Here is a 54990-nt window from a genome sequence, read left to right on the forward strand (position 1 = left end):
GCCCCCGTCACAGACTGTCTTAGATCAACAGCCAGTGTCATGGGGTCACGAGCTCTCGCACGTCAGGCCACGCCGACGTCCTTCCCCCTCAAGATCGAAGAGCCCCATATTCCCTACTATCAGCATCTTCGCCCGGCCGGCTACGGTGACGTCGCTGTCGGTGATTGTTGCAGCGCTGCTATATGAGGAGAGCGAGCACCGGGCATGTTCAACCATCTCCTGCAGAGCTGCCGTTCAAGCCCTGTATGTCTCTGACGAGGTCTTCCCGTTCATAGCTACCAAAAATAGAACTAAGTTGGCTAAGGAGAATCTCGCGATGCTGAGCTCCTAATGGCGCGAGGAAATCTTTGATGATCTCCGCAACACGCTCGACTGCCAGTGCTTCTTCTGGAGTGGTAGTCGATCCCATACCATCCTGAACTAGTCCAACAACCTGCTCGAAATTATTGCCCATCTTGAGAAGTTCCGGCAGTTTTTCGGCCTTCCCGTCGAGCCACCAGAGCCTAGCGACCTGGGCATCGGCGAGTAGGTGATCGCGTACATAGCGAGATTGACGCGCCTTCATCGCATAAGTTGCTTCCGTCAGAGCGCTCTGGCGTAGCTCTTTCTCGAAATCCTCGGCATAGGTTTTTATGTTATCGTTCGCCCACAGCCTTATTTGAACGGACGTTAGGCGGCGATCGATTCTGCGAGCTTGCCTGTAAACCGCGATTTCGGCTTCGCTCTGCGCTTCTCCTTCTGACAGAACGGAGAATTTAGGTGTGACGCGTTCCAATATTTCGCGAAGTTGACTATGCGCTCGATAGGTCTCCTCCATATTTGGTGGGCTGCCCTCGCCCGTTATCGTCCACGTAAGTTGAAGTGATGCCTCAAAGTATGCCTCTGGCAAGGAGCTCGGAAGAGGGCGCACTGAAAAGCTGCTCTGATGATGCTGCTCGATAGGCGCTTGCTCATACCTAGAGGCGAGCAGATTGCGGATCCAAGCCAATACGCCCACCGACGTCTCCTACATCTCTTCATACGTGTTGCGACATGATCGGTTCCAAAGGTCGGGCCGCAAACCCTCGATTCTAGCTAGCAGTTCCTCGTAGAGTGCCTCGCGTGGCAGCACTGACGGCTCATGAGAACTGTGTGCCCAACGCCTAGCGAGCGGGATGATTATTCCGATATCGTAGCTGCTCCTACATGCTGTAGCGAAGATTTCAGTGATGACTTCACTAGATGCTTGCATCTGGACGCTGGCTTCCATCCATGCCATGGCAAGTGTGGAAGCGCCAGCTGTGGTTTGAGAGTTTCGGAGAGTTGCGCGCCACCCCTGAGCGAGGATATCGATTAGGTCTTGATCTGCAGGAGGGAGAGGAATAAAAGCAAATCGTTCCTCTATGTGTTCCTTGGCCAAAGTTGCGAATGCAAGAGCACCAGTGGTCTGGCGTTCCGACGTGCTATTGGTCCAATCTACAACTTCTTTGAGGATTATTTCTCTAAGGCTGTCGTCTTTGCCGAGTGCGGCAAGTGCTGCACACACGGTACCTTTGACGCGAAGTGAATCACGGTCTGCAAGGTGCCGAAGACGCGTTAACGCTACCCCGGGAAAGAAGTTTCCGAGATTTCCTCCGCAAACTTCTGCCACGGTGACCTGAATGTCTTCCGGAGTTAATGACAAGACCGACCATTGATATAGAGACTGTCGGATGCTCCGTCCTATCTCAGTGCTAAGTGCCGCGTTATCCAGCAACTGTACTGCACGTGCTCGACTTGTATACCTGCCCGCCCAGCTCGTAACCGCATCGACTATCAGATTGGGCGCATTATGAGAGTCCGCAAGATGCAGTAGCGCTGAGACTATGTGGTCGCTCCCATTTTTATCGCCGAGAGAAATGATCCAGGGGTCTAGATGCTTGCGTAAGTAGACTTGATCCCCCCAAACATAATCAAGAACGGGCAAGGCGTAGTCTGTTCGGCGAAAACGAACTACTCCGTCGACTAGTTCTGCGTCTATGGAAGCCAACAGCCTGGATGCACCTGGTCCAAAGCTGCCACGCCCGGGATATTTTTTTAGCTCTAGTAACTCTACGAGTTGCTCTGTCGCGGAGAATACTGCATCCGGTTGCGCACCCTCCAGGGCAGATGCGGCGAGTACAAGCGCGCGATCATATTCGGACTGGTCGGTGCTTGTGCTGCCAAACAAATCTCTTACGCCTGCGTTGGCTCGCTCCAAAAATTCAGCTAAGACTTCTTCGATCGTCTCTTCGGAAGTGCAGTCCTTTTCGTCGGCTCGCTTCCTCGCCAGGCTAGCGAGACGTGTAGCTTCACGAGGGGTGGCGCCCTGCAGAGCATCTTTAAATTTGGGGTAGGCGGCATACTGATCCGCGTACCACCTAGAAGTTGCGCACGCTAGATGCGAACGAAACACGGACTCTGCGCGTGGACCAACGATCGACACCACCGAGTCGTCATCTGGATCAAGCAGGCGGCATTCTTTAGAGGTTGCAATGATGACGAGGCCGGATGTGGCAGACCGAATGCGGGCAACGTAGTCGCGGAGGACCTTGGATAGTCTCCTGACAGTTTCTTCTTCGAGCTCACCAAGATCTATGAGATGGCCCTGTCCGTTCTTCGCGATGAGGGAGCGTTCGATTTCGTCAGGATCCAGAAGTATCTGTACGGGGTGTAGTTGAGTGGCAAGTATTGCGTTTACTGAGGTTATGAAGCGACCGGTTCCTTCGTCTCCAGTGATGACGACGAATCTTTTCTGACGCAGGACTCTTTCTATCTCGCTCGCCTTGTCATCTCCATTCCGATCATTACGTACGTATGTGTCGCTCATTTCTTGTAGGACGTCTGGGTGGAGTACTCTGGTCGCAACATTTTTTCGAGCTTCGCCTAAGTTGACGTGTCCGATGCGAGCGCCAACGAAAGCGGCGCCCACGGCCTCCTGAAAACTATTTTGAAGGAGTAAAGGTTCTTGTGGTTCTGCCTGCGCCTCGTCAGGTTTATCTTCAGATGCTTCGTCATCAACCTCTTCCTTGGCCTCGGATAGATCCGGATCAGGTGTGGGTTCGATCTCTTGCGCCGAGTGGGCTTGGGGCGAAGATTCTGTGTCCGTCACTACTCCTGCTCCTTCTTTCGACGAGATTCAAAAAATCCCTCCGGGAGGTCTATATGAACTCCGTCGTGAATTTCGCTTGCAGTGATGTTCCCCCCGACGGGGCCATGGAAGATGGCCGTAGCGCTTGGGGATGGTACCGATGACTTGGCTGCACTCGGCTCTGTGGTGGCCGCGTGTGATTCCAGACCCCGGCGTGAGCGCCGCGGTATGTATAGCCACGCAGACTGACTAAATCCTTTGTCTGGAATCGCTGCGGTAACTGGTTCAAACTCTGTCTCGTGTAGCTGTATATATCCAGCCTGCACTACATCTTCAAAAACGCGTTGAGAGATTATCGAACCGACTAGAGTCACGTCTGGTTGGCTCTGCCTCAGCGCTTCTTTTAGAGGGGCGGAGTCTAGTAATCTGCATGCGTATATCGTTGGTTCGCTGATCCGATCCCGGAGCTCGTCACCTTCGTCATGTATAGGCCCGATATGTATGCTGACCCGCAGGCGTAGATCGAGAGACCGCTCTTTGGCGCGCAGACCGGGCGCGAGCTCATACAGCACATCTTGTAAGCCCGGTACAACTCGGTCGATGAGAGCAGGGACGTATCTTGTCTTGGTGCCGAAGATGTATCCGTCCCCTGTAGCCTGTGGGAACCGTCGCTTCTCCCATACTTGCGGTATCCCACAACGGGTTAATGCCGTTTGGAGCGCTTCCGGTATTGCGGCGCTTAGGTCGGGAAGATAGACACTTTGGTGCTTGCTAAATTGAACGCAATCGACCGCAATCAACCCGCGATAAGGCGGAAGCCGCCGGCTGGAGGTCTCTCTAGATGCTGGATGCATTGCGCTTCCCTTCGCCGTGAACTCGTTCTCCAGTTGCGACCTGCGACCTGCGACCTGCGACCTGCGGGTCGTCGGATGAAGCGTGGCTAAAGATCCCGGACGGTTCATCCATGAACTCATCCATACGTTGCTCGCCGCCTTTTGACAACTCCCGTAGGGGCCAAAAGAGTCTTTGTGCTTCTATGTCCGAATCGCACCTCGTTGGTGGAGTGTCAGGTCATCGGGATGACGGTGTTCAGTGAGACAGAGGCGAGAGTTGCAATGAGCGCCAGCAACAACAGCCAAAAGCCCCAGCGGACGAGGCGGTACTTGCGTCGGACGATGCCTGCCACCTGTCGCAACTGATCAGACACTCGCCCGAGATCGAAAGTTCGGGAGCGCAAGAGTGCCTCAGCGACCTGTTCGGTCGTGGTGTATGGCAGGACATCCGCCCAGTAGCTGACCATGTCAGGACGTAGGGTGCCCCATCTAGTGGTGCGTGGGTAGACGGCAGCTGCTAAGCATACGAGTGCTAGAAGGGCTGCCCCGGAGCCGATCCACCACAGCCACTCGATGCCGTTCGACAGGGAGAATGGTGACCAACTACCAGCGAATAGTCCGCCAGCGGTGGCACCCAGCCCGAGGCCGACAATTCCTAGTAGCACTTGAGCTTTGGCGTCCGCCCTGTTCAGTTCCTCCCGCGCCTCGCTAAGGAGCAGCGCTCCGTAAGCGCACGCATCCTCCTCGGCTAGATCGCGTGGGCTGGAGTTGGGGCGTGCCAGGATGGCGAGGACTCGACGAAGCATGATTGATCTTCTCCCGAACAGGGACGGCTACTAAGGGGAAGCCATAGATCTCGATCTAACGCGGGGATGGTCCCTCAAGCACGGAAGTGTCAGCACCTACACGAACGTGCCCCCCGCGCACGCGGTGCTCGGCGCCGGGGTCTTCGGAGATGCTCAGCCTGTTGTCCGGTCGCCGGCTCTACTGTTGCTGACGCCTATTCGCCGTCTACGTCCCAGACCAGGACCGTCCGGTCAGCGGGCAGAATGCGGTTGCGCTTGCGGGGCTGCTTGAGCACGAACACCGGCACCCCCTCGGGGATGTCCAGCTCCTTCCGCTCGTCGGGAGACGGCATGCGAGCGCTGACCTCCGCGGCCCCTTCGACGGAAACTCGTTCAACGGGCACCTGTGGTCGGACGTAGGAGCCTTCACGCTTCACGGTGACGACCAGTCCCTCGCCCCGTAGAACCCCCAGCGCCTGCCGCACGGCGACGCGGCCAAGCTCGTACTCCTGCATGAGCCGGGTCTCGGAGGGGAGCGCCTGACCAGGCTTCAGCCTGCCGGCGACGATCTCCGCGCGGATGATGTCGGCGAGCTGCCGGTGCACGGGCCGATCGGAGCTGAAGTCGATCACAGCTGTTAATCATCACAACCCCACTACCTCATATAGCCTTGTAGGCATATGCTCATAAGCGTTGACGTGGAGAAACGTTGCCATAACGCGATGGGGAGGGTTGCCGCTATGACCGAGGTTCTCGATGTGGAGCTGGACGCTTGGCCATGCCCGCAGCTCGCGCCCCACCCGCCGGCTCGCACTGGTGGTCGCGTGACCTGTCTTGACTGGGCAGCCGAGTCGCCGGCTCGTGCCCGAGTCGTGGATTACACGTGCTCATGCCGGGTGATCGTGTACGAGCTGCTCGCCTCCGGTGGCACCTACGTGATCCGTCGCACGCACCAGACCGTGCCTCCCAGGGTGGCCTACGCCGGCCCGTGGCTTCGCCGCCCAGCGGATCGCATGTGGATGCTGATCCTCACAGGTGAGGCACGTTGACGACCCGACCCCGGGAGCGGCGAAGCCGCCCGCCCGCGCGTCCCAGAGCCCAGGTCAGGCGACGGCCCGCGCGCTCATCCCCGCCGACACCCGCTCGCCTTAGCCTTGAGTCCGTTGTTGCTCGGCAAGGGAGCCTCATGACTCAAGGCAAAGCTCAGCCCACCTATGCCGTCCTGGCCGGCGACCTCCGTCGGCGGATCACGACGGGGGAGTACCCGCCGGGCGGGATGATCCCGTCGGAGACGGCGCTGATGGAGGCGTACGGCGTGGCCCGCGGGACGGTGCGCCAGGCCCTCGCGGAACTGGAACGCGAGGGCCTGGTCGTCAGCCACATGGGCCGAGGGCGTCGCGTTCAAGGCCAGGCCGCGGACGCGAAGCCTGCTACGCGCTACGAGGACGTGGCCAACCAACTTCGTCTCGCCATCAAAGCCGGCGAGTTCCCCCCAGAGGTGCGTCTGCCTGGTGAACCTGTCCTCGCAGAGAGGTTCGGCACGGCGCGCATCACGGTACGCAAGGCCCTGGAACTGCTTCAGCGAGAGGGCCTGATCGTCGTCATTCCCAGTAAGGGCCGCTATGTGGCCACCGGTCCCCCACCTCCCGATACGAACAGCGAGGGCTGATCCATGACCGAGATCTACACCGGGCGAGGCTTCTCCCAGTACGACGCATTCAGGGCGCTCGTCGCGGCCTGCGAAAATGTCGGCCTGGACAGCCGAGGCGCGCGTCTCATACGGCTGGGAGAGAACGCGCTGTATCGCCTCGCGTCGGCTCCGGTCGTCGTGAGGATCGCTCGGAGTGTGGATCTGCTGCCCGATGTCCGTAGGGAGGTCGCGGTGGCGAACTGGCTCAGTGCGGCCGGCTTTCCCAGCGTGCAGCTCTGGCCGGACTGCCCGCAGGCGACAGTCCATGACGGCAGGGTGGTGACGTTCTGGCGCCACGTGGACACCGACGGGCCGGCTCCCGGGTTCGTGGACCTGGCGGTGATGCTCAAGGAGCTGCACGGCCTGGCCAAGCCGGTGGACCTGGTCCTGCCGCTGTTCGATCCGCTGGCCCGCGTTGAGGATCGCCTGGACTGCGCCTTCACGGTCGCGGACGAGGACCTCGGGTTCCTGCGCCAGCGGGTCAAGGACCTCTACGCCGAGTACATCGCGCTCGACTTCGCGTTGCCCACCGGCCACATCCACGGCGACGGGCACAAGGGCAACCTGCTCCGCACCACGGGCGGGAACGTGATCATGCTGGACTTCGAGGCGTTCGCGTGGGGGCCTCGCGAGTGGGATCTCTGCACTGGGGTGGGGATTCCGTTCAGAGGGTTCCGCTGGGTCTCGCCAGAGGAGTACGCACAGGCTGTGGACGCGTACGGGTTCGACATCACCGAGTGGCCTGGCTTCCACACCCTGCGCCGTATCCGCGAGATCACGATGACCACGTGGCTCATGCAGAACGTGGACCTGAGCCCTGACATCCGCGCCGAGTTCGACCACCGCATGGCGTCACTGCGGCATGATGTGCTGCCGCGCAGCTGGCGGCCCTTCTGAACGGGGTTCGTAGCTCAGTAGCGATGGCTGGGCCAGTGCGGGTCCTCCCAGCGGGCGGGGCCGGTGAGGCTGAGCAGCCTTACTCGGTGCAGTAGTTGCTCCGGTGCGCCTGAGGCGCGTAGGCGCGCTGGAGCGTGGCGTACCAGCCAGGCGGTCAGCGTGATGCGGAGGTCTTCCTCGTCATACCGGGTATCCCAGGGGAGCAGGTCTCCGAGCAGGTCGTACTCCCACTGGGCTACGGCTTTGGCGAGGTGCTGGTCGGCCACGGGGTCTGTTGATGTCTCCCAGATGTCGAGCCAGGGGGCGAGGGTGGCGGATGCCTCGGCGCACAGCGCGAGCACCTCGTGAGCAGGTACGGCGGCGTCGGGCGTGATGAGGCTGTGGGCCCACCAGGCGTGCAGGAAGGCCCTGACTGCGGCGGCCTGCTCGGCCGGCCATTGCTGCCAATTGCCGCGAGCCAGCGAGCGGCCGACTTCCTCCATGCCGAAAAGCGGCTCTACCTGGCCGCTGACCAGGGCGGATGCTAGCTGGGGCAGGATGCGGCGCAGAACTGATGCGGGGTCGTCCCAGTCGCTGGCCTCCCAGGTGCGTCGCAGCAGGTCAGGATCCAGTTCCACGTCCGGCACCTTCAGGCGGGCCAGGTCTTCGGCGCTGCCCCAGTGGCATGAGCAGTTGTGTTCGTCAGGGTGGGCGGTCATCCCGCGAAAGGTAGTGGCCAGGTCCGCCAGGGCGGCGTCCAGGTGACGCTGTGCTGGCGTCTGCGCGGGGGTTGTCATGGGCGTCCGCCTTGGGGAACTCCGGCAGCCGACGCCAGCCGAAGATCACCACTTTATCGACTCAAACCGCCATCGTCATGAGGGAATCCCCCCGTAGAAGCCAGCGAACACCCGGAGACCAATCACAAGATCCGCGACAGGATCAGAGCCCGCCTTCGCGCGGCTACCTTGCCGCGCCCGCCTCTGAACGGGCGCGTGCGAGCCGGGTCTCGGCGAAGGTCTGGAACTCCCGTACCAGCGGGTCGTTGCCGTAGCGCGCGAGTTGCTTCATGAACTCCTGGACGTAGCGCCGGGTGCGTGTCGATCGCAGGTCGGCCACGGTGGCGACCACTTCGCGCGCTACGGCGATGCCCTGTTCCAGGTCGCCGCCGGCCACGTGGCTGGTGGCGAGGATGGTGCGTACGAAGGACAGGCTGCGCACGTACAGGGACTCCGACAGGGTCACGCTCTCCAGGACCCGGTCACGCGCCCGATGGTGATGCCCGAGGTCGCGGAAGCAGTGGGCGAACTCGGCCGCCAGCTCCGCCTCGTCGAAGTACGTCAACCAGACCGGATCGTCCTCTGAGTTGCGCCGCTCGAACCAGCGCTCGGCCCCCCCGAGGGCGCGGCAGCATCCGGCCTCGTCGCCCTGGGAGGCCAGCGCCCGTGCCTCCATCGCGTTGAACAGCGCCATGGCCGTGGGCGTGGCCGCGCCGTCGGCGCCCATCCGCGCGGCGCGTGCCAGGTTGACCGCCATGCCGTAGTGGCCGAGGTAGTTGGCCTGGTGACTCATGCCGGCCAGGATGCGTCCGCCGAGCATTCGGTTGCCCGCCTCGCGCGCCAGCAACAGCGCCCTGGTCATGTAGCGCTGGGCCAGGCCGTGCCGCCCGGTGTCGTACGCCATCCAGGCCGCGAGCCGGAGCATGGCCGCCGTCTCGGACAGGAACTGCTTGCCCAGCGCCGTGTCCGGCGTGACGTGCTTGAGCAGCGGCTCGACCTCCATCGCGATGTACTGGACCACCGTGGAGCGGGCGTGCCCGCCGCCGAACCGGTAGTCCAGTTTGGCGAACATCCCCGTCGTCTCCCGTACGGCCTCGACGCTGGCCGCCGTGATCAGCCGTTGCTCAGCCAGAGGCCGGGGGATCGGTACGGGGTTCACCAGCCACGTGACCATGGAGTCGTTCCAGGCGTCCGAGGACACCTCGCTCTCGACCACCTGAGGATTGGCCGACAGGTCACCCGAGACCAGGATCGTCACGCCGTCGGCGAGGCCGCCCGCCTGCCGCGGTTTGCGGGCCACGAAGGGCGTGGCTTCGGCGTACCTCATGCCGATCTCCCGCACGCTCACCTGCTCGCCGAGCTTGCGGCTGAGGGCTTCGGCGATGAAGTGCGGCGTCAGACCGCGGGGGTGCATTCCGTCCAGCCAGCGTTTCACCGACACGTGATCACACCGCAGGTCCGTGCCGTGATGCGTGGCCACGTCCTGTACCCGGCGGGCGAGGCCCTTGTTGGAACAGTCGGCTCTCGCCATCACCGCCGCGAGCTGGTGGTTCGGCTCTCGGACGTTCATGCCTCTCCCGACTCGCGGAGGAACGGCGACCCTCTGTGATCACTATGTCGCCGTCAGTTTGCACCCCCTCCTGGCGCCAGTGCACCCCCCTTTGTCGAATTGCACCGCCTTTTGAACACTGCCGTACCCCCTGACCTGCGCGGTTTTCTAGTGCCACGAACACGGCGGGCCCCGAAAAGGACCTTGACGGACTCGCCATTCCTGTTCTATACCTGTACAGGACAGGCTCTCGCGAAGAGGGCCCGTCACCAGGAGGGACAGGCCCGGCCACACCAGAAGGGATTACCACCCATGCCTGCTCTCCGACCTCGACGCTTCCTGCCCACGGTGCTGATGATCCTCGCGGCCTTCTTCGTGATCACTCAGCCGCACAAGGCCGCGATGGCGGTCAACAGCGCCGTGGACGGCATCCAGACCATCGCCCAAGCCCTGACCACGTTCAGCAACGGTCTCGGCTGAACCAAACAAAACAAGCCGGGGCGCGGCTCACAGTCGCCAAACCAGTTCCGCACCCCGGCACCCCATTACGAGAGGTGTCCTCATCATGACCTACGGGTCCAGCAACACACAGCCTGACCTCGGCCTCGTCCCCGTCGACGTCTCGCAGACGCAGTGGACCTGCCTCGTCTGCGGCGGTGCCGAGGAGATCGAGACCAACGAGGAGGCGCCGGTCCCGCCGATCTGCTCCACGTGTCACCGGCTCGCCGTCGCCGAGGCCCTCGCCGGCCTGCTGGGGGTGCGGCGATGAAGGAGCCGGCCGCCCGCCTGAGTGATGCGCAACTGGTCGACCTCCGCGACGACCTGCTCAACGCCGACCCGGCCTGCGAGACCGGTGACGCGGAGCTGTTCACCGGACCCGACCTCTTCGACGACGAGCCGGAGGAGGTACGGCAGGCGCGCGAGGCACAGGCCAAGGCCGTGTGCGCCGGATGCCCGGCCCGGACCGCCTGCCTGACGTACGCGCTGGCCATCCGCCCGAAGGCGGGCGTATGGGCGGGGCTGACCATCGACGAGCTTCGCGCCGCTCGGAAGGTGGCCGCTTGATGACTCGCTTCCAGTGCACCGACTGCGGCAACCGCTCGCGCAGTGCCTACCGCTGCCGCCGCTGCGGCACCCGCCGCCAGGTCGAAGTCTGCGCCTCGCACGGCGCCCGCTGCCTGGCCGGCTGCCGCCTCTGCCGCATCCTCACCCGCTCACAGTCCGGCATCTGAAAGGGGGATCCATGCACCACACCACTCGCGCCGTGTCGCCCTGGCTCGTGAAGCGCTGCCCGCGCTGCGCCACGCGCCTCGACGGCGGACCCGTGCAGTTCTACTGCGCCGGGTGCCGCCGCACGGTGTTCGCCGCCGACCTCGACCACGAGTTCCACGCCCTGCTGAGGAGGGCTGCATGATCTCCGTCCTGCTCCACCTGATGGTGTTCGCCGCCGGGTTCCTCGCCTGCGAGCTGGTACGCATCTGCCAGGAGCGCTACCGCCTGCGCCAGGCAGTGCGTTCCACGGTCCAGACCGCGGGATCACCCGACATGGTGCTTCGCATCTGGTCCGGCCACCGGGCCAACTGGTGCGACCGGCCCGGCTGCCCCCGCTGCTGGGGACGGTGGGGCCGATGACCGCCACGACCTATGGACCGCGCCCGCTGACCGAGGGCGAACACACCGCCGTCTCGGTCACCACCGCCGCCGTGGCCGCCCTCGGTCTGCTGGGGTTCGTCATCAGCTTCGCCACCGTCGCCAGGGCCGCCGGACCGTCGTTCGGCACGATGGCCTGGATGGTGCCGCTCGGCATCGACCTGGGCATCGCCGTTTTCTCCGCGCTGGACATCGTCCTGGCCCGGCTCGGCATGCGGGTCCGGCCGCTCCGGCTGGTCCCGTGGTCCCTGACCGGTGCGACCGTCTATCTGAACGTGGCCGGTGAGGACACCGTGTTCGGAATGGTCGCCCACGCCATGCTCCCGCTGCTGTGGGTCGTGGCGGTGGAGGTCGGCGCGTGCGCCGTTCGCAAGCGCGCCGACCTGGCCAAGCCCGACCGCATGGAGTCCATCCGGCTTTCGCGCTGGCTGCTGGCCCTCCCGTCCACCTTCGCCCTGTGGCGGCGGATGGTGCTGTGGGAGATCCGCTCATACCCGGACGCGCTCAGGCGCGAGCGTGACCGCATCCTGGCCCGCACCGACCTTCAGGATCGGTACGGCAGGCTGTGGCGGATCAAGGCCACCCGCCGCGAGCGCGCTCTCTACCGGCTCGGCGAACTCGTTCCCGAGGGCATACGCCTCGCACCCGCGACCACGCGCCCCACCCTGCCGACGGCCCCGGCGCGCAGGCCGACCGCCAGGACCACACGCAAGGGCGGACGGCCCCGCCGTACTGCTCCCACCGACGTGGACGACCTGATGCCGCTCGGTCGGCAGATCGCCGCCGACCACCAGACGCGCGGCATCACGCTGTCACGCGACCGGCTCCGCGACGCCATCCGGCGGACCGGCCAGTCGATATCCACCGACCGCGCTGGAGCCCTGCTCGCCCGCTTGCGGGCCGAGACACCGACCGCCGATACCGACGCGGACGGACCGCACGGTCCGACCGCCGACCCACCACCGGACGAGCCGCGGTCCGACCGCGCACCGTCCCCGACCGACACGCAGGGCGCGGCCCCCACTCCGCCAAGAACAGTGGCCGCGCCCCGCAACCCCGCGACCGTCAAGGCACACGAGGTGTACTCATCATGACCCACGACCCGCACGACCCCGACAGCCGTCCGGCGCCGGGACGTGAGCTGAACGGCTTCGCGTTCACCGACCGTCCGGACCGGGACGGCACGGCCGAGGTCGTCCCGCTCGACTCCCGCCGCCGCGCCCGCCCGGCCGACGAGACCACCCCGGACGACGACCAGGAGGACGCGTTCTTCGACCGCGAGACGATCGCCGTCGCAGACCGCGTCACCGGCCCGCCGGTCGACCCGCCGGACGAGGACGCCGCGCCGTACGCGTCGCTCACCACGCGGCGCCGCGCGCCGATCGTCCCCGCGTGGCTGCGGACCTGGCAGTCCGTCCGCGCGATGCTCACCTGGCAGACACGCGACGCCGGTTACGTGCTCGGCTATCACGCCGTGCGCTCGCCGAAGTACCTGGCCAAGACGCTCTGGTACGCGCTTCCCGGCGTGTTCACCGCCATCGGGCGGATGCTGCACTGGGCGACGGCAGAAGAGGGCAACTGGGCCCTTCGCCAGTACGCCGCCGACCGGAACGACGCCGAGACGTGGCTCAAGCTGGACAAGCAGCGCCAACGGCAGTCTCGCTGGCGGTGGTCGATCCTGATGGTGCTGAGCGTCGTGGCCCTGCTCGGCCTGCTGGTTCTCCTCGTGGCCGACGTGCCCGGTTGGGGCCGGCTCGCCGCGCTGGCCGTCGCCGTGCCGCTGCTGGCCCGCGCGGGCAGGCCGACCGACAAGCCGATCACGGACCGGGTGAGCGAGGCGCCGCGCTATCGCAAGCTCACCGCCGAGCTGGTACGCCGCGCGCTGCTGTCGTGCGGCATCTCCGGCATCACGCAGGCCGTGTCCAAGGACCCGAACGCCATCAGCTTCCCGCAGGAGATCCACCGCGACGGCCCCGGCCACCTCGCGATCGTGGACCTGCCGTACGGCGTGGAGGCCGCCGAAGTGGTCGCCCGGCGCGGCCGGCTGGCGTCGGCGATGCGGCTCCCGCTCGACCAGGTCTGGCCCGAGCCCGCAGTCGGCCACCCCGGACGCCTGGCCCTGTGGGTCGGCTACGAGCCCGCGTCCCAGATGAAGCAACCGGCCTGGCCGCTGCTGCGGGACGGGACGGCGGACGTGTTCAAGCCGTTCCCGTTCGCCACCACTCCACGCATGGAGACCGTCCAGGCCGAGCTGATGTTCCGCAACTGGCTCGTGGGCGGGCAGCCCGGCTCCGGCAAGACGTTCGGGCTCAGGCTCGCGGTGCTGGCCGCCTCGCTCGACCCGCGCGCCGAACTCAGGGTCTACGAGCTGAAGGGAGTCGGCGACTTCAAGGTGCTGGAGCCGGTGTGCACCGAGTACGGCAACGGCTTCGACGACGAGACGATCGCCTGCTGCGCCGCCATGATCGGCTGGCTGTACAAGGAGTGCGAGCGCCGCTCCAAGCGCATCGCCCACTACCACGCCCTCGGCAAGGCGCCGGAGAACAAGGTCACGCCCGAACTGGCCTCGCTCAAGGGCTCCGGCCTGCACCCGCTGATCGTCGCCATCGACGAGGTTCAGGAGCTGTTCCTGCACCCGAAGTACGGCAAGGAAGCGGGGGAGATCTGCGAGAAGGTCATCAAGCTGGGCCGTGCTCTCGGAGTGATCATCATGCTGGGCACGCAGATCCCGGACAAGGACTCGCTGCCGACCGGGATCACCCGCAACGTCAACACCCGCTACTGCATGAGCGTGGCCGACCAGGTGGCCAACGACATGATCCTCGGCACCTCGGCCTACAAACAGGGCTACCGCGCCACCGTCTTCGAGCCGGTCACAGACGCCGGTTGGGGCATCCTCGCCGGACTGGGCAAGGCGGCCGCCCGCCGGTCCTTCTACCTCGACACCCGCGACGCCGAGAAGGTCGTCGCCCGTGCCGTCGCCGCCCGGGTGCAGGCCGGCACGCTGCCCGAACCCGGTACTCAGGCCCGCCAGGACGCGCCGGTGTTCGACCTGCTGGCCGACCTCGCCGAGATCTGGCCCGCAGGCGAGAACGCCGCCTGGAACGAACTGCTGTGCTCCCGGCTGATCGAGCTGCGGCCCGAGATCTACACGGGCTGGAAGTCCGAACAGCTCACCAGCGCCCTCAAGCCGTACGGCCTGCGAGTGGGGGACATCGGCCGCCGCATCGACGGCAGGCCCGTCACCAGGCGCGGCATCCGCGTAGACGACCTGACCGAGGTCATCGCGGAGCGTAACCGCCAGAAGCGTTCCGGCTGACTCCCGAAGGGCTGCTAGCGCTAGCGACCGACCCTGCTAGCGCTAGCACCCCCGCTAGCACCAGAAATAAGCCCTGATCAGGCCGTTAGACCGCTAGCGGCCCTCCTCGACCACGCCCGGAAACCGGCCCTGGAGGCGGTCATGACCCCTGTCGTACTCGTTGCTAGCGCAGCGATCATCAGCACGCTCGGTTACGCCCTGCTCTGCTACGCCAGCCCGTTCGGCCGCTGCCGCAAGTGCAAGGGCAAGCGTCGCGTCCCCAACAGGATCAGGCGCGGCTCACGCCACTGCCGCCGTTGCGACGCCACCGGCCTGCGCCTACGCCTTGGCCGCCACGTCTGGAACTCCATCCGCCACCTCCACCACGACGGCACCGGCCCGCGCCACACCAAGTGAAGCCGACCAGGAAGGGCCCCGGCGCACAGCCACCAAGCACGACGCCGGGGCCCACGCCCCAACCGATCACCGGCCACGCGAGGCCGGCGCAAAGGAGCACCACCAGCATGACATCCGATCCGCACCGCCAGACACTGCGCTACGCGCTGGCCGCCGCCGCCCGCGGCTGGCACGTCTTCCCGCTCACATCGGGGGACAAGGTGCCGCTGAAGGGCTGGAAGTGGACCGAACACCACACCACAGACCCCGAGGTCATCGGCCGGTTCTGGGCTCGCGCGCCGTACAACGTGGGCATCGCGACGGGCCCCTCCCGGCTCGTCGTGATCGACCTCGACACCCCGAAGGACGGCGAGCAGCCGCCACTGCCTTGGGACCTGCCCGGCGTCAACGACGGCGCCGACGTCCTGGCCCTGCTCTGCGAGCAGGCCGGACAGCCGCTGCCCCTGGAAACCTTCCAGGTCCGCACCCGGCGTCGCGGAACACACCTGTACTTCCAGGCCCCCGAAGGGCTGCCGCTCGGCAACACCTCCGGGGCCAAGGGACAAGGTCTGGGCTGGCTGATCGACACCCGCGCCTGCGGCGGCTACGTGGTCGGCCCCGGCAGCCTCGTGAACCTGCCGGACGGCGCAGGAACGTACGACGTGATCCACGCAGCCGATCTCGCGCCGCTCCCGCAATGGCTCGCCGCACGGCTCACCGCGCCCACGCCGGCACCCGTGAGGGTCTCGGCCGGGGACGTTCTCGCCTCGCTCGGTGACCGGTCGACGGGCTACGCGCTTGCCGCGCTCCGCAGCGAGGTACAGCACGTCCTCGACGCCGCGCCGGGCACCCGCAACCACACCCTCAACGCCGCCGCCTTCGCCCTCGGCCAGCTCGTGGCCACCGGCCTGCTCCCGTACCGGCTGACCGAGGACGCCCTGCACACCGCCGCCCAGGCCATCGGCCTGTCCCCCCGAGAGGCCGCCGCCACCATCCGCTCCGGGCTCACCTGCGGAGCACGCCAGCCACGCCGGGGGATCGCATGACCAACCCACTCGACGCCAACACCATCCTGGAGAACCTCGCCGCCGATGCCACCATCCACCGCCTGCACCGCGACGCGTCCGGAGAGCCGAGCATCGGCCTGCCGGTGCCCGCGCCGGCCGCAGACCCGGCCATGTTCTACGGGCTGCCCGGCGAGCTGGTCGCAGCCGCCGACCCATCCACCGAGGCCGATCCCGTGGGCGTGCTGGTCTCCGCGCTGGCCGCCTGCGGAGCCGTCATCGGCCCCGGCCCGTACGTCCAGATCGGCAACACCCGCCATCCGCTGCTGATCTGGCCACTGCTGTTCGGCCGCACCGGCTCCGGCCGCAAAGGCCAGGCCACCGACACCGCCGAGATCTTCCTGCACCACGCCGGGATCGGCTACGGCGAACTGTGCGTCACCGGCCTGTCCTCCGGCGAAGGGCTGATCGAACGCATCCGCGACCCCGACTCCCCGGAAGACCCCGGCGGAACGATGGACAAGCGGCTGTCGGTCACCGAACCGGAGTTCTCCACCGTCATGGCCCGTGCCAAGCGCGAGGGCTCCACCTTGGGCACGATGCTCCGTCAGGCGTGGGACGGGCGCACGCTCGCCGTGCTCACCCGCAACGCCTACCGGGCCTCCAACCCGCACATCGTCATCATCGGCCACATCACGCCGAAGGAGTTCCGTCTGCGGGTCGCGGAGGCAGACATGGCCGGCGGCTCCTACAACCGCTTCCTGCCCATCTATGTCGAACGCTCCAAGCGTCTGCCCATCCCGGAAGGCGTCTCGCCTGACTTGTTGGCCACTCTCAGCGGCCGGCTCCACGACGCCGTCAAGCAGGCCCGCAAGGTCAAGCGCATCGCTCTGGACGACGCCGCCCGCGTCCTCTGGTCCGCCGAGCTGTACGAGGAGTTCACCGCCGCCGACGACGAAGACCACGCCTGGACCGAGTTCACCCGCCGCTCGGCCCCGTACTGCCTGCGCATCGCCGCCCTGTACGCCGCTCTCGAAGCTCGCCCGCTGATCACGCCCGAGGACCTCAAGGCCGCCGCTGCCCTGGTCCGCTACTCCATCGCCTCAGCCGTCTTCGTGCTCGACAAACAGATGCGCGACCCGAAGATCGACCGCATCCGCCGCGCGCTCGACCAGGCCGCCGACACCGGCCTGACCCGCTCGGAGATCTCTGCCCTGTTCTCGCGCAACGTCCCGAAACAGACCCTCGACGAGCTGTTGGCCAGCCTCACCGCCACCGGCCAGTACGAGACCACCACGACGCCCACCGGTGGCCGCCCGTCCATCCGCTACCGCCGCACCAGCCCGGACGAAGAAAGAAGAAACAAGCCCTCATGACCCGCACGACCCACCACGCGGCAGCAGAGGCGCGATCACCGGAGGACTGACCTTCTTTCGTCGGCCACGAACAAAGCCGATCACCACCATCCCGACCCCAGCACGTACCGGCCCGTTCTTTCTTCTTTCTTCGTCCTGATCAACACCCGGCCCACAGCCACCAAGCACGGGGCCGAACACACCCAACCGTCCTGATCCGCAAGGAGTCGCACTTGGCCACCGGCACTACCCAACGAGGAATGCTCACCCTCGCCGACCTCTGCACCGAACTCCAGATCTCCCGCTCGACCTTCTACGACTGGCGAGCCAAGGGCCGCGCCCCGCGCTGCCTCAAGCTGCCCAACGGCGATCTCCGCATCCGCCGTGCCGACCTGGATCGCTGGCTCACCACGATGGAGGACGCCGCCTGATGAAGGACATCACCTACAACGTCCGCGTCTACGCGATCGAGACCCGCAAGAACGCGGCCGGCAAGGTCACCTCCTACCGCGTGGCCTGGCAGACCACCACGAAGACCTGGAAGCGCTCGTTCAAGAACGCCGCCCAGGCCGACACCTTCCGCGGCTCCCTGCTCACCGCCGCCCGCAGCGGCGAAGCCTTCAGCACCCTCACGGGTGAGCCCGTCTCCTGGGGACGTACCGACCGCCCGGAGATGAGCTGGTACGACTTCGCCTGCAAGTTCGCCGACATGAAGTGGAAGAACGCCGCCGCCAAGTACCGTCAGGACATCGCTCGCGCCCTCACCGCTGCCACACCTGCCATGTACGCCACCACTCGTGGCAAGCCAGACGACCGTGCCCTGCGCTCAGCCATGCACCGCTGGGGCTTCAACACGAAGCAACGCCAGGAGGCGTCCGACGAGACTGGCGCCATGCTGCGCTGGCTGGCCGACAACACCAAGCCCGTCTCGGCACTCATCGACGACGCTGGCCTTATTCGTGACCTATTGGAGTCCGCCACGTCCCTGCTGGACGGCACCCGCGCCGCTCCTAGCACCGTACGCAAGCACCGCATGCTGCTGTCCAACGCCCTCGACTACGCCGTGGAACTCAAGCTCCTGCCCGCCAATCCGATCAAGACGCTGAAGTGGAAGCCGCCAGCGAACGCCTACGAGGTGGATCGCCGCAGTGTCGTCAACCACGCCCAGGCCAAGGCACTCCTTGCAGCTGTGGCCGTACAGAAGCCGAGCGGCGAACGGCTCACGGCGTTCTTCGCCCTCATGTACTACGCTGCCCTACGCCCCGAGGAGGCCGTCAACCTCCGCCGAGATAACGTCACCCTTCCACCGCTGCACAAGAACACAGAGACCGGGCAGATGGAGGAACCAGCCAACGCCTGGGGAGAACTCCACCTCCTCAAGGCTGCGCCCTACGCCGGGCGAGACTGGACAGACAGTGGCCAGGCACGAGAGGAACGCGCGCTCAAGCACCGCGCGGTCGGTCACAGCCGGACCGTGCCGATCCCGCCGCCGCTGGTGCGCATCCTGCGCACTCACCTCACGACCTTCGACAAGGGGCCACATGGTCGCCTCTTCTACGGCGTCAAGGTCGGCGAACTACCGTTCATCACCTACCGCCGAGCCTGGAAGGCCGCGCGCAAGGCGGCCCTGACGGACAAGGAAATCGCTTCACCGCTGGCCGCTCGGCCGTACGACCTACGCCATGCCTGCGTCTCCATGTGGCTCAACGCCGGAGTCCCCGCACCCCAGGTAGCCGAATGGGCCGGACACAGCGTGGATGTGCTCCTCCGTATCTACGTCAAGTGCATCGTCGGCCAAGACGAAGCCGCCAAGCGCAGAATCGCTGTTGCTCTTGCCGAATAAGATTGCATATGGGGAGCCCGATGAATGTCGGGCTCCCCATGCCTTCACGCCTACCAGGTAGCGAACTCGTACTGATCACGGCAACCAGAGACCGCTACCGGAGGTTCTCATAGCCGTCAACCAATCTTTGAGAGCAGTTCGATTTACTTCCTTCACTGGGTAGCTTCTGGTCTTTACGACCTCTCTCGCTCCAGGCGCCCAGTCAGCCGTGGCTACCAGCAGGCCCTGCTTGGCCCCTTCCCACATCACATCCGCCGCTAGAGCCTTGACAACGACTTTTTGAATCTTATGTTTTTCTCGCTTACATTGCACGATAATTGTCGGTGCTGAGTCCTCATCTATTGTTCCGGACTCCCAGATTCTTAGATCAACGCCGTTATCATTTCTCCCCGCGCCGAGTTCGACCTCAAAGCCCTGTCGATGGAAGTGCTCGGCTGTAAGTGCTTCGAACTTTCTCCAGTTGATCTGACCGATCTGATTGAAATTGGCAACCAGGTAGTCTATGAATCGCTGATCGAAGAATCTGCCGTATGTGGCGATAGTGGATTCTGAGTCGAATAGCTCGGCAAGTTCTAATGAATCCTGCCAGACCCTTTCGGGGGCACCCAATGGGATTACGCTTCTTGTATATCTGAAAGCCAGCTCTTCAAATGCTATTGCAACCGCATCACCCAATGCCTGCCCTGCAAGTTCGCGGGCTTCTTCGATGATTTCTCGAACACGCTCTGGCTCAACGTGGATCGGCATAATGTATGCAGCCAGCGGGAACGAGCCCAGACTTTCAAGGTGAGGCTGTCCCACGGGATAATATATGTGCCCGATCATGAACTCCGTGGCACGGATTGCTAGATCAAAGTTTCCCAGTCTTTCGCTGATTCCAGCAACGATCGGCTGGTCGATTGCTCGCAGGGCACCGTGGAACCCGAAGTTCTCGAGAACTGCCGCCTTCAGCCTGGAATGTACTGCTTTATATTCGACGCTGGTTCCCAGGTAGCGCTCCACTAAGTATAAGTTCTCCTTGGCGGCTTGCTTGATCTGATTGTCAGTTGCTGCTAGGCCGAGTTTTATCCCGATTACTTCGGATAGGAGCTCTATGAATGAACGGTCGTTGACCCAGTCCCATGGCTTGCTCATAGTGGCCCTTCTTTAGGCTCTTCGCCCTCATCGAGCTGCTGTTCTTCTCCACTGTTTGAAGACCTGTTGATCAATTGATCAAGCTTCTTCTGCATATCGACGATGGCGTGCACCAAGTATTCGCGGTTCGAAAGGAGATTCTTGATATCTTGGTTGGCGCGCTCCAAAGCTTTCCTGGAATCGGCCACAACCTCGACAGCACTCTGTATTGCTTCCTTAGTGTCAACGCCGTATAGCTGCTTATAGAGGCGATCCATGCGCTGTGCCCACTCGCCGTTGAGTCCATCCGCGCCCCGATCGTGGCCAGAGGACCAAGTAGACAAGTAGGTTTCCAGAGGAGTCTGGCCAGGAGCCTTCATCTTGCGGAGTTCGGTGACGGTCCAGGCGGACGCCTCTTCTACGGCGTGCAGGGCGGTGAACTGCCATTCATCACCTATCGCCGCGCCTGGAAGGCCGCTCGCAAGGCGACCTTGACCAAAGAGGAGACCGCCTCCCCACTGGCCGCCCGACCGTACGATCTCCGGCACGCCTGTGTGTCCACCTGGCTGAATGCTGGGGTGCCGGCGCCTCAGGTGGCCGAGTGGGCAGGCCAAAGCGTGGACGTGCTGTTGCGGATCTACGCGAAGTGCATCGTCGGTCAAGACCAGGTCGCTACAGTAAGCGTCGGATCTCCAACGCTCTCGACGAAGGATCGCGTGGGAGCTGTGAACAAGACCCGCCGCAAACGGCGTGACAGCTGAACACGGTTGACGCGAAGTAGGGCCCCTGGCTGGCGTTTTGCTGGTCAGGGGCTAACCGCGCTTGGCTGTCAGCTCATGGGGTGTGAAACGAGAATTACACGCGGCCAGCCTTGCCTAGAGAGGGCGTATCGACTAGAAAACAACTTTCTCCGCGAAGGGCGCATATGTGGCGGCGTTGATTCTGCGAGCAGAAACCACCAACGAACGGAAGCTATTCACGGCCTTGGCAACCGCCTCTCGGTTTCGCAAGGCTCCCGGTGTGGTCAATGGCTCCTTAAGCTGATCAGGGGCGAGCGCCAGCAGGGACTCAACTATCGGCTCCCAGACACCTATCGCCTCGGGAACCGTCAGGTTGGCCTTGAAGCGTAGAGCGTACCTATCGCTAATCGCCGAGGCCAGTACGGTTTCAAACGAAGCGCCAATAGCTTCCACGACAAGCATAATGGACCCCCGCAAACCGAACCATTCCAAAAGGTCGATTTGGTCGGCTGTTCGCTGTTGCGGGAGGACCTGTCCAAGTTGAGTCTTCTGTTCCTCCACGGCACGTAGCAGGCTAGAGACGAAGAGGATATGGGATGCATCAATGCGGTCAGGAAAGATGCTGCTGTAGATTGCGTCCTGTTCCCATATCTTACTTTTCTCGTGATATGCGATATCAGATCCTCCATGGAAGGCGGCCAGCGCCTGCGCCGCGATCGAGGTTGATAGCTGATTTTCACCTGGCCTTCTGATGACGTCTTCAGCCCCGCCTCGACGTCCTCCGGTGTAGCCGACAACGCCCAATGTAGCGAATTCCTTGACGAGGCGCGTCTGGATGCCGTCGTTACTACGGAAATCTGTCGCTTGGGTTGGATTCTGTCGGTTGTTGTACCGGACAATCCTTAGGACCGTCTCGGGGTCGTTGCATTGAATAAACCGCGCCATCAGGCGGCTAGCCCCGACCTCGCTTGCTGTAATAGATCCGATTGCTCCTGTTGTCTGGGCGCCGTTGACAATTGTGAGCCCAGTAATTTCGACAGTTCCGCTACTTGGATCGAATCGAAAATTGTGAACTAGAGCAGTGATGCCGTTGTTGTAAGGCCAAAGCTGTCCGGGTTCTTCGCGCACGGTCTGCTGAATACCGTTGTTAATGTTGCTCTGTGATCTGCGACTCCCTAGGTAGCCGCGCACATTCGCCGAAAACAGATCTGCGCCGTAAATTTGATATTTTTCATGAACCCAAGACGCGGGTACGCTGGTGCACAATGCCGTCCACTTGTCTCCGGTCTCTTCGAATGCACCCGGCACTTGGACGGTGAATGAGTCGGAGACCAGTATCGGGGTGCGCGATGCCACATAGCGATCATTTAGTCGAGTCCGACCATACTCAACTGAAGATACATTGATACCAACGTCCGGATAGTTCTGCCTTAGCAGCGCCCGCGCGCCATCGCGTGCAGCAATCAGCTCTAGCTCGACGTTTTCCGATTCTGGAAGGTTGTGAACGTACCAAATTTCGAGTTCATCGATCGCAGCATCGGTGAGCGCTTCATGCAATTCACGCCAAGCACTCAAGAGGACTTCTGACACCCCAACCGGCTCATTCTTGCTCAGTAGCCAATTGACGGCTTGACCTAGGCTCGCAGCTTTAGCTGCCTTCGCTTCTGATTTGGTGGGGTTCAGGGACTCGTAGCCCTGCGCGAGAACAACTCGGCTGGTGCCGCGATCAATATAAAGGAGATCGCAAGCCTTGTCGTTCGAACCGTCAGTAAGAGCTGAAGTCGCGACCGTCTCGATGTCGTCGATACCGTAGACCATCTGGAGGGCAAAGAGTAGACGCTTGTTACTGCTGTATTTGTCAAGGTCAACTCGTTGCAACAGGGCCACTTCTAGTGTGTCGGTCATCTCACCAACATACCGTTTTAATGTAGAGCTACTGGTAAGTAGCGACGAATCGATACGGTAGCGGCAGGAGACGCGAATTATGTCTGCTGCGGGCGGCCGGCGTGAGCGTTACGTTTCCGTGATCGTGATGACCAGTTGGCCGTCGCCTCGCCAACTGGTCGCGCAGGCAAGCGCCGCAGGGTCGTCTTCTACATCCGTATCGGCCCGCCCTTCAGGGCGAACGTCCAAGACAGCATGTCGCCCCCCCAGCTGGCCAGGTCGCGCGGGCAGCGGACCGCGGATTCAGCGAGTGGCCGAAGTCGTGGGGAGGCATTGGGGAAGGCGGGTCGGTGACGATCGTTGACAGCCGGACACTGCCGGACACATCAAAAATCCCTCGACCCGCGTTTCCGCTGGTCAAGGGCGCTTTGCTGCTGGTCGAACGTGGTGCCCCCGGCAGGATTCGAACCTGCGGCACCCGCTTTAGGAGAGCGGTGCTCTATCCCCTGAGCTACGGAGGCGGACTCCCGTAAGCCTAGCGAAAGTCAGGCACTGCGTGGACCACCCGCCAGACACGACTTCGCCCCGGCAAGTCATGGCTGCTCTGAGCCGCGGTAAAGACCTGCCCACCGTCCCCCGTACAGGCCGTGGGGCGTGGCTACCGTCGGCCGGGTGACCAGAAGGCGGCGGCAGGAAGTGCATCGGAGGCCGGTGGTGTTGTTCGCGGCGTTGCTGGCGCCCGCGATCTTCGCCGGCGGGTTGCTGGCCGGCGAGCTCGGCCGTTTCCAGGAGGTGGAGGTACAGCGGGAGGTGAACGCCGGAGCCGGCGGCCGGCTGCCGCTGGAGCCGGTGCTGTTGCCCGCCCCTTCTCGCCCCGACCGGCGTTACAAGGACCTGGTCCCGGCCTTCGTTCCGCCGGCGCCCTCACCCATCCCCTCACCCGTCCTCACTCCCATGCCGACGCCGATGCCGGTGCCGACGCTTGGTGTCAGGGCGTCGCCCACCGTGCCGGTTCCCGTGAGCCGGGAGGAGTCGGTGCCTGTGGAGGAGCGGGAGGAGTGTGCGGGGGAGTGGGAGGACACCTGGTTGTGGGAGGTCTGCAAGGATCGCGAGCGGGCGCCGGCGCAGAAGGCCTCCGCGAGTGCGTCGTTGCCCGGGTTGCTGGGGCTGTCGTCCGGCGGAAGGCGGTCGTCGGCCGAGAGGGGGGCCAGGTGATGATCGAACCGCCGGCCCGTTCGCGGCGTACCCAAGAGTAGGACGCGATCTACCCAACAGCAGGACGGGCGCATCGGTCGAGTCGCAGATGACTCGACTCTGTCGTACAAAACGTTCTTTTGTGTCATAACGGCTCGCTGGAGTTCGGTCCGGACACTTGGGGGGCTGTAGTAACGTGCGTGCCGGACCCAGGTAACGAGCCCGCAAACGGAGGAGTCGGACGTGCCATCCCCACGATCAGCGGGTCTGATCGCGGTTGTCATGGTGGTGACGTCCCTGGTCGCGCTTCCCGCGAGAGCCGCGTCTCCCGCGAAAACCGCCGAGAACGTGCTCCTCGTCAACGCCGCCGGAGCCGGCGGCAAGGATCCGTCCAATCTGACCGAGCTGCGCAAGGAGGCCGAGAAGTCGGCCAAGGAGCTGGAGGAGGCGACCAGGGCGCTGGAGAAGCGCCGGGCGAGCATCGCGGCCTCCGAGAAGGAGCTCAAGACGAAGCTCGACTCCCTCCAGCAGGCCGAGTCGCGGCTGCAGTTGATGCGCCAGCCGGTGTCGGAGATGGCCGAGCTGCTTTACCAGCAGCCGGTGGGCGCCGACGGGGTCGCCTCGTTCCTCGCCGGTGATGCCAGCAAGGACACCTTGCGGGCGATGGCGAACGTCACGCAGATCGTCCGGGAAAGGCAGCACGCCGTCGAGCAGACCGCTGTGCTCACCCGCGACACGCAGCGGCTGGCGAGTGAGGCGCAGGAGCTCCGGGCCGACAACCTGCTGGCCGAGGCGCAGATGTCGGCCGAGGTCGACACGCTCAGACAGCGCTCCGACAAGGTCGTGAAGTCGTTGACCGCGGCCCTGGTGAAGCTGGGCATCAAGATCGACAAGGTGGGTACGGCGGCGCTCAAGTGCAATCCGCTGCGGATCGCGACGGCCAACAGCTATCCGAACGGCTTGATCCCGAGCAACATGCTCTGCCCGTTGCAGCAGAGGGGGCACAGCCTGCGGGCCGACGCCGCGATCGCGTTCGTCAGCCTCAACGAGGCCTACCGCCGGCGCTTCGGCAGGTACATGTGCGTCACCGATGCCTATCGGAGCCTGGCCGAGCAGCAGTCGGTCTACTATCGGCGGCCCGGGTTCGCGGCCGTGCCGGGGCGCAGCAACCACGGCCTCGGACTGGCCGTCGACCTCTGTGGCGGGATCGAGAGGTTCAGGTCGGTGGAGTTCGTGTGGATGGAGCAGAACGCCAAGAGGTATGGGTGGTTCCATCCGGACTGGGCCTACAGCAGCCCGTTCGAGCCGTGGCACTGGGAGTATGACCCGAAGATCGACTCGGTGCTCTAGACGTCTCCCGCATGGATCCGCTCATGCGGGAGATCGCGGCAGGATGGTCACGGTAAGTCAGGGTTGATGGTGATCGAGAGGTGGCCGCCGGTCTGGGCGGCCGCCAGTCGGGCCGCCTGGTCGGGGGTGGTGGCCAGCACGATCAGGGCGCCGTGGTCGTCGTCGGCTCTGGGGATGGTGATCACCTTGACGTCGTCGGCGACCAGCTCGGCCGGCTGCCCCTCCCAGGCGGCGAGTACGCCGATGGTGGAGCCGGGGGAGATGAGGCCGGCCACGTCGGCGTCGGCGATGCGCACCGGAGTGGCCACGCTGCCGGCGGGCAGCCGCAGCGAGTGCAGCAGCCGGACGTCGGTGAGCGGCTCGCCGCGCCGCATCGGCCCGGCCAGCACCCGCCCGGTGGCGCCTGAGCGCAGCGCCCCGTCGGGGGGATGCTCCAGCGCGACGGCGCGCAGGTCGCCGGGCCCGAGCACGCCCGGCGACAGGTCGCGTGCCGCCACCAGCACCAGAGGCCCCGAAGCGGGGCGTATGGCGAAATATCCGAGCAGAACGGCGAAGCCTGCCACAACGGCCGCCACCAGCCGGCGGCGCCGCCCGAGCCGTCGTGGCCAGGCCCGGATCACGGCAGCTCGATGGGCAGCTTGAGGCCGTCGAGCGTGGACCCGCACGGGCAGGTGCGCTCGGCGGGCAGTGCCTGGACCGCGTCGGACACCAGGGTGCGCATACGCGCCACATTCTGCGCGAAGAACTCCAGCACCTCCTCGTGCGTCACGCCCTCGCCCGCCTCGATCCCCGCGTCGTGGTCGGTCACCAGCGACAGCGTGGTGTAGCAGAGCGCCAGCTCCCGGGCGAGCACCGCCTCGGGGAACCCGGTCATGCCGACGATGGTCCACCCGTTGGAGGCGAACCACCGAGACTCCGCCCGGCTGGAGAACCGCGGCCCCTCAATGACCACGAGCGTGCCTCCGTCGACCGTCTCCCAGCCCCCCGAACGGGCGGAGGCGACGGCCACCGCGCGCCCCGACGGGCAGTAGGGGTCGGCGAACGACACGTGGACCGCGCCGCCCTTGTCGTAGTAGGTCTGTACGCGCCCTGACGTGCGGTCGACGATCTGGTCGGGGATCACGATCGCGCCGGGCCCGTGCTCGGCCCGCAGCGAGCCCACGGCGCTGGGCGCGAGGACCTGACGCACGCCGAGCGAGCGCAGCGCCCAGAGGTTGGCGCGGTAGGGGATGTCGTGGGGCGGGAACCGGTGGTCACGCCCGTGCCGGGGGATGAAGGCGACCGAACGCGAGCCGATGCGGCCGACCGTGACCACGTCGCTCGGCGGCCCGTAGGGGGTGGTGAGCACTCTCTCTTCGGCGTCGTCGAGCAGGGAGTAAAACCCCGAACCGCCGATGACGCCGATCTCTGCGCTATTGACCATGGCGCCGAGAGTAGTGGCAAGGGAGGAGGGGGAGGAGGGCCCGAACGTGGCTCTGTGGATAACCTCGCCACGCCGGACGACGCCGGACGACGCCGGACGACGCCGGACGACGCCGGACGACGCCGGACGACGCCCGACCACGCCGGACAATTCATCACACCGGACAGCGTCGTCGCGCCACGTATCCGTACAGTCGCGATGAGTGAGATCGGTCGTGTGCGGCAGAGGCGTCTCGGGCTCGTCATCAGCGCCGACGCTCGGCAGCCTGCGCCTGACCTCGCGGGGGCAGGAGTCGGCACTGCGGCTGCTGTGCTCGTCACGCGAGGGTCTGAGCAGGCTAGTGGCCGACTGGGGGCCGCATCCGCAGATCGAGCAGCTCTGCGACGAGCTGACGCCCGAGCTGCTGGGCGCGTTCGCCGACCGGCCGGCCGGCCGGGGTTAGCTGGACGCCGCGGCGGGGGCGGCGGGCGTCGACGCGGTGGTCGAGGACGAAGAAGACGAGGGCGTGGTCGAGGACGTCGAGGTCGACTCGGCCGCCTTGCCGCTGGTGGAGGTGGTGCTCGCGGGCGTCGAGGACGACCGGTTGTCGGTGCGGTAGAAGCCGGAGCCCTTGAACACGATGCCCACGGCGGAGAAGACCTTGCGCAGACTGCCCTCGCACGCGGGACATACGGTCAGCGCATCGTCGGTGAACTTCTGAACGACTTCGAGCTGGTCACCGCAGTCGTTGCAGGCGTACTGGTAGGTCGGCACGCGCCCCTCCTTCAGGTTCTGGCACTCGAGCGATGCGACTGCTAATGGTAACCGATTCGGTCAAACACCTATTCCACTCCCTGCTCTCTGTACCACCCGGCGAGCTTGCCCCGGCGGCTGACCGCGCGCAGGCGGCGTTCGACCTGGTCGCGGCAGGCCGCGGTGGCGACCACGAGGAGCTGGTCGTCGGACCGGATGCGGGTGGACTCGGCGGGTACGAACGATCTGCCCTCGCGCACGACCAACGTCACCGCGGCCCCCGCCGGGAGGCGCAGCTCGAAGATCTCCACGCCGTGCAGCTGGGACCCGGGCGGCACCTTGACCTGCAACAGGTCGGCGTTCAGCTCCTCCAGCGGCGCCGACTCCACCTCGAGGTCGTGCGCCTCGCCGGGAGCCGTCACCTTGAGGACCTTGGCCACGAACGGCAACGTCGGCCCCTGGAGCAGCGTGAACACGATCACGATGATGAACACCTCGTTGAAGATGAGCTTCGAGCCCTCGACCCCCTCCGCCCACGGGATCGTGGCCAGCACGACCGGGATCGCGCCGCGCAGCCCCGCCCACGACAGGAACGCCTGCTCGCGCCAGCTGATCCTGCTCAGCCGCAGCACCCGTGCCAGCAGCGCGCAGAATGCCACCGACGCCGGTCGTACGAGGAGCACGAGAAGAGTTCCCGTGATCAGACCGGGGACGATGGCCGAGGGCATCTCCTTGGGGGTGGCGAGCAGGCCGAGCATGACGAACAGCCCGATCTGCGCCAGCCACGCCGAGCCCTCCGCGAAGCCTCTGGTCGCCGCCCGGTGCGGCAGCCGCGAGTTGCCCAGGATCAGCGCCGTCAGGTAGATGGCCAGGAAGCCCGAGCCGTGCAGCAGCACCGCGCCGGCGTAGGAGACGAAGGTGAGCGCCAGCGCCGCGATCGGGTTGAGGCCCGAGGCCGGCAGGGCGACGCGGCGCAGCGCGTAGGCGCCGGCGGGGCCCACGACGAGGCCGACGACGGCACCGATGAGCAGCTCGATCGTGGTCTCGAGGACGAACGAGCCGACGCTCGGCGGGTTGGCGGCGGCGGTGCTCAGCAGCACCACGGCGATCACGGTCGGCGCGTCGTTGAAGCCGGACTCGGCCTCCAGGATGCCCGCGAGGCGCGGCGGCAGCGGCAGCCGGCGCAGCACGGAGAAGACCGCCGCGGCGTCGGTCGGGGCCAGCACCGCCGCGAGGATCAGCGCGGTCGTCGGCTCCATGCCCAGCAGCCAGTGCACGAGCAGGGCCAGGAACGCGATGCTGACCGCCACGCCCACCGTGGCCAGGATCAGTGCCGCCGGCACCGAACGCTTGACGTGGCTCCAGTTGGTGGTCAGACCACCCTCGGCGAGGATCAGCGCCAGCGCGGTCATGCCGATCTGCCGGGCCAGCTCCGGGTTGCTGAACGGGATGCCGAACCCCGCGTCGCCCAGCGCCAGCCCGAGCCCGAGGAACAGCAGCAGGCTCGGCAGGCCGCTGCGATGGGCGATCCGGACGGAGCCGATGGCGGCGATGACGATGACAGAACCAAGAAGGAGCCAGACGTCGATCGGCATCCGGCCCCCTCTCGAATGTTCGGTCACATAAGACTAATGAGTCCCTCAGGGCTGATCACCCAGCGGACCCGCTGGTCGTGTTCCTCGGTGGGGATGCCGTCGATCAGCTCGCCGTCGTGCAGCAGGGCGACCGTGGGGACGTTCGGGCCGACCCTGGCCAGGGCCCGGTCGTAGGAGCCGCCGCCGCGGCCCAGCCGCACCCCCGTACGCCGGTCGACGGCGAGGGCGGGGACGATCACGAGGGCGGCGGTGCGGATGGCGTCGACGCCGCGCCGCGTGTCGACCGGCTCCATGATCCCGAACCGGCCCGGCGCCAGCGTGTCGGGCCCGTCGTAGACCGCCCAGTCGAGGTCGTCGTCCTCCCGCAGGACGGGCAGGATCACGGTCGCGCCGTGCTTCCACAACGCGAACACCAGCCCGTGCGTCTCCGGCTCCGTGCCGACCGACCAGTAGCAGGCGACGAGCCCGGCCATCTGCGCCCACGGCTGGTCGAGCAGGGTCTCGCGAATCTTGACGGAGTTGGCCCGGCGCTGCTCGGGGGAGAGGCGGGCACGCGCCGACATGACCTGGCGGCGGGCGTTCAACTTGTCCACAGGTACCTCCACTAGGGTCTATGCATGGCTGACTTCGACCCTGTGACGAAAGCCGTGGTGCCCGCCGCGGGTCTGGGCACCCGGTTCCTTCCGGCGACCAAGGCGACACCCAAGGAGATGCTGCCCATCGTCGACAAGCCCGCGATCCAGTATGTCGTCGAGGAAGCGGCCTCCGCCGGGCTCCTCGACGTTCTCATGGTCACGGGCAAGAACAAGCGCTCGATCGAAGACCATTTCGACCGGGCGTTCGAGCTGGAGGAGGTGCTCGAAGCCAAGGGCGACGAGCACAAGCTGTCCCAGGTCCGTGAGCCCGCCGCCCTCGCCACCCTGCACTACGTGCGGCAGGGCGAGCCCAAGGGCCTCGGCCACGCCGTCCTCTGCGCCAAACAGCACGTCGGCGACCACCCGTTCGCCTGCCTGCTCGGCGACGACCTGATCGACTACCGCGACGAGCTGCTCAAACGCATGATCGAGGTGCGCGACCGGTTCGGCGGCAGCGTCATCGCGCTGATGGAGGTGCCGAAGGAGCAGGTCTCCCTGTACGGCGTCGCCACGATCGAGGCGACCGACGAGGACGACGTCGTCCGCGTCACCGACCTGGTCGAGAAGCCGCCGGTCGACGAGGCGCCGTCCAACTGGGCCATCATCGGCCGATACGTCATCGACCCCGCGGTGTTCGAGGTGCTGGAGAACACCCCGCCCGGCCGCGGCGGCGAGATCCAGCTCACCGACGCGCTCCGCACGCTCGCCGGATACTCCTCCGACAAGGGCGGGCCCGTGCACGGCGTGCTGTTCCGGGGGCGTCGCTACGACACCGGTGACAAGCTCGACTACCTGCGCACGGTGGTGAAGTTCGCGGCCGACCGGCCCGACCTGGCGCCCGACTTCGTCCCCTGGCTGCGAGAGTTCCTCGATGAAATCGGTTGACGCGCACCTGGCCGACATCCTGGCCACCGTACGCCCGCTCGCGCCGCTGGAGCTGGAGCTGGAGCGCGCCCTGGGCACGACACTGGCCGAGGAGGTGACCGCGCCGCTGCCGCTGCCGCCGTTCGACAACTCCGCCATGGACGGCTATGCCGTACGAGCCGCGGACATCGCCGAGGTGCCGGTCACCCTGCCGGTGATCGACGACGTGGCCGCCGGGTCCGACGAGCTGCGTGCCGTCGGCCCCGGCCATGCCGTGCGGATCATGACCGGCGCTCCGGTGCCGGCGGGCGCCGACACGGTCGTACCGGTCGAGTGGACCGACGGCGGCACCGCCTCGGTCACGATCGAGCGCACCACCGGTCCCGGCAACGCGATCCGCCGGGCCGGCGAGGACGTCCAGGCGGGTGAGGTGGTGCTCGCGCCGGGCACCGCCATCGGCCCGGCCCAGCTGGGCATCATCGCCGGGGTGGGCCGCCGCCGCGTCTGGGTGCGTCCCCGCCCCCGGGTCGTGGTGCTCGCGACCGGCGCCGAGCTGGTCGAGCCGGGCCTGCCGCTCGGGCCCGGGCAGATCTGGGATTCCAACAGCTTCACCCTGACCGCCGCCGTCCGTGAGACGGGCGCCGAGGGCTTCCGCGCCGACACCGTCGGCGACGACCCGGCGGCCTTCCTCGACCAGCTCGACGCGCAGCTGGTGCGCGCCGACGCGGTCATCACCAGCGGCGGCGTCTCGATGGGCGCCTACGAGCCGGTCAAGGAGGCGCTCGGGCCGCTCGGCACGGTCCGTTTCGAGAAGGTCGCGATGCAGCCCGGCATGCCGCAGGGGTTCGGCGTGGTGGGCGAGGACCGGGTGCCGATCTTCGCGCTCCCCGGCAATCCGGTCTCGTCGTACGTGTCGTTCATGCTCTTCGTACGGCCGGCGCTGCGCAAGATGTGCGGGCTGCCGGCCGGGCCGCCCGAGACCGAGACCGCGCACGTCATCGGGGCACTGCGGTCGCCGCAGGGGCGGCGTTCGTTCCTGCGTGGCACGCTGGCCTCCGACGGCACCGTGTCGCCGGTGCGCGGGCAGGGCTCGCACCAGTTGGCCGCGTTGGCCTCGGCCAACGCGCTCATCGTGGTGCCGGAGGACGTGACCGAGGTGCCGTCGGGCACCGCTGTGGAGGTGATCCGGCTGTGAGTGAGTTCACCCATCTCGACGAGACGGGCGCGGCGCGGATGGTCGACGTGTCGGCCAAGGACATCGGCGCGCGCACCGCCACGGCCACCGGGCGGGTGCTGCTGTCGTCCGCGGTGGTGGAGTTGCTGCGGTCGGGAGAGGTGCCCAAGGGCGACGCGCTCGGGGTCGCGCGGATCGCCGGCATCATGGGGGCGAAACGGACGCCCGACCTGATTCCGCTCTGCCACCCGATCGCGTTGCACGGGGTGAAGGTCACGCTCGACGTCGAGGACTGGGGGGTGGCGATCACCTGCCGGGTGAAGACCGCCGACCGCACCGGGGTGGAGATGGAGGCCCTGACGGCGGTGTCGGTGGCGGCGCTGGCCCTGATCGACATGGTCAAGGCGGTGGACCCGGCCGCGGTCGTCACCGATGTGCGGGTGGAGGAGAAGACGGGCGGCAAGACCGGTGTCTGGACGCGGCCGTGATCCGGGCGCTCGTGGTGACCGTGTCGAACCGCGCCTCTGCCGGCATTTATGAGGACAAGTCGGGGCCACTTCTCGTGTCGCTGCTCACCGAGGCCGGGTGCGAGGTCGAGGGGCCCGTGGTGGTGCCCGACGGCGAGCCGGTGGAACGGGCGCTGCGGGAGGGGGTCTCCGCCGGATACGACGTGATCGTCACAACGGGTGGCACGGGGCTGACGCCGACCGACCTCACGCCGGAGATGACCGCCCGGGTCATTTCTCGGGAGATTCCCGGTATAGCCGAGGCCATCCGCCAGGCGAACCGCGACAAAGTGCCCACCGCCATCCTCTCCCGTGGTCTCGCCGGCCAGGCGGACGACACGATCATCGTCAATCTGCCCGGCTCCTCCGGCGGCGTACGCGATGGCGTCGCCGTACTCGCTCCTGTGCTCCGGCATGCGGTGGAGCAGGTACGCGGTGGCGATCACCCGCGCTGACACCCCACGATTCGGTGTGCTCAGGGTCACCAGTGATGGTCCGTGGCGACATCGTGCCCGATAGGGGGATGATGAGAACGTGGATCGACTTCGTGGCTGGCCTGCGACCCTAGCGGAGGGATCGGTCGGCCTCCGGCCGCTACGGCTGGCCGACGTACGAACATGGCGCGAGACCCGGCTGCGCAACGCCGACTGGCTGCGCCCCTGGGAGCCCAGCAACCCCGAGACGCCGCTCTTCCGCACCGGTCTGGGCCCGTACGTCTCCATGGTCGGCACGCTGCGCCGCGAAGCCAGACAGGGCCTGGCGCTACCCTGGGTGATCACTTACGGTGGCCGCTTCGCCGGTCAGCTGACCGTCGGCGCCATCGTCTGGGGCTCGGCCCGCTCCGCCCAGGTCGGCTACTGGATCGACGGCGCCATGGCCGGCCGGGGCATCACCCCCACCGCCCTCGCCATGGCCGTCGACCACTGCTTCTTCACCACCGGGCTGCACCGCCTCGAAGCCAACATCCGCCCCGAGAATCAAGCCAGCCGCAGAGTGGTTGAGAAGCTCGGATTCAGGGAAGAAGGCATTCGGCGTCGTCAACTCCACATCGATGGGGCCTGGCGCGACCACATCTGTTACGCGTTGACCGTCGAGGACGTTCCCGGCGGGCTGCTCGTACAGTGGCGTCGCGCGCGTGAAGCAGCCGCTCACGGTGGGTCTCCAGTAGAAGAGGTTTGACGATCTCGCGACACACCGCACCGAATGCTCGTCAATCAGTGACACGCGGTCTTACGGTGCGTGACGTGAGCACATCGAGAACGCCGACGACACCAAGGCGTTTTCGTCGTGCCCGGAGGTGGTCGTGAGCAGCGTCCTCCTCTATCTGGCCATCGTCGTCATGTGGCTGTGCGTGCTGATCCCTATGTGGCTGCGCAGGGACAAGACCAACCTGGCCGAGCTGGTCGAGCTCGAGGAACACTACACCGGCGAGCACCAGCTGCCCGACCTCGAACACTTCGCGATGGACACGGGAGAGGTCGCCGAATCCGACGACGACGCCATGCCGCTGGAGAGCGAGCGGATCGACCCCCGGCAGTTCAGGGCCCGGCGCCGCGCCATCATCGTGGCCCGGCGCCGCCGCCTCCTCTTCTTCACCGCGCTCCTCGTCATCGCCTCGGTGGTGACCGCCTCGGTCGACATGATGCCGTGGTGGGGGGTCGCCCCGGCCGTGGTCGTCATGCTGTCCTATCTGGCCTTCCTGCGCATCGCCGTACAGGTCGACCAGGAACGCCGCCAGCGTGCCGCCCAGGCCCGCGCCCGCCGGCACCGCGAGCAGCGGCACGCCGAGCGGCTCGCCGCCGAGCAGGCCGAGGCCGAGATCATCGATCTCGCCGCCCGGCAGGCGGACGTACTCTTCGACCAGTACGCCGAACCGCCGAGGCGAGCGGTGGGCGACTGAAACGGTGGCGCGAGAACCTCTTGGAGTTTGCTAACCTGGTCGAGGTTCATGGGGATGTAGCGCAGTCCGGTAGCGCACTTCGTTCGCATCGAAGGGGTCAGGGGTTCGAATCCCCTCATCTCCACCCAGGTCAAAGGCCGCTTCCCGGTTGTGGGAGGCGGCCTTCTGCGTAACTGGGTGACTACGTGTCCTCAGCCATCTCCGCGGTGATGGCCCACCGTTCGTGGTCTCTCCATGCGCCGTTGATGTACTGGAAGGCTGGCGAGTAGCCCTCTCGACGGAAGCCGAGGCGCTTGACCAAGTTCAGCGACGGCGTGTTGTGCGGTGATTGTCGCGGAGAAGGCTTCGAACTCGGCGGGTGGGACGTGGCCGAGCTCGCCGTGAAGGCGGCGCTGGTTGAACCAGTCGATGTACTCGGCGACGGCAATCTCGACATCGTTGATGCCGGTCCATGGGGTTTTGCGTTCGAGCGCGCTCGAAGTCCTAGCGTTACCGCCATGACGACACAGACCTGGATCATCACCGGCGCGTCCCGCGGTTTCGGGCGCGCACTGGCGGAGTCGGCGCTCGCGGCGGCCGACCAGGTGGTGGCGGCGGTGCGCCGGCCCGAGAGTGTGGCCGATCTGGAGGCCAAATACCCGGACAACTGCCTGATCGCGAAGTTCGACGCCCGAGACATTGCCGCGGCCGCGGACCTCGTGCGGGACACCTTCGACCGCTTCGGTCAGATCGATGTGCTGGTCAATAACGCGGGCCGGGCCGTGGTCGGCGCGGTCGAGGAGGTCAGCGACGCGCAGCTGCGCGAGTTGATGGATCTGCACCTGTTCGGCCCTGCCGCGCTCGTCCGCGCAGTGCTGCCCGTGATGCGCGAGCGGGGCACCGGGACGATCGTGCAGATGAGCAGCCAGGGTGGGCGGACGTCGTTCCCCGGCGTGTCGGCGTACTCCGCGTCGAAGTTCGCCCTCGAAGGCTGGTCCGAGGCCCTGGCTGGGGAGGTCACGCACTTTGGGATTCGGGTGATGATCGTCGAGCCCAGCCGGTTCAGGACTGGCTTCAACGGGGGTGACGTGCTCGAGTTCGTTGAGTCGTCCGCGACTTACCGTGACTTGCTCGCTGACGTCCGTGCGGACATGGCCGGGACCGACGGCCGTCAGGAAGGTGACCCGGTGCGGGCGGCCGAGATCATCGTGTCCCTCGCGCACGGCGACGAGGTGCCGCTGCGGCTGCCGCTGGGGCGCGAGGCGGTCGAGCGTATCTCGGGTGCTTACCGGCGCGGCCTGGACGAGGTCGAGCGGTGGGCCGAGACCGCCCGCAGCGCCGACTTCGAGGGTGTCCCTGCATCGGTACGGCCCATTTAGGCTCCTGGTCATGGCCACCGACGATTTGATGACCAGGGCGCTCGAAGCGCTTGGGGACGATGGTCCGCTATCGGTCGAGGCGATCCACCGCCTCGCCGACCTGGGCGATCTGCCCGAGATGATGACGATCGCCGAGGTTGCCGACCTCCTCGACATCTCGCCTCACACGCTGCGCTATTACGAGCGGGCCGGGCTGGTCGAGGTGGCCCGCGACGGCAACGGCCATCGCGTCTACGACGCCGAAGTGGTTCGGCGCATGGTGTTCCTCACCCGGATGCGGCTGTCCGGTATGCCGATGCGTGACCTGCGGCACTACATTTCGCTCGTCGACTCCGGAGCGCACACGGTGCCCGAGCGGCTTGATGTGCTGGTCGAACATCGCGACACCATCCGCCGCCGGATCCGTGAGCTGACCCTTTCCCTCACCGCGGTCGAATACAAGATTGCCACGTACGGGGGCTCGACCGGGCCGGACGTTCAGACCCTCGGCACCACCACCGGTACCGACCGCATGGCGATGCCGGACGAGCCGCTGCGACGGGCAGTCCCGGCAGAGTGAGGGACGCCGACGCTCGCCGGGCTGCTAGTGGTAGTCCGGCCTCCTTCCGATCTCCGGCCACAGCCCCTGCGGGAAACGATCACCTCCCTGCTGGGAAACGATCTTCAAGGCCTCGCATTCGCCAAGCTCAACCTTCTGCTTCGGCTGGAACCGCCATAGTGCGACCTTGCGGACTGAGTCTCGGCCCGTCAGATAGCCGTACATCGCGAGCATGGCGTCCTGCTTGTCTCGCGTGAGAAGCGTGTCCGAGGCTATTGCTTGTTCAACCTCGTTCGAGAGCTCTATCGCGTGGTCCCAGTACTGGCCCAACGGGATTTCAAGAACGCCGAAGCCTTGACGAAGCTCCTCCACGACGCGGGCGGTCGCGTCTCCGTCGTCGGGTTCTCCCTCGGCGCCCAACTGACGGTCCTGCTCGCCGCGCACCGGCCCGAGCTCGTGGAACGCGTGGTCGTGGTCAGCGCCAGGCGCGGATGCGCCGGTTCTTGTGCGCCGACAGGTTGTCCAGGATCGAGCAGATCGGGCCGCCGCCGAGGCGGGCGGCCCGGCTCACCGTCCTACTGCCGCTTCGCGGTGGGGCGAGGCGCTTGTGTCATCCGCGTCAGTGGACCGATTCGAGGTCGTCGACGCCCAGGTGGGCGGTGAGGAAGTGGGCGGCGCGATCGAGTGCGGCGTCCGCCTCATCGAGGCGGCCGTAGTGGTGCTGGAAGACGTGCGGGAGGCCGGCCCCGACTTCGAGCGTGACCTCGACATCGTCGGCGCCCGCGCGGCCGGCCAACCGGATCGCGTCGTCGAGCAGCACCTCGTTCGCCCCGACCTGTACGAGTAGCGGCGGCAGTCCGGTGAGGTCGGCGAACACCGGGCTGGCCAGGGGATGTGCCCGGTTGTCTGCGCCGACATAGAGATCGGCGTAGGCGCGCACGTCGGCCTCGGTGAAAATGGGGTCGACGTCCTCCTTGGAACGGATGCTTCCTCCGGCAAGGGTGAGGTCGACCCAGGGAGAGAAGACGACCACGGCGGCCGGTTGCGGCAGCCCGGCCTCCCGGGCCGCGAGCAGCGTGGCGATGCTCAAGCCGCCACCGGCGGAGTCACCGGCCATGACGAGGTCGCGCGGGTCGGTACCCGCCGCCAGCAGCTCGCGATAGGCCGCGAGCCCGTCGTCGACGGCCGCGGGAAAAGGGTGTTCGGGCGCCAGCCGGTAGTCCACCGACATCGCTCGCAGCCTGGCGCGGCGGGCCAGTTCACCGACCAGCCCCGCATGGGTGTCCGGTGAGCCGACGACATAGCCGCCGCCGTGCAGGTAGAGCAGCCGCCCGCGGCTGGAGGCTTCGGCCGGTTCCAGCTCCAGGGTCGGCCGCCCGCCCAGGACGGTCCTGCGGGTGATGACGTCCTTTGGCGCCGGACGGGTGAGGGCTGCGATGAACCCGCTGCGCTGCTCCTCGACGGTGGGTCGCGTCTCGCTGCGAGGGGCGGAACGGAGCAAGGCGTCCAGGGCGTCGCGTTGCTGTTGGGACATGTCGGGCTCCATGGGTTGTGGTGTGAGAATGGATTCCTGGGAATCCGTCTGCCTGAGCCCAACCAGATTCCAAGGAAGATGATTCCCGGGAATCTATCGGAGGTTATTGTGAGCTACGTCACTCCGATCTTCAGCGACCTCGTCCGCGTCGAGACCCGGCTCTACAACGCGGTGAGCGCCCGGCTGCGCGCCGAACACGGGCTGGGGCTGGGACAGTTCGAATTCCTGGAGATCATCGACCGCGTGCCGGGATGCCGCGTGCTCGACATCGTCGGCGAACTGGCGATCACCGTGGGGGCCGTGAGCAAGGCGGTCGACCGGCTGGTGACCGCGGGCTGGTGCCTGCGAGTCGCGCACCCCCAGGACCGCCGCTCGTCCGTCCTCCGCCTCACCTCCGAGGGTGAGAAGCAGCTGGCCGCTTCCCGCCCCACCGTCGAAAGCGAACTCATCTCGCTGACCGCGACGGTTCCCCCTGGCGACCTGGCCCTCATCGCCTCAACCCTGGCCACCCTGCGCGCGACCCTCGAAGCGGGCTCCCACGGCCGGCCGGGCTGAGGAGACATCACCTGCTGAGCTTCCCCGTTTTTCCGGAGGCGCTGGGAGCGCGTGAAGGGCTGGCGGCAGGGATCACCGTGCCCCCTGATGGGTGTCCGCCAGGTCAGTGGCTGGACAGGCGGTCCCAGAAGGCCAGTTCGTGGAGGGCGTCCTGATCGTAGACGCCGACGCCACCGGGGCCTGGGGCCAGGCGATGGACGTGCCCGGTGCGCACGGGGCTCCAGCGCGGCAGGCCAGGAGCGTTGGGGTCGCCGGTCGCCGCGAAGCGCGACCAGTATGTGATCATCATGTCGCCGAGCTTCCGCTGCTCGCGGGTGAGCGGGGCCCCGGGGAACAGGAACGACAGTTCCGATCCGTGCGAGGCGAGCGGCTCCACGCCACCGGGAAGGGGGAAGATCGGCGGCGCGGTACGGTCGGCGAACCCGTAGGAGTAGACCGGGGTGTGCTCACTGAGCATTCGGTCACTGGCACGACCGGCCCACGCCCAGTCGAGATCGCTCATGATCGCCGCTACGGCTTGCGTCGGCCGCCCACGGGACGGGTACTTCGCCGCGATCGCCGCGGCGTTGTCACCGAAGATGTGCCGCAGGCCCTCCTGGTATCCCTGCTCGGTGAGACCGGGGAAGATCAGCGCGGTGAACAGGGTCCCCTCGTCACGGGTGATGCCGGTGAGGATCGGCACGCGGTGGAAGCGGCCCTGCGCGAAGACGGTCGCGGGATCGGCAGGCAGCACGGCGTTGCCGTAGCCCGGAAGGGCGAGCGGCTCCTGCGCGAGGAGCTTGGAGACGGGCTTGCCACGCAGGCAGGTGACGGCTGTCTTCGGATCGGTGCAGCCGAGCGCGGTGGCGGTGGTGGCTCCGTGCGCCTCGTGGGCGGCCTTGGGAACCCACATCGGGAGGTCCACGACCGGCCTCAGGCGGCTGCCGGTGAAAGCGGTCTGGGAGCAGAACGTGCTTTGGGTGATCGCCCGGTGGAAGAGGCCGGCGGCGGTGGGCGACGCCAGGTGGGCGCACACCGAGTGCGCTCCGGCGGACTCCCCGAACAACGTGACGTTGCGTGGGTCGCCTCCGAAGGCCGCTACATTGCGCTGGACCCAGCGCAATGCCGCCTGCTGGTCCTCCAGCCCGTAGGCCCCGTTGCCCGCCAGTCCGGGATGCCCGAAGAAGCCGAACACGCCAAGCCGGTAGTTGACGGTGACCACCACGACGTCGCCGCGCGTGGTCAGGCGGGTGGCGTCGTAGTCGCTGCCGGCCCCCTTCGTCAGGCTGCCGCCGTGCAACCAGACCATGACGGGCCGGGGGCGGCGCGGAGTGGCCGAGCGCGGGACGGTCACGTTGAGGTACAGGCAGTCCTCGCTGTCGCTGGCCGGCAATCCCCACAGATCCGTGGACTGGGCGCACCTGTCACCGGGGCGTGTCGCGGCGCGGACACCACGCCAGGCAGTCACCGGCTGGGGCGACTGCCAGCGCAGGTCGCCGACCGGAGCAGCGGCGTAGGGGATGCCCTGGAAGATCCGGTGGTCCCGGGCGACCTCGCCTCGCACCCAGCCCGTATCGGTCCGTACGACATCCCGCGAGGCCGCATCCGCCGGCGCGGCCCCTGCCATGACGAATGCCAAACTTAAAACAGCTGAGCTGAGAGTACGCATCAATGTCATGCCGCGAGCCTAGGGACGGCGGTACGAAGGGGTAATGGCGCTGAATTCCGGCCTGGGGTGCACCTAGATACACCCATACCAGCGATCAGCCCTGGTCCAGGCTCTCTCTGTCTCACAGCAGTCTGACAAAGAGGGGGGCCGTCGTCGGTTTCTCCACGACTGGGCTGGGGGGAAGTCGGCGAACACAGCCCGAGCGCGGTCGTTGCGGCCGCGGGAGCCTCAGGTCGTGGGTGACAAGCGCAAGCCCTCGCCCGCGGGCTGGGCGAGGTAGAAGATGGTCTCCTCCTTAGTGGTGAACCGCTTGCGCTGCTCGGTGCCGCTCTTGTCGGTCCAGGTGCCGAGGAAGCCTTCATCGAGGTCCGAGATCGAGCCGAGCAGCCCTGCCGGACGAGGGACGCCCGTGAGACACGGGCGCGGAAGGGGACGGCTCATCAGGTTGCCGCTAGGTCATTCCACTTGCCGGCCCGGCTGCCCTGGCCGGCCGGACGTTTGTGGTCGGGGGCCATACTGCTTGCTCGCACCATTGCCAGCTCCATCGCGCGAGGTGCCCGTCCAATTCCGACAAAGATCTTTGTGTTGACAATATAAATTGTCGGTGGATACCGTTGGGGCGTGTTCGAAGCCGGGGTGATCGAAGAGGCCGGTGTCGAGGGGGTGGCGCGTGGCCCGATCCGGGCGCGGCCGCCGGTGCTGCCGATGGAGGCGTGCCCGGCGCTCGGCCTGGCGGCGATCAACGGGCTGCTCCGGCAGGAGGCGAACCGCCACCTGGAGATGCTCCGACACCGCAGAGCGGCCCGGCGGCACTGAACACAAAAGAGCCCTGATATGTCGTTTGAATTCCGTGAGGAGAACACCATGGGCATGATTCATATCGACCTGTTCGCGACGGTCGACCTGGTTGGCCAGGCGCCGGGTGATCCGGGCGAGGATCCCGACGGCTTTCCGTTCGGGGGATGGCAGGCGCCCATGTTCGACGAGACGGTCGGCCGGCAGGTCGGTGCCGGAATGGAGGGCATGGACGCCCTGCTCCTGGGCCGCAGGACCTACGACATCTTCGCCGCGTTCTGGCCGAACCAGGTCGACGGCGTCGACAGTGGGATCGCCACGCTATTCAACGGCGTCCCGAAGTACGTCGCCTCGCGGGGCAATCCGGATCTGGACTGGGCGGGCTCGACCCAGTTGGGGCCCGACCTGGTGAGCGCCGTGCACGAGCTGCGTGACAAGCATGAGCACGTCCACGTGATCGGAAGCTTGAATCTGGTGCAGACCCTCCTGCGGAAGCGCCTCTTCGACCGGCTCGACCTGTGGATCTTCCCCATCATGCTCGGCGTCGGCAAGAAGGTGTTCGACGGCGGTGTGGTGCCCGCCAACCTGGTGCTCCTGGAGCCGCCCGTCACCTCGTCCAAGGGCGCCGTGCTCCTGAGGTACGGCCTCGGTGCGGGGACTCCCGGCAGTGGGGACATGCGGCGCGAAGACCGCGGCGTCGGCTGAGCCGAAGAGACCAGCCCGGCCACTCATGAGGTTTGGACTGCCAGCACAGCCCATCTGGCACCATGCGGCGCCTTGATCATCAGCGTCTCTGCTTCCGGTGTCGAAGCGGGGTGATTGTCGACCGTGTACGTCCCGAAGCCGGCGCTGCACTGCCGTACCGTCTTCCAGCCTTTGCGGGGCACGATCATCATCGTTCCCTGGGAGCCGACGCAATCGACAGCGACCTTGTACGAGTTCCCCACCTTCAGCTTTCCGGCCCATTCAGCCTGGTCGCCCGAGTCGGCGACATAATGCAGAAGAATCTTTCCCTTGACTTCTGTTCGTAGATCGACCAAGGGGCGCGTCAGTGTGGAGCTTTCGGACACGGAAGGCGCGCGAACATGCGTGGACGGGTTCGAATTCGCAGGTAACCGCGCTGAACAGGCGGCCATGAACAGCATGACCATGATGAAGCCGACCCAAGAGCGGCCGACACGCCCAGCGAGAAGATCAGGAAGCGGCACAGCAAGCACTTCAACGACCTGCGGAGCGGGTGTCCGGGAGGGCCTTTCGTCCTGCCACTGGCTAGCTCCACCAGTCCCGCTCGGGCAGTCTGAGCCAGACGTCGGGTTGATCTGTGATCGAGCGGGCGTCGGTGGGCTGCAGGCCCGCGCCGGCGAAGCAGTAGGCCACTGCTTGTGAGTGGTAGAGGTAGGCGGTGAGGATGTCCTCCGTGGGGTCGTCGTCGGATACGGCGCCCCCGCCGGGATGGGTGTCCCATTCCTCGATGACGCCGTCACGGGCGACGGCTCCCTGGTTGCCGCTCTTGGGGTTGGCGAACATGCCGTAGCAGACGGAGCCGACCGACAAGCGCTTCATGACGCCAGGGGTCGATGCGTTGTATCCCCACGGCTGGAAGACGACGCATCCGCCCGGCACGTCCGTGATGCCGATGAGGGACAGGCTGTCGTCGAAGTCCGAGAACGGGTCATCCGTGATCTCTTCGACGTCGTCTTCATCGGCCGGTGTGGCCTCCAGCCGCCGTGCCGCCTCGGCGGCGGTGATGTCGGCCACACAGGCGACGCTGAAGCCGTCATCTTCCAAGCGGCCCAAGGCGGTGATCAGATGCCTGGCCGCGGCGACGGCGGCGGTCTCGGCGGCAGATAAGCCGGCCTCGCCGGGAGGAAGAGTGAACAGGTCAGGGGTCGGTGTGGCCAGGCTGAGGCGTCCGGGGGACCAGCCGTTCATCATCGGCCGCCACGGGTCCGCTCCGGCGGCGGCCAGGGCGCGGGCGTTGTCGGGGCGGTTGTTGAAGACGGCTTCCCAGAGGGCGGTACGGCCTTCGTGTTCAGCGTCGACGTCGTCGACTCGTTGGGACAGCTCGGCGACCACCTCGGGTGAGCCCTGTTCGGCGGCGGCGTGCAGCGGTCGTCCCTGGATGTACACGCCCGTGTTGGGGTCGGCGCCCGCGTCGAGCCGGGCGCGGATCAGACTGAGGTTCGTCCAGCCATCCCAGCCGATTCCGGACCAGTCGGTTCCATCGTTGACGACCATGACACTCCTTGTGGGGACGTAGGGGATCTTTGGCGGCCGATCATGGCGTACGGGACCGACAACTTCCGGCTGGCGGCCCGCCGGGCTGCTCATCGCGACGGCGGTGTGGGTGACTACCGAGGCAGGCGAAGGCGGACGCTACGGAACGTTGAGGAACCGGCGATGCCGGTCGAGGGGGCGCATCCCCTCGTCTCCACCCAGGGACGGCTGAAGTCGACGGGATCCGTTCGATCGGTTGATCGGGCGGGATCTTGGTCGTTCTGGTGGGTGGAGCGCCGGTTCGCTCAGTACCCGCTGCGGCGAGGGGCGGCGGTCGGGCGGCGGGAGAGATTGGTCGGGCCCGTGGGTTTGACGTCGCGCGCCGGCTGGTCGTGGCGGTGCGACGATCGGGCCTGATGCTCGGTCTTGGCCTGGGTGATCGTGGCGGGGAGTTTGATATGCATGTCTCCTCCTTGGGGTGCTAAGCCCTGGTGAGCCAGGTGACCTGGGCGCCGTTGTCGAAGGACTCGCGCCGGTTCGGGGCGAACAGGGTGGGGCGGAACTGCCCGGAGAACATGGTGATGCCCGCGCCGGCCACCACGGGGTAGCTCTTGAGGATGAGCTCGTCGATCTCCGGAAGCAGGGAGGCGGCGAGTTTGCCGCCGCCGCAGAGGTAGATGTCCTTACCGGTGTCCTCGGACTTCAACCGCCGGATGAGCTCGATCGGGTCGCCGGCCTCCACCTGCACCGTGGGGTCGTCGATCGTCAGCGTGCTGGAGACGACGTACTGGCGTAGGTGGGAGTACGGGCTGGTGGTGGGTACGTCCAGGGCCGGCTCGTAGGTGCCGCGGCCCATCACCAGCGTGTCGAAGACCTTGTTGGGTGTGCCGTCCAGGCCGACGAGCTTGCGGACGTGGGTGGGGAGCGTCTCGGGGTAACGGTCGTTTATCCAGGCGACCATCTGATCCGACACGGGGTAGAAGTCGAACTCGTCGTTGGGTCCGGCGATGTACCCGTCGAGCGAGACGGCGATGTAGTAGACAAGCTTTCGCATATCGATTCACTCTCTATGTAGTACTCTGTTTGGAGTGGTCAAAACGTAGTACTACAGACGGAGTGGTGTCAAGTGCGGAAGAATCCCGAGCGGCGGCAGGCGCTGATCGACGCGGCCATCGAGGTGCTGGCCAGGGAGGGCGCGCGAGGGCTGACCTTCCGGGCCGTCGATGCGGAGGCGGCGGTGCCCCCGGGCACGGCGTCCAACTACTTCGCCAACCGCGACGACCTGTTCACCCAGGTCGGCGGACGCATCTATGAGCGGTTGCTGCCCGACGAGGCCACGATCGCCCGCGGCCGGGAGGGCGTGCAGGACGAAACCCGCTACACCGAGCTCATGCACGAACTGGTGGATCGGGTCTCCGCCTTCAACTCCGGCTACCTGGCCCTGCTCGAGCTCCGGCTGGAGTCCACTCGGCGTCCTGAGCTGCGCGCCGTGCTGACCAAGCGCATCCGCGAGGACATCGACGCCAACATCGGCTACCACGCTGCTTCGGGTCTGCCCGGCGACTCGACCGCGGTGGTGCTCCTCTACCTCACTCTCAACTGGCTTATCGTGGAGCGGCTGACACTGCCCGACATCTTCACCGAGCAGGAGATCCACGAGCTGGTGGACGCCGCCGTGCGAAGATCGCTGAATGCCTGACCTGTGAGGCCGCCCGGCGATTCCGGGATACGATCACTCCTCGCCTTTCGCGGCCTGCGCGATCCGGGCCATGCGAACCGTCGCAGCCTCCACGCCGTCACCGAATCGACGAGCGGCGAGACGCCTCAGGTCAGCCGGCCGGCATCCGGTTCGCTCGTCTCCCCCGATCTCGGCAGTTTCGCCGGGTTGACCACCAGGTTCAACTCGGTGATCCGGCCACCGCTGATCTCGAGGCCGACCACGCCGATCACCTTCGCCTCCAGGCTCAGCACGACACCGTCGCCGCCGGCCAGTCGTACCGGCCGGACGGCCACGCCGGCGTAGCGGCGGGCAAGCCCGGCCAGCAGCGTCATGACCTGCTTCCGGCCGTGCACCGGCACGCGCGCCGCGTGAACCGCGCCACCGCCGTCGGAGCGGAGCACGACCTGGGGATCGAGCAGGTTGACCAGTTCCGCGAGGTCCCCGTCCGAGGCGGCCTTGAGGAAGGTGGCGGTGATCCGCCGGTGCTCCTCGGCGGAGACCGGTACCCGGGGTGGCGCGGCGGCGCGAACCCGCCGACGCGCCCGCGACGCGAGTTGCCGGCACGCCTGCGGGGTGCGGTCGACCACGGTCGCGAGCCGGTCGAAGTCCATGCCGAACACGTCGTGCAACACGAACGCGACCCGTTCGGCAGGCGTGAGACTCTCCAGCACCAGGAGAACGGCCGTGCGTACCGACTCCCGCATCGCGCTCACCTCGCCCAGGTCCGAGTCGTCGTAGGCGAGCAGCGGTTCGGGCAGCCAGGTGCCGACGTAGGTCTCGTGGCGGGCGCGGGCCGAGCCCAGCATGTCGAGGCAGATCCGGGAGGTCACCGTCGTGAGCCAGGCCCGCGGGTGCTCCAGGTCCGCGGGCGCGGAGGTGCGCAGGCGGATGAACGCCTCCTGCACGGCGTCTTCGGCATCCGCGGAGCTGCCCAGCAGGCGGTAGGCGACGGCGAACAGGTAGCGGTGATGCTGGCCCCAATCGTCCATGTCACATGATTCTCGTCTACGTCGTCATCCGGTCATGAAGAGGATCACTGTTGTCGGCGGCGGGTTCGCCGGGCTGGTCGCCGCCATCTCCTGCGCCGAGGCCGGAACACAGGTCCGCCTCCTGGAGGCGCATCACACACTCGGCGGGCGAGCCCGCGCCACCGCACCGCCGTACGTGGCCCACGACGGCCCCCACGTGCTCTACCGCGACGGAGCCTGGTGGCGATGGCTCGCCGAGCGCGATCTGCTCGGCCCGCACTCCGGCGTACCGCTACTCGGTCTGGCCGGATTCCGGTTCCGCCACGGCGATCGGCTGCGCCGTACCCCGCCGCCCGCGCTGTCGCGGGTGCTGGCACACCGCCGTCGACGCGCACCGGTCGACATCGACTTCCACACCTGGATCCGCGGCCACCACGGAGAGCAGGCCGCGTCGGTCGCGTCGAACCTCATGGGAGTGGCGACCTTCTACGCGGAGCCGGGCCGGCTCTCGGCCGCGTTCGTCTGGGAGCGGCTGTTGCGCGTGTTCGCGCCAAGGCCGCCCGCCCGCTACCTCACGGGCGGCTGGAACGGCCTCATCGACCGGCTCGCCGCCCATGCCCGCGCCCTCGGCGTCAGCATCGAGACCGATGCGCGCGTGACCGACCTGCCCGCGCCACCGGTCATCGTCGCCACCTCGCTGGACGCCGCGGGCCGCCTGCTCGGCACGACGCCGCCCAGCGTGGAGAGCGGCCGGACGCTCCTGCTGGACCTCGCCGTACGCGCCGATCGTCGCGACGTCTTCGTCGTGTCCGACCTGGACGCGGCCGGCTGGCTGGAGCGCTACAGCCTGCCTGACCCGAGCCTCGCTCCGCCCGGCGAATCGCTGATCCAGGCCCAGCTGCCCCTGCGGGGAACGGAAGGCAAGGCCGACGCGCTGGTGCGGCTGGAGGAGTTGGTCGACCAGGCGCTGCCCGGCTGGCGCGAGCGGACCACCTGGCGGCGTCACAGCGTCGCCAACCGCCGCACCGGCGCGCTGGACCTGCCCGGTCAGACCTGGCGCGACCGGCCGGCCGTAGACCGCGGCGACGGCGTGTTCCTCGCCGGTGACATGGTCGCCGCGCCGGGCCTGCTCAGCGAGGTGTCCTTCCACAGTGCCATCGCCGCCGCGCGCGGCGCCCTCGGCGAGCCCGCGAGGAAACCGACCGCCCCGCCCGCGATCCACTGACCTCCACCGAGCCGGCCGCTGCCCCGGGCGGGCGGACGCCCGCCCGGGGCTGTCGCTCGCCCGCACCCGCACCGCGTCGTAATGCATTCCGGGGTTCGGTCAAGTACAAGGTGTAAGCACTGTTGGACGAAGGGAGCCCGGCTCGTGCGGCTCAACGAGGTGGAACCGGCGGACCCGTTAGCCGGGACGCAGGCTTTCGAAACCTTCTACCTGCGGCATTTCGACGCGATGACGCGATTCGTCGCACGGCGGGTGACCGACCCGCACGCGGTGGCCGACCTGACGGCGGAGACGTTCCTCGCGGCGCTGCACTCCCGGGACACCTACCGGCCGGGACGGGGCAGCGAGACCGGATGGCTGTACGGCGTGGCGCGGAACGTGCTGTCGCTCCAGCGACGCCGCAGCGAGCGGGAGGCCCGCGCCGTCGAACGGGTCGTCGCGCGCCGGCTGCTGGACGGCGACGACATCGCCGACCTGACCGACCGCATCGACGCCGAAGAGCCCGCCCGGCGGGCACTGTCGGCCATGGCCGACCTGCCGGAAGGGGAGAGGGCGTTGCTCGAACTCGTGGTCATCGACCAGCTGACGGTGGCGGAGGCGGCCCAGGCCCTGGGCATCAGGGTCGGCACGGCCAGAGTCCGGCTGCATCGCGCCCGCCGGACTCTGCGGAAGGTACCCGGCGTAACGGCGGCTCTCGTGACGGAAGGACTGTGATGACGGTGTCGTTCAGGGACAAGCTGCTCGAGGAACTGCGCGCGGAGGCCGCCACGGTCCCGTGGGAACCCCGGCCGGCGCGCCGACCCGCACGCCCGCTGGTGGCCGTGGCGGGGTTGGCCGCAGCGGTGGTCGTAGCGGTGGCGGTCGTCGTGCCGCTGATGTCGGACACGCCGGCGTTCGCCGTCGTCAAGAATTCCGACGGTACGGTCACCGTGCGGATCAACGAGTTCGTCAGGCCCAAGGAACTGGAGCAGAGGCTGGGAGAGGAGGGCGTGCGAGCAGTGATCGATTACGTCCCCCACGGACAGACCTGCCGCGAGCCGCGAGGGGAGATCGTGCCTCAGCCGGACAGGATGCCGCTGAGACGAGCTGAGGACTCGATCGACTTCTCGGTCGATCCGGAGGATTTCGGGCCGGACGAGACGCTCGTCGTCCAGATGCACTCCGCCAACGGCGACCCGGTCAAGAGCCATGGAGGCAGCGTCGGGGTCATCCGCGGACCGGTCGCACCCTGCGAACTCGTTCCAGCCGAGTTCAGCGGCGTCGAACGCGAGTGACCCGGCCCAGGTGCAGCGGGGCCAGTTCGGGAGCAGGCTGGAGCCGAAGAGGCAGAGGGGCTGATCCAGCGCGCGCGGCCAGTGGGCCGTCCCTGCGGCCGGGATGGCCCCCGGCGCGAACCCGACCCGGCACTAGATTGCCGACGTGGACTGGACCGACATTTCACAGCTCATGGGCTGCGACGATCCCGCCGAGGTCGACGCGGCCTTCGAACGCCGCGAGCCGTTGACCGGCGTGGCGGTGCTCGGTCTGGCGCTGAACGTCCTCGATCCGGGTCTGGTCGCGCCGCGGCTGCAGAGAGCCATGGCCGACACCGACGCCGAGATCCGGCGTTGCGGTGCGTTGGGGGTGGGACACATGGCCCGGCTCAACGGGACCGTGGATGACGAGTCGATCGCCCTCCTGCGGCAGCTCGCCGAGGACCCGGTGCCGATCGTACGCGGGACCGTGGGCGATGCGCTCGACGACGTCCGCATCTTCGTTCGACGCTCTGACCTGCCGTGATGGGTATGGCGGAAGCGCAGGGCCCGCTTTGAAGGCTGGAAGGAGACGATCGACTCCGAAGAGGTCGTCGACGGGCCGATAATCTCGTCATTCATCGTGGCCCCGCGTGACCGAGCGAGCGGCGGTGGACTACTACCTCGTGCTGACGGGACCCGCGTCGCCGCCGGCTTCGTCGCGAGGCACCAGTCGCCCGTGGCGTATCGAGTCGGTGCACCTGTTCGATGCCGAATGGTTGCTCGCTGAGCTACGGGCACGCGGCGTCAGGATCGGCTCTGCTTCCAGTGTGCGAGCCGCGCAGTGGTCCGCAGCCGAGATCTACCCTCGCGCCAGTAACCAGGCGCTTCCCGTACGCCCCGAGCAGGCTGAGCTACTACGCCTCTTAGCCCTTCGATGAGCGTGGGCTGATCTTGCCCAGGGCGACAGGGTCAACGCCGGGACCGGTTCGAAATGGTTGATATCAAAACCATCCCGTGAACGACAACCCGTGAACCGGCTGGAAGAGCCTGATGGGTGCCCTGGCGATCGGTTCGGTGATGTGACCTGATCACGAAAAGTGGGCCAGCGCCCAGGTTTCGAGCGGCGTTGACAGAAAATCCGCATTTCTCCCCCCTGGGTTGAGGACCGGATTTGCGTGCCTATGTCCCTGATATGGGGTGCAACGGACGAGTCGCAGGAAATGTCGGATAGCTGATGTTCACTGAGTGCCAGGGATTGCCACTTCAAGCCAGCTGAGAAAGGTGCTTGGTGGCGCGGCGGCCTGGTCCTTCCGCCGCCGGTGCCGCATTCCTGCTCGCGGCTCGCTCGTCACGCGCGGGCCGGGGGCTGTGGCCGACACGCCGCCGACCGTTCGGAATGGGGAGCGACGGTGATCACTTCGGTGCTACGACTCGACGACGTACCGGTCAGCGAACGGTTCGACTTCTGGTGGCAGGCCGTGGCCCGATCGGTGGTCTCGGTCAGCGCCTCCAGTGACCGGGAAGCCGACTTCTGGGCCGAGATGACGACGATCGACCTCGGTTCGGTACCGATCTCCCGGATCAAGTGCGTCGGCTTCGAGGCGCACAGGAGCATGAGCAGGATCCGCAGTTCGGATCCCGAGGCGTACCTGATCTCTCTCGTCTTACGCGGCATCGCGGGGATACAACAGGAGGACCGCGAGACGCTCCTGGCGCCGACCGATCTGATGCTCTGCGACACCTCCCTTCCCTACAAGGCGTGGACGGCGAGCGATCCGCGTGACACGGCGACGGCGCGGCACCAGGCCGGCTCGGACGGCATCATCTTGCGGATCCCGCATGACGCTCTGCCGTTTCCCGTCCCGGAGATCCGTCGTCTGCTGGCCGCCGGGATCACAGGCCGGCAGGGCGTCGCCGCGCTGCTCAGTGACCTGCTTCGCGGAATCGTGACCCGGTCCGACGAGCTGTCGGTCGCCGACGTGGGTCGGCTGTCCACCGTCACTCTCGATCTCGTCATCGCCGTGCTCGCCCACGAGCTGGAAGTCGCCCCCACTCCGCTTCTGACCGACCCCAGCAGGACACTCACTCTGCGGATCCGGGCGTTCATCGAGCAACGGCTGGGACAGGTCGATCTGTCGCCCGCCGTCATCGCCGCCGCCCACCACATCTCCCTGCGCCATCTGTACCGGATGTTCCAGCAGGAAGGACATACCGTCGGCGGCTGGATCCGACAGCGGCGGCTGGAACGCTGCCGTCGCGCCCTGGCCGATCCCCGGCTGGACGGCATACCGATCAACGCCATCGCCGCTCGGTGGGGTTTCCCGAACGATTCGCACTTCAACCGCACCTTCCGCAGGGCCTTCGGCGTCACCCCGGCCGGTTACCGGTGGCAGGCGCGGAAGGGGCGGCTCATCGGGGACAACTGACGGCCGGCCCGTTCGTCACCGCCGCTGACAGGGATCCGGGGGCGGTCAGCGAGGGCTGGGGGCGGCCGCGCGGCGGACCACCACGCCGAGCAACCGGTCGCCGGGGACGTAACCGCAGTGGCGGGAGTCGTAGGAGTCGGCGGCGTTGTCGCCGGAGACGACCAGGCAGTCGTCGGGGACGGTCGTCTCGGGGACGCGGGCGAGGGCGTCGAAGCCGCTCCTGGGCACGGGGTCGCCGGGGGCGGCGGTCACGCGCTTGATGCTCCAGGGCTCCCTGACCGCGAGGTTCCAGGCCGGGGGATAGCTGAGCCTGACCACCACCACCTGGCCGGTCCGCACCGAGCCGATCGGGGCGCGGCGGACCCAGACGCGGTCGCCCGAGCGGTAGGCGGGTTCCATGCTCGTGCCGGACACGGAGACCATGACGTAGCGGAGGCGCAGCCACAGGACGGCTCCCGCGACAGCCGCCGCGCACACCGCCAGGCTCACGACGACGACGCTCACTGCGGGAATCCCTCCGGTTGGCGCGTGGCGGTTTCGGCGTAGCCCTGGGCCTGGAGCCGGAACATCCGCGCGTACGTCCCGCCGGCGGCGAGGAGTTCTTCGTGGGCGCCCTGTTCCTTCACGGCGCCGTCGCCGAGCAGGACGATGAGGTCGGCGTCCCGGACGGCCCCGAGCCGATGGGAGATGAGCAGGCTGGTGCGGCCGGACCTGATCATGCGGAGCCGGGTGTGGATGTCGTGCTCGGCCTCCGCGTCGAGGCCCGCGCTCGGCTCGTCGAGGATCATGAGGTCGCGGGACCGGCGGAGGAAGGCCCGGGCCAGGGCCACGCGCTGCCACTGGCCGCCGGACAGCACCACTCCCGTCTGCGTGTCGTCGTCGCCCGAGTCGCCGAAGAACATCCGGGTCAGCAGGGTGTCGTAGCCGAGGGGCAGCCCGCGAAGGGTCTCGTGCACGCCCGCCGTGCCGGCGGCCGTCTCGATGCGGCCGCGGTCACCGAGCGCGGTGAGGTCGCCGAGGGCGACGTTGTCGGCGGCGCTGAAGTCGTAGGCCATGAAGTCCTGGAACACCGCGCCGATGCGTGCGCGCAGCGCGGCGGGATCCATGTCCCTGATGTTGACGCCGTCCCACAGGATCGCGCCCTTCGTGGGGTCGTAGAAGCGGCAGAGCAGCTTCACGATCGTGCTCTTGCCCGAGCCGTTGTGGCCGACGAGCGCGAGTGTCGTCCCGGCGGGAAGGAACAGGTTCACGCCGCGCAGCACCCACGGATGCCCGTCGCTGTAGCGGAACCACACGTCGCGCAGCTCGATGCCGTGGCGCAGCGTGGGACTGTCGAGCGGTTCCGCCGGGGCGGGCAGGTCGGGCCCGTCGTCCACCACCGCCGCGTAGTGGCCGAACATCATGAGCTGCTGGTGGCCGCCGGCGATCGAGTCCACCACGGAGTCCAGCGCGCCCTGCACGCCCATCACCGCGGCCACGAACATGGACACGTCGCCCACGGTGAGCTGCCCCTGGACGGCCGCGAACACGGTCCAGGCCAGCCCGGCGCCCGAAACCGCCGCCGACAGGGTCGCGAGCGCCGCATGGACCAGTTGCTCGCGCCGGTCGAGGCGGCGGCGGGCATCGTTCGCGGCCATGCGGTCGGCGAGCATCCGCCCGCGCAGGAAGACGCCGAGCCCGAACAGCCGGACCTCCCTCGCCGCGTTCACGCTGGTCAGGAGGTCGCTGTAGAAGAACTCGCGGCGCTCGGTCGGGCCGATCGACAGCAGCACCGCCGCCCTGAGCCGCGAGAGCCGTACGGACATCATCAGGGCAGGAACCCCGGCCGCCAGCACGATGAGGGTGATCGCCGTGTTGATCACCAGGAGCGATCCGACGAACCCGGCGAGGGTGAGCAGGCCGCGGACGAAGCCGAGGACGTAGTCGACCAGCCGCCCGGGGGTGTTCGCGCTCTGCTGGGCGAGCCGCAGGCGGTCCAGGAAGGCGGGGTCCTCCAGCCGGCTGACGCCCACGGCCCGGTCGAGGGCGGTGAACAGCTCGTCCTGGGCGGAGAGCCCCACCCTGCGGTCGATCTCCCCCCGCAGGTACTGCGTCGCGTACGGCACGGCCGCGTTCACCAGGCCGGCCGCCGCGAGGCCGGTCACCAGCCCGGCGACCGCCGAGATGGAGCCGGCCGTCACCACCGTGTCGAGCGTCAGCTTGGTCAGCCAGGCGATCGCCACCGGGAACGCGGCCGTCAGCAGGGTGACGGCAAGGTAGCAGGCCATGGCGGAGGGGGCCGACCGGCAGGCGAGAACGATCGCCCGGATCAACCCGGCCGCCAGCGGGCGGCGGTCGGACGCCGTCATCTCTCGGCGGGCGCCGCGAGCCTGGCGACGTCACGCTCGACCGCGAGGACCGTCCCCTCGCTGTTGACCAGGCAGAACGCGGGGTATTCGGTGACGGAGAAGGCCCTGGCGACCCCGCCGGCGTAGTCGTCGTCCACGACGACCGTCGCCACCTGCCGTAGTTCGGCGGCCATCTGCGCCGTCGCGGCCTGCTCCCCGGGCGCCACGATCGCGAGGATCAGGCGGCGGCCCCCGATGCGCTCGCGGGCGTGGGCGAGGAATCCCGGCAGCTTTTCCACGCAGGGCGCGCAGCCGGGGCTGAAGAACGCCACCAGCGTCTCACCCGACAGGGAACTCCTGCCGATCTCCTCCCCGTCGAGGGTGGTCGCGGTGAACTCCTCGACGGCGGTCCCCACCGCAGGCAGCCCGCCCTCGAACGTCCCCGCGGGCCCGGCCCGCAGCAGCCCTTCGAGATGGGCGGTGTGCTCTTTCAGCCGGCGGACGATGCCGAGCGTCAGGACAAGATCCAGTGCGCACACCGCCCCGACCAGGACGATGGCGGCCCACATCACGGCCATTGCGTGCTCCCTTCGAGCGTCCCGACGGCTACGACAGCCTCGGGCCGAACAGTTCGCCGAGTTCTTCGAGACGTACGACGATCACGGCCGCCGCGAGCGCCGCGGCCGCGGTGACCGCCAGCCCGGCGGCCTCGGCCGCGCCGAGCGGGCCGGGGTCGAACGTCAGCCCCGCGGCGACCGCGCCGAGGAGCAGTGCGTTGCGTACGAGATGCCACCCGCTCAGCGGCGCCGACCCGCCGAAGCACCGGCAGGCGGTGGCGACGCCCCGGCGCAGGGCCAGCGCGATGGCCAGCCCGAAGGCGGTGACGAGTACGCCCGCGAGAATCAGCGCCACGAAGGGCGCGGGGGCCAGCAGCAGCACCACGGCCGCCTCGGCGGCCACGACGAGGGGGGCGACCAGCCTGGCGGCGGCAGTCGGGGCGCTCCCCGAAGGAAGGAGGGCGCCCAGCAGTTTCCGCGTCGACTCCACGAACTCCCGCCGGTCCCCCCTGAGCTTGCTCACGACGGAGACGGCGAAGACGAGGGCGACGAGCCAGCGACATCCGAAAGCGAGATATTCCACGCGTACTCCCAGCGCGAATCCGACCGGCCGGTGATTCCGGGGCCGCCGTGCCCGTGGCGGGCCACGGCGGCCCCGTGCCTCCCGCCGGTCAGCAGAACCGCCGGTCAGCAGTAACCGCCGGTCAGCGGTGATCGCCGGTCAGCCTGCAGCCCGTGCACGCCGAGCGGCTGAAACGGTGTTCGACGACGGTGTTCGACGTACGTGCCGTCGCTAGCAGCTGCCGCTGGTCGCCGTGCAGCCCGTGCACGCCGAGCCGCTGAAGCAGTGTTCGATGTAGGTTCCCCTCCGGCGGGTGCCGTTGCTGTAGACGATGCAGCAGGTGCGCACGCACTGGCAGGGACCCGACGCGAGGACCGTCATCCTGGGGACCAGCCGCTCCAGCAGCCTGTCGCCGAACCTCGTGATCGTTTCGGTCATGGACATTCACCTCCCTTCGAGATCTCGTGTGCCGAGGCAGTCGCGTGACCGTGAACAAAGAGGTAAAGGGGATGGGGGCGCCCGGGTCCGTGTGGCCGTCGGCGCCGCCGGTCATCGGGGTGGTGAAGAGTACGATCCGGCCGGTTGCGGGTGCGGTGTCTGCCTCATGAGGCCATTCCCCGTTCGATCGCTCCTGGCCATGAGCATGGCACGGGCGGGCATCCGCCGCTTTTCCGTGCGTGCCACGCCTGTTGCTCGTGCGTGCCAGGATTCGCGAGGGAGGGGGGTCACGGCCTCCTGGCGGCGAACCTGGCCGTCGCGTCGTCGCCACGCACACGTCGCAACCCGGCCTTCTCCAGGACGCGGACGGAGGCCACGTTCGCCAGGTCCACGTCGGCGAACACCTCGTCCACGCCCGGAGCGGTGAGCCCGAAGGCGGTCATCGCCCGGGTCGCCTCCGTGGCGTACCCGCGCCCACGCCGGGACTCCACGATCCCGTACCCGACCTCGATGACGCCGTCGTCGGGCGGCCAGAACAGCCCGATCGCGCCGACGGCCAGACCGCTCTCCCGTTCGACGATCTGACGCTGGCCGTACACGTTCATGGCCTCGGGGCGCTCGGCGATGAAGCCGG

General features: G+C 67.1%; 64 protein-coding genes and 2 tRNA genes (1 of these 66 only partly in view). 36 read left to right on the forward strand and 30 right to left on the reverse strand.

All coding sequences use genetic code 11. From position 1 onward, the window contains the following. Positions 1–208: 208 nt before the first annotated feature. The 4 genes from IEY82_RS11155 to IEY82_RS11170 form a co-directional block, all read right to left on the reverse strand. Entirely contained in the window at positions 209–817 is a 609-nt protein-coding gene (locus tag IEY82_RS11155) for a hypothetical protein (RefSeq protein WP_189123994.1), read from the reverse strand. Positions 818–1006: 189 nt separating this feature from the next. After that, complete coding sequence (locus IEY82_RS11160) at positions 1007–3109, reverse strand: hypothetical protein (protein WP_189123995.1); 2103 nt, start codon at positions 3107–3109, stop codon at positions 1007–1009. 1045 nt (positions 3110–4154) lie between these two features. Further along, positions 4155–4727 carry a Pycsar system effector family protein gene (locus IEY82_RS39025; protein ID WP_225263092.1) on the reverse strand — a complete coding sequence of 191 codons (573 nt, stop codon included), beginning with the start codon at positions 4725–4727 and terminating at the stop codon, positions 4155–4157. Between the two features lie 194 nt (positions 4728–4921). Continuing rightward, positions 4922–5338 (reverse strand): GntR family transcriptional regulator, encoded by a 417-nt coding sequence (locus tag IEY82_RS11170; protein WP_189123997.1) that lies wholly within the window; start codon positions 5336–5338, stop codon positions 4922–4924. A 554-nt stretch (positions 5339–5892) separates the two neighbouring features. On the opposite strand from IEY82_RS11170, the gene IEY82_RS11175 reads away from it, so the two are divergent. Continuing rightward, complete coding sequence (locus IEY82_RS11175; RefSeq protein ID WP_189123998.1) at positions 5893–6375, forward strand: GntR family transcriptional regulator; 483 nt, start codon at positions 5893–5895, stop codon at positions 6373–6375. A 3-nt stretch (positions 6376–6378) separates the two neighbouring features. Continuing rightward, the gene (locus IEY82_RS11180; RefSeq protein WP_189123999.1) at positions 6379–7293 is read left to right on the forward strand and encodes a phosphotransferase enzyme family protein; all 915 of its coding nucleotides are present in this window, start codon (positions 6379–6381) and stop codon (positions 7291–7293) included. 14 nt (positions 7294–7307) lie between these two features. Here IEY82_RS11180 and IEY82_RS11185 read toward each other — a convergent pair whose 3' ends face one another. Together IEY82_RS11185 and IEY82_RS11190 are read right to left on the reverse strand one after the other, a co-directional pair. Continuing rightward, complete coding sequence (locus tag IEY82_RS11185; protein ID WP_225263090.1) at positions 7308–7991, reverse strand: hypothetical protein; 684 nt, start codon at positions 7989–7991, stop codon at positions 7308–7310. A gap of 241 nt (positions 7992–8232) precedes the next feature. Continuing rightward, positions 8233–9618 carry an NsdA family TPR-like regulatory protein gene (locus IEY82_RS11190; RefSeq protein WP_189124001.1) on the reverse strand — a complete coding sequence of 462 codons (1386 nt, stop codon included), beginning with the start codon at positions 9616–9618 and terminating at the stop codon, positions 8233–8235. 291 nt (positions 9619–9909) lie between these two features. Between IEY82_RS11190 and IEY82_RS11195 the strand changes: the two genes are divergently transcribed. The 13 genes from IEY82_RS11195 to IEY82_RS11255 all read left to right on the forward strand — a co-directional run bounded on the left by IEY82_RS11195 (position 9910) and on the right by IEY82_RS11255 (position 19143). Then, positions 9910–10077 carry a hypothetical protein gene (locus tag IEY82_RS11195; RefSeq protein WP_189124002.1) on the forward strand — a complete coding sequence of 56 codons (168 nt, stop codon included), beginning with the start codon at positions 9910–9912 and terminating at the stop codon, positions 10075–10077. A gap of 85 nt (positions 10078–10162) precedes the next feature. Next, the gene (locus tag IEY82_RS11200; protein WP_189124003.1) at positions 10163–10366 is read left to right on the forward strand and encodes a hypothetical protein; all 204 of its coding nucleotides are present in this window, start codon (positions 10163–10165) and stop codon (positions 10364–10366) included. Beyond that, on the forward strand, positions 10363–10662 hold the full coding sequence (locus tag IEY82_RS11205; RefSeq protein WP_189124004.1) for a WhiB family transcriptional regulator: 300 nt from the start codon (positions 10363–10365) through the stop codon (positions 10660–10662). Before IEY82_RS11200 ends, IEY82_RS11205 begins: the two co-directional genes overlap by 4 nt. After that, entirely contained in the window at positions 10662–10829 is a 168-nt protein-coding gene (locus IEY82_RS11210; RefSeq protein WP_189124005.1) for a hypothetical protein, read from the forward strand. Before IEY82_RS11205 ends, IEY82_RS11210 begins: the two co-directional genes overlap by 1 nt. An 11-nt stretch (positions 10830–10840) precedes the next feature. Beyond that, a complete protein-coding gene (locus IEY82_RS11215; protein WP_189124006.1) occupies positions 10841–11011 on the forward strand; it encodes a hypothetical protein in 171 nt (56 codons plus the stop codon). Beyond that, positions 11008–11229: a hypothetical protein gene (locus IEY82_RS11220; RefSeq protein ID WP_189124007.1), complete on the forward strand. Its 222-nt coding sequence runs from the start codon at positions 11008–11010 to the stop codon at positions 11227–11229. The genes IEY82_RS11215 and IEY82_RS11220 overlap by 4 nt, the downstream gene beginning before the upstream one ends. After that, a complete protein-coding gene (locus IEY82_RS11225) occupies positions 11226–12341 on the forward strand; it encodes a DUF2637 domain-containing protein (protein ID WP_189124008.1) in 1116 nt (371 codons plus the stop codon). The genes IEY82_RS11220 and IEY82_RS11225 overlap by 4 nt, the downstream gene beginning before the upstream one ends. Further along, a complete protein-coding gene (locus IEY82_RS11230) occupies positions 12338–14566 on the forward strand; it encodes a cell division protein FtsK (RefSeq protein WP_225263088.1) in 2229 nt (742 codons plus the stop codon). Before IEY82_RS11225 ends, IEY82_RS11230 begins: the two co-directional genes overlap by 4 nt. 141 nt (positions 14567–14707) lie before the next feature. Further along, positions 14708–14962, forward strand: a complete 255-nt coding sequence (locus IEY82_RS11235) for a hypothetical protein (protein ID WP_189124009.1) — start codon at positions 14708–14710, stop codon at positions 14960–14962. A 107-nt stretch (positions 14963–15069) separates the two neighbouring features. Continuing rightward, entirely contained in the window at positions 15070–15987 is a 918-nt protein-coding gene (locus IEY82_RS11240) for a bifunctional DNA primase/polymerase (RefSeq protein ID WP_189124010.1), read from the forward strand. After that, the gene (locus tag IEY82_RS11245) at positions 15984–17321 is read left to right on the forward strand and encodes a DUF3987 domain-containing protein (RefSeq protein WP_189124011.1); all 1338 of its coding nucleotides are present in this window, start codon (positions 15984–15986) and stop codon (positions 17319–17321) included. Before IEY82_RS11240 ends, IEY82_RS11245 begins: the two co-directional genes overlap by 4 nt. Positions 17322–17533: 212 nt before the next feature. Further along, a complete protein-coding gene (locus IEY82_RS11250; RefSeq protein ID WP_308015978.1) occupies positions 17534–17731 on the forward strand; it encodes a helix-turn-helix transcriptional regulator in 198 nt (65 codons plus the stop codon). Continuing rightward, positions 17731–19143 carry a tyrosine-type recombinase/integrase gene (locus IEY82_RS11255; protein WP_189124012.1) on the forward strand — a complete coding sequence of 471 codons (1413 nt, stop codon included), beginning with the start codon at positions 17731–17733 and terminating at the stop codon, positions 19141–19143. The genes IEY82_RS11250 and IEY82_RS11255 overlap by 1 nt, the downstream gene beginning before the upstream one ends. Positions 19144–19218: 75 nt before the next feature. Here the strand turns inward: IEY82_RS11255 and IEY82_RS11260 are convergent, their stop codons facing one another. The 4 genes from IEY82_RS11260 to IEY82_RS11275 form a co-directional block, all read right to left on the reverse strand. After that, a complete protein-coding gene (locus IEY82_RS11260; RefSeq protein WP_189124013.1) occupies positions 19219–20277 on the reverse strand; it encodes a restriction endonuclease in 1059 nt (352 codons plus the stop codon). Continuing rightward, entirely contained in the window at positions 20274–20804 is a 531-nt protein-coding gene (locus IEY82_RS40140) for a hypothetical protein (protein ID WP_189124014.1), read from the reverse strand. Before IEY82_RS40140 ends, IEY82_RS11260 begins: the two co-directional genes overlap by 4 nt. Before the next feature lie 345 nt (positions 20805–21149). Next, positions 21150–22901, reverse strand: coding sequence for an AIPR family protein (locus IEY82_RS11270; protein WP_189124015.1), 1752 nt, complete (start codon positions 22899–22901; stop codon positions 21150–21152). 424 nt (positions 22902–23325) lie between these two features. Then, positions 23326–23401: transfer RNA gene (locus IEY82_RS11275), tRNA-Arg, on the reverse strand. A gap of 151 nt (positions 23402–23552) precedes the next feature. Between IEY82_RS11275 and IEY82_RS11280 the strand changes: the two genes are divergently transcribed. Continuing rightward, positions 23553–24095, forward strand: a complete 543-nt coding sequence (locus IEY82_RS11280; RefSeq protein ID WP_189124016.1) for a hypothetical protein — start codon at positions 23553–23555, stop codon at positions 24093–24095. A gap of 222 nt (positions 24096–24317) precedes the next feature. Beyond that, positions 24318–25424, forward strand: coding sequence for a M15 family metallopeptidase (locus IEY82_RS11285; protein ID WP_225263084.1), 1107 nt, complete (start codon positions 24318–24320; stop codon positions 25422–25424). A 47-nt stretch (positions 25425–25471) separates the two neighbouring features. On the opposite strand, the gene IEY82_RS11290 is transcribed toward IEY82_RS11285, so the two are convergent. Both IEY82_RS11290 and IEY82_RS11295 read right to left on the reverse strand, forming a co-directional pair. Next, on the reverse strand, positions 25472–26044 hold the full coding sequence (locus IEY82_RS11290; protein ID WP_225263082.1) for an SAF domain-containing protein: 573 nt from the start codon (positions 26042–26044) through the stop codon (positions 25472–25474). Then, complete coding sequence (locus IEY82_RS11295; RefSeq protein WP_189124017.1) at positions 26041–26847, reverse strand: S-methyl-5'-thioadenosine phosphorylase; 807 nt, start codon at positions 26845–26847, stop codon at positions 26041–26043. The genes IEY82_RS11290 and IEY82_RS11295 overlap by 4 nt, the downstream gene beginning before the upstream one ends. A 202-nt stretch (positions 26848–27049) precedes the next feature. Between IEY82_RS11295 and IEY82_RS11300 the strand changes: the two genes are divergently transcribed. Beyond that, positions 27050–27289: a hypothetical protein gene (locus IEY82_RS11300; protein WP_189124018.1), complete on the forward strand. Its 240-nt coding sequence runs from the start codon at positions 27050–27052 to the stop codon at positions 27287–27289. On the opposite strand, the gene IEY82_RS11305 is transcribed toward IEY82_RS11300, so the two are convergent. From IEY82_RS11305 to IEY82_RS11315, 3 genes are all read right to left on the reverse strand, one after another. Further along, positions 27286–27600, reverse strand: coding sequence for an FmdB family zinc ribbon protein (locus IEY82_RS11305; protein WP_189124019.1), 315 nt, complete (start codon positions 27598–27600; stop codon positions 27286–27288). The genes IEY82_RS11300 and IEY82_RS11305 overlap by 4 nt on opposite strands. A gap of 68 nt (positions 27601–27668) precedes the next feature. Continuing rightward, positions 27669–29174, reverse strand: a complete 1506-nt coding sequence (locus IEY82_RS11310) for a potassium/proton antiporter (RefSeq protein WP_189124020.1) — start codon at positions 29172–29174, stop codon at positions 27669–27671. Positions 29175–29197: 23 nt separating this feature from the next. Then, positions 29198–29767, reverse strand: coding sequence for a 5-formyltetrahydrofolate cyclo-ligase (locus IEY82_RS11315; RefSeq protein WP_189124021.1), 570 nt, complete (start codon positions 29765–29767; stop codon positions 29198–29200). Between the two features lie 24 nt (positions 29768–29791). On the opposite strand from IEY82_RS11315, the gene galU reads away from it, so the two are divergent. From galU to IEY82_RS11360, 9 genes are all read left to right on the forward strand, one after another. Beyond that, complete coding sequence (galU, locus tag IEY82_RS11320; RefSeq protein ID WP_189124022.1) at positions 29792–30694, forward strand: UTP--glucose-1-phosphate uridylyltransferase GalU; 903 nt, start codon at positions 29792–29794, stop codon at positions 30692–30694. After that, positions 30681–31868 (forward strand): molybdotransferase-like divisome protein Glp, encoded by a 1188-nt coding sequence (glp, locus tag IEY82_RS11325; protein WP_189124023.1) that lies wholly within the window; start codon positions 30681–30683, stop codon positions 31866–31868. The genes galU and glp overlap by 14 nt, the downstream gene beginning before the upstream one ends. Then, positions 31865–32335 (forward strand): cyclic pyranopterin monophosphate synthase MoaC, encoded by a 471-nt coding sequence (moaC, locus tag IEY82_RS11330; RefSeq protein WP_189124024.1) that lies wholly within the window; start codon positions 31865–31867, stop codon positions 32333–32335. Before glp ends, moaC begins: the two co-directional genes overlap by 4 nt. Beyond that, a complete protein-coding gene (locus IEY82_RS11335; RefSeq protein ID WP_225263080.1) occupies positions 32332–32808 on the forward strand; it encodes a MogA/MoaB family molybdenum cofactor biosynthesis protein in 477 nt (158 codons plus the stop codon). Before moaC ends, IEY82_RS11335 begins: the two co-directional genes overlap by 4 nt. 79 nt (positions 32809–32887) lie before the next feature. Then, on the forward strand, positions 32888–33532 hold the full coding sequence (locus tag IEY82_RS11340; protein WP_189124025.1) for a GNAT family N-acetyltransferase: 645 nt from the start codon (positions 32888–32890) through the stop codon (positions 33530–33532). A 124-nt stretch (positions 33533–33656) separates the two neighbouring features. Further along, the gene (sepX, locus tag IEY82_RS11345; protein WP_189124026.1) at positions 33657–34253 is read left to right on the forward strand and encodes a divisome protein SepX/GlpR; all 597 of its coding nucleotides are present in this window, start codon (positions 33657–33659) and stop codon (positions 34251–34253) included. Positions 34254–34303: 50 nt separating this feature from the next. Next, a tRNA-Ala gene (locus IEY82_RS11350) sits at positions 34304–34377 on the forward strand. Positions 34378–34546: 169 nt separating this feature from the next. Then, positions 34547–35611 carry an SDR family NAD(P)-dependent oxidoreductase gene (locus IEY82_RS11355; protein ID WP_465263519.1) on the forward strand — a complete coding sequence of 355 codons (1065 nt, stop codon included), beginning with the start codon at positions 34547–34549 and terminating at the stop codon, positions 35609–35611. A 10-nt stretch (positions 35612–35621) separates the two neighbouring features. Continuing rightward, a complete protein-coding gene (locus IEY82_RS11360; protein WP_189124027.1) occupies positions 35622–36170 on the forward strand; it encodes a MerR family transcriptional regulator in 549 nt (182 codons plus the stop codon). Between the two features lie 24 nt (positions 36171–36194). Here the strand turns inward: IEY82_RS11360 and IEY82_RS11365 are convergent, their stop codons facing one another. Further along, complete coding sequence (locus IEY82_RS11365) at positions 36195–36593, reverse strand: hypothetical protein (protein WP_189124028.1); 399 nt, start codon at positions 36591–36593, stop codon at positions 36195–36197. 175 nt (positions 36594–36768) lie between these two features. Beyond that, positions 36769–37683: an alpha/beta hydrolase gene (locus tag IEY82_RS11370; RefSeq protein WP_189124029.1), complete on the reverse strand. Its 915-nt coding sequence runs from the start codon at positions 37681–37683 to the stop codon at positions 36769–36771. 108 nt (positions 37684–37791) lie between these two features. Between IEY82_RS11370 and IEY82_RS11375 the strand changes: the two genes are divergently transcribed. Continuing rightward, entirely contained in the window at positions 37792–38238 is a 447-nt protein-coding gene (locus IEY82_RS11375) for a MarR family winged helix-turn-helix transcriptional regulator (protein WP_189124030.1), read from the forward strand. Positions 38239–38341: 103 nt separating this feature from the next. Here IEY82_RS11375 and IEY82_RS11380 read toward each other — a convergent pair whose 3' ends face one another. Then, on the reverse strand, positions 38342–39895 hold the full coding sequence (locus IEY82_RS11380) for a carboxylesterase/lipase family protein (protein WP_189124031.1): 1554 nt from the start codon (positions 39893–39895) through the stop codon (positions 38342–38344). A 219-nt stretch (positions 39896–40114) separates the two neighbouring features. Next, positions 40115–40327 carry a hypothetical protein gene (locus IEY82_RS11385; protein ID WP_189124032.1) on the reverse strand — a complete coding sequence of 71 codons (213 nt, stop codon included), beginning with the start codon at positions 40325–40327 and terminating at the stop codon, positions 40115–40117. Positions 40328–40507: 180 nt separating this feature from the next. On the opposite strand from IEY82_RS11385, the gene IEY82_RS11390 reads away from it, so the two are divergent. Together IEY82_RS11390 and IEY82_RS11395 are read left to right on the forward strand one after the other, a co-directional pair. Beyond that, the gene (locus IEY82_RS11390; protein WP_189124033.1) at positions 40508–40702 is read left to right on the forward strand and encodes a hypothetical protein; all 195 of its coding nucleotides are present in this window, start codon (positions 40508–40510) and stop codon (positions 40700–40702) included. A gap of 48 nt (positions 40703–40750) precedes the next feature. Beyond that, complete coding sequence (locus IEY82_RS11395; protein WP_189124034.1) at positions 40751–41386, forward strand: dihydrofolate reductase family protein; 636 nt, start codon at positions 40751–40753, stop codon at positions 41384–41386. Positions 41387–41409: 23 nt separating this feature from the next. On the opposite strand, the gene IEY82_RS11400 is transcribed toward IEY82_RS11395, so the two are convergent. The 4 genes from IEY82_RS11400 to IEY82_RS11415 form a co-directional block, all read right to left on the reverse strand. Beyond that, positions 41410–41898, reverse strand: a complete 489-nt coding sequence (locus IEY82_RS11400) for a hypothetical protein (protein WP_189124035.1) — start codon at positions 41896–41898, stop codon at positions 41410–41412. A 52-nt stretch (positions 41899–41950) separates the two neighbouring features. Beyond that, positions 41951–42919, reverse strand: coding sequence for an ankyrin repeat domain-containing protein (locus tag IEY82_RS11405; RefSeq protein WP_189124036.1), 969 nt, complete (start codon positions 42917–42919; stop codon positions 41951–41953). A 284-nt stretch (positions 42920–43203) separates the two neighbouring features. Then, positions 43204–43362 carry a hypothetical protein gene (locus IEY82_RS11410; protein ID WP_189124037.1) on the reverse strand — a complete coding sequence of 53 codons (159 nt, stop codon included), beginning with the start codon at positions 43360–43362 and terminating at the stop codon, positions 43204–43206. 17 nt (positions 43363–43379) lie between these two features. After that, positions 43380–43952, reverse strand: coding sequence for a dihydrofolate reductase family protein (locus IEY82_RS11415; protein ID WP_189124038.1), 573 nt, complete (start codon positions 43950–43952; stop codon positions 43380–43382). A 72-nt stretch (positions 43953–44024) separates the two neighbouring features. Between IEY82_RS11415 and IEY82_RS11420 the strand changes: the two genes are divergently transcribed. Then, positions 44025–44597, forward strand: coding sequence for a TetR/AcrR family transcriptional regulator (locus tag IEY82_RS11420; RefSeq protein ID WP_189124039.1), 573 nt, complete (start codon positions 44025–44027; stop codon positions 44595–44597). 125 nt (positions 44598–44722) lie between these two features. Here IEY82_RS11420 and sigJ read toward each other — a convergent pair whose 3' ends face one another. Beyond that, a complete protein-coding gene (gene sigJ / locus IEY82_RS11425; RefSeq protein WP_189124040.1) occupies positions 44723–45607 on the reverse strand; it encodes an RNA polymerase sigma factor SigJ in 885 nt (294 codons plus the stop codon). Positions 45608–45641: 34 nt separating this feature from the next. On the opposite strand from sigJ, the gene IEY82_RS11430 reads away from it, so the two are divergent. The 5 genes from IEY82_RS11430 to IEY82_RS11450 all read left to right on the forward strand — a co-directional run bounded on the left by IEY82_RS11430 (position 45642) and on the right by IEY82_RS11450 (position 50472). Further along, positions 45642–46811 carry an FAD-dependent oxidoreductase gene (locus IEY82_RS11430; RefSeq protein WP_189124041.1) on the forward strand — a complete coding sequence of 390 codons (1170 nt, stop codon included), beginning with the start codon at positions 45642–45644 and terminating at the stop codon, positions 46809–46811. A gap of 144 nt (positions 46812–46955) precedes the next feature. Further along, the gene (locus IEY82_RS11435) at positions 46956–47525 is read left to right on the forward strand and encodes an RNA polymerase sigma factor (RefSeq protein ID WP_225263074.1); all 570 of its coding nucleotides are present in this window, start codon (positions 46956–46958) and stop codon (positions 47523–47525) included. Further along, complete coding sequence (locus IEY82_RS39850) at positions 47525–48085, forward strand: hypothetical protein (protein ID WP_189124043.1); 561 nt, start codon at positions 47525–47527, stop codon at positions 48083–48085. The genes IEY82_RS11435 and IEY82_RS39850 overlap by 1 nt, the downstream gene beginning before the upstream one ends. Before the next feature lie 145 nt (positions 48086–48230). After that, positions 48231–48590 carry a hypothetical protein gene (locus IEY82_RS11445; protein ID WP_189124044.1) on the forward strand — a complete coding sequence of 120 codons (360 nt, stop codon included), beginning with the start codon at positions 48231–48233 and terminating at the stop codon, positions 48588–48590. A gap of 865 nt (positions 48591–49455) precedes the next feature. Then, positions 49456–50472 carry a helix-turn-helix domain-containing protein gene (locus tag IEY82_RS11450; protein WP_189124045.1) on the forward strand — a complete coding sequence of 339 codons (1017 nt, stop codon included), beginning with the start codon at positions 49456–49458 and terminating at the stop codon, positions 50470–50472. 45 nt (positions 50473–50517) lie between these two features. Here the strand turns inward: IEY82_RS11450 and IEY82_RS11455 are convergent, their stop codons facing one another. The 6 genes from IEY82_RS11455 to IEY82_RS11480 all read right to left on the reverse strand — a co-directional run. After that, positions 50518–50976, reverse strand: a complete 459-nt coding sequence (locus IEY82_RS11455) for a S26 family signal peptidase (RefSeq protein ID WP_225263072.1) — start codon at positions 50974–50976, stop codon at positions 50518–50520. Next, positions 50973–52820, reverse strand: coding sequence for an ABC transporter ATP-binding protein (locus IEY82_RS11460; protein WP_189124046.1), 1848 nt, complete (start codon positions 52818–52820; stop codon positions 50973–50975). The genes IEY82_RS11455 and IEY82_RS11460 overlap by 4 nt, the downstream gene beginning before the upstream one ends. Next, positions 52817–53377 carry a TlpA family protein disulfide reductase gene (locus tag IEY82_RS11465; protein ID WP_189124047.1) on the reverse strand — a complete coding sequence of 187 codons (561 nt, stop codon included), beginning with the start codon at positions 53375–53377 and terminating at the stop codon, positions 52817–52819. The genes IEY82_RS11460 and IEY82_RS11465 overlap by 4 nt, the downstream gene beginning before the upstream one ends. Positions 53378–53405: 28 nt before the next feature. Beyond that, positions 53406–53939 carry a MauE/DoxX family redox-associated membrane protein gene (locus IEY82_RS11470; RefSeq protein ID WP_189124048.1) on the reverse strand — a complete coding sequence of 178 codons (534 nt, stop codon included), beginning with the start codon at positions 53937–53939 and terminating at the stop codon, positions 53406–53408. Between the two features lie 210 nt (positions 53940–54149). After that, entirely contained in the window at positions 54150–54356 is a 207-nt protein-coding gene (locus tag IEY82_RS11475; RefSeq protein ID WP_189124049.1) for a hypothetical protein, read from the reverse strand. 287 nt (positions 54357–54643) lie between these two features. Next, a protein-coding gene (locus IEY82_RS11480; RefSeq protein WP_189124050.1) for a GNAT family N-acetyltransferase crosses the window boundary here: on the reverse strand, positions 54644–54990 show its 3' portion. It continues 154 nt past the right edge of the window; the window shows 347 of its 501 coding nt (coding positions 155–501); its start codon lies beyond the right edge, outside the window — the gene reads right to left on this strand; it ends in the stop codon at positions 54644–54646.

Origin of the sequence: Nonomuraea cavernae, from assembly GCF_014646355.1 — a bacterium.
Classification (GTDB): Bacteria; Actinomycetota; Actinomycetes; order Streptosporangiales; family Streptosporangiaceae; genus Nonomuraea; species Nonomuraea cavernae.

Bases quoted from the DNA above. Each gene is read 5' to 3' on its own strand.
- IEY82_RS11155 (WP_189123994.1), bottom strand. From the start codon at position 817: ATGGAGGAGACCTATCGAGCGCATAGTCAACTTCGCGAAATATTGGAA.
- IEY82_RS39025 (WP_225263092.1), bottom strand. From the start codon at position 4,727: ATGCTTCGTCGAGTCCTCGCCATCCTGGCACGCCCCAACTCCAGCCCA.
- IEY82_RS11175 (WP_189123998.1), top strand. From the start codon at position 5,893: ATGACTCAAGGCAAAGCTCAGCCCACCTATGCCGTCCTGGCCGGCGAC.
- IEY82_RS11180 (WP_189123999.1), top strand. From the start codon at position 6,379: ATGACCGAGATCTACACCGGGCGAGGCTTCTCCCAGTACGACGCATTC.
- IEY82_RS11185 (WP_225263090.1), bottom strand. From the start codon at position 7,991: ATGACCGCCCACCCTGACGAACACAACTGCTCATGCCACTGGGGCAGC.
- IEY82_RS11190 (WP_189124001.1), bottom strand. From the start codon at position 9,618: ATGAACGTCCGAGAGCCGAACCACCAGCTCGCGGCGGTGATGGCGAGA.
- IEY82_RS11195 (WP_189124002.1), top strand. From the start codon at position 9,910: ATGCCTGCTCTCCGACCTCGACGCTTCCTGCCCACGGTGCTGATGATC.
- IEY82_RS11200 (WP_189124003.1), top strand. From the start codon at position 10,163: ATGACCTACGGGTCCAGCAACACACAGCCTGACCTCGGCCTCGTCCCC.
- IEY82_RS11205 (WP_189124004.1), top strand. From the start codon at position 10,363: ATGAAGGAGCCGGCCGCCCGCCTGAGTGATGCGCAACTGGTCGACCTC.
- IEY82_RS11210 (WP_189124005.1), top strand. From the start codon at position 10,662: ATGACTCGCTTCCAGTGCACCGACTGCGGCAACCGCTCGCGCAGTGCC.
- IEY82_RS11215 (WP_189124006.1), top strand. From the start codon at position 10,841: ATGCACCACACCACTCGCGCCGTGTCGCCCTGGCTCGTGAAGCGCTGC.
- IEY82_RS11220 (WP_189124007.1), top strand. From the start codon at position 11,008: ATGATCTCCGTCCTGCTCCACCTGATGGTGTTCGCCGCCGGGTTCCTC.
- IEY82_RS11225 (WP_189124008.1), top strand. From the start codon at position 11,226: ATGACCGCCACGACCTATGGACCGCGCCCGCTGACCGAGGGCGAACAC.
- IEY82_RS11230 (WP_225263088.1), top strand. From the start codon at position 12,338: ATGACCCACGACCCGCACGACCCCGACAGCCGTCCGGCGCCGGGACGT.
- IEY82_RS11235 (WP_189124009.1), top strand. From the start codon at position 14,708: ATGACCCCTGTCGTACTCGTTGCTAGCGCAGCGATCATCAGCACGCTC.
- IEY82_RS11240 (WP_189124010.1), top strand. From the start codon at position 15,070: ATGACATCCGATCCGCACCGCCAGACACTGCGCTACGCGCTGGCCGCC.
- IEY82_RS11245 (WP_189124011.1), top strand. From the start codon at position 15,984: ATGACCAACCCACTCGACGCCAACACCATCCTGGAGAACCTCGCCGCC.
- IEY82_RS11255 (WP_189124012.1), top strand. From the start codon at position 17,731: ATGAAGGACATCACCTACAACGTCCGCGTCTACGCGATCGAGACCCGC.
- IEY82_RS11260 (WP_189124013.1), bottom strand. From the start codon at position 20,277: ATGAGCAAGCCATGGGACTGGGTCAACGACCGTTCATTCATAGAGCTC.
- IEY82_RS11270 (WP_189124015.1), bottom strand. From the start codon at position 22,901: ATGACCGACACACTAGAAGTGGCCCTGTTGCAACGAGTTGACCTTGAC.
- IEY82_RS11295 (WP_189124017.1), bottom strand. From the start codon at position 26,847: ATGGTCAATAGCGCAGAGATCGGCGTCATCGGCGGTTCGGGGTTTTAC.
- IEY82_RS11310 (WP_189124020.1), bottom strand. From the start codon at position 29,174: ATGCCGATCGACGTCTGGCTCCTTCTTGGTTCTGTCATCGTCATCGCC.
- galU (WP_189124022.1), top strand. From the start codon at position 29,792: ATGGCTGACTTCGACCCTGTGACGAAAGCCGTGGTGCCCGCCGCGGGT.
- glp (WP_189124023.1), top strand. From the start codon at position 30,681: ATGAAATCGGTTGACGCGCACCTGGCCGACATCCTGGCCACCGTACGC.
- IEY82_RS11360 (WP_189124027.1), top strand. From the start codon at position 35,622: ATGGCCACCGACGATTTGATGACCAGGGCGCTCGAAGCGCTTGGGGAC.
- IEY82_RS11370 (WP_189124029.1), bottom strand. From the start codon at position 37,683: ATGTCCCAACAGCAACGCGACGCCCTGGACGCCTTGCTCCGTTCCGCC.
- IEY82_RS11380 (WP_189124031.1), bottom strand. From the start codon at position 39,895: ATGACATTGATGCGTACTCTCAGCTCAGCTGTTTTAAGTTTGGCATTC.
- IEY82_RS11385 (WP_189124032.1), bottom strand. From the start codon at position 40,327: ATGAGCCGTCCCCTTCCGCGCCCGTGTCTCACGGGCGTCCCTCGTCCG.
- IEY82_RS11395 (WP_189124034.1), top strand. From the start codon at position 40,751: ATGGGCATGATTCATATCGACCTGTTCGCGACGGTCGACCTGGTTGGC.
- IEY82_RS11405 (WP_189124036.1), bottom strand. From the start codon at position 42,919: ATGGTCGTCAACGATGGAACCGACTGGTCCGGAATCGGCTGGGATGGC.
- IEY82_RS11410 (WP_189124037.1), bottom strand. From the start codon at position 43,362: ATGCATATCAAACTCCCCGCCACGATCACCCAGGCCAAGACCGAGCAT.
- IEY82_RS11415 (WP_189124038.1), bottom strand. From the start codon at position 43,952: ATGCGAAAGCTTGTCTACTACATCGCCGTCTCGCTCGACGGGTACATC.
- sigJ (WP_189124040.1), bottom strand. From the start codon at position 45,607: ATGGACGATTGGGGCCAGCATCACCGCTACCTGTTCGCCGTCGCCTAC.
- IEY82_RS11430 (WP_189124041.1), top strand. From the start codon at position 45,642: ATGAAGAGGATCACTGTTGTCGGCGGCGGGTTCGCCGGGCTGGTCGCC.
- IEY82_RS39850 (WP_189124043.1), top strand. From the start codon at position 47,525: ATGACGGTGTCGTTCAGGGACAAGCTGCTCGAGGAACTGCGCGCGGAG.
- IEY82_RS11460 (WP_189124046.1), bottom strand. From the start codon at position 52,820: ATGACGGCGTCCGACCGCCGCCCGCTGGCGGCCGGGTTGATCCGGGCG.
- IEY82_RS11465 (WP_189124047.1), bottom strand. From the start codon at position 53,377: ATGGCCGTGATGTGGGCCGCCATCGTCCTGGTCGGGGCGGTGTGCGCA.
- IEY82_RS11475 (WP_189124049.1), bottom strand. From the start codon at position 54,356: ATGACCGAAACGATCACGAGGTTCGGCGACAGGCTGCTGGAGCGGCTG.